Source organism: Enterobacter sp. BNK-14, from assembly GCF_047456095.1.
GTDB classification, from domain to species: domain Bacteria; phylum Pseudomonadota; class Gammaproteobacteria; order Enterobacterales; family Enterobacteriaceae; genus Enterobacter; species Enterobacter kobei.
This window is the reverse complement of sequence record NZ_CP179897.1, coordinates 4527063-4581909: the sequence shown is the minus strand read 5'-3', so window position 1 is coordinate 4581909 and position 54847 is coordinate 4527063. Positions and strand designations below refer to the sequence as shown.

At 54.2% G+C, this 54847-nt stretch carries 61 protein-coding genes and 2 tRNA genes (2 of these 63 only partly in view); 28 read left to right on the top strand and 35 right to left on the bottom strand.

The window, feature by feature from the left end:
* The 4 genes from ACMGGM_RS21720 to yceD all read right to left on the bottom strand — a co-directional run.
* Window positions 1-19 carry the beginning of a beta-ketoacyl-ACP synthase III gene (locus ACMGGM_RS21720; RefSeq protein ID WP_023332696.1) on the bottom strand. The gene continues 935 nt to the left of window position 1, outside the view, so the window shows 19 of its 954 coding nt (coding positions 1-19); it begins with the start codon at window positions 17-19; its stop codon lies off the left edge, out of view.
* A gap of 6 nt (window positions 20-25) precedes the next feature.
* A complete protein-coding gene (gene plsX, locus ACMGGM_RS21715) occupies window positions 26-1060 on the bottom strand; it encodes a phosphate acyltransferase PlsX (protein ID WP_014883376.1) in 1035 nt (344 codons plus the stop codon).
* An 80-nt stretch (window positions 1061-1140) separates the two neighbouring features.
* Window positions 1141-1314, bottom strand: coding sequence for a 50S ribosomal protein L32 (rpmF, locus tag ACMGGM_RS21710; protein ID WP_003857964.1), 174 nt, complete (start codon window positions 1312-1314; stop codon window positions 1141-1143).
* A 16-nt stretch (window positions 1315-1330) separates the two neighbouring features.
* The gene (gene yceD / locus ACMGGM_RS21705) at window positions 1331-1852 is read right to left on the bottom strand and encodes a 23S rRNA accumulation protein YceD (RefSeq protein ID WP_014883375.1); all 522 of its coding nucleotides are present in this window, start codon (window positions 1850-1852) and stop codon (window positions 1331-1333) included.
* Between the two features lie 140 nt (window positions 1853-1992).
* On the opposite strand from yceD, the gene ACMGGM_RS21700 reads away from it, so the two are divergent.
* Window positions 1993-2577: a Maf family protein gene (locus tag ACMGGM_RS21700; protein ID WP_023332694.1), complete on the top strand. Its 585-nt coding sequence runs from the start codon at window positions 1993-1995 to the stop codon at window positions 2575-2577.
* 144 nt (window positions 2578-2721) lie between these two features.
* Entirely contained in the window at window positions 2722-3879 is a 1158-nt protein-coding gene (locus ACMGGM_RS21695; protein ID WP_045282386.1) for a DDE-type integrase/transposase/recombinase, read from the top strand.
* A gap of 74 nt (window positions 3880-3953) precedes the next feature.
* Here the strand turns inward: ACMGGM_RS21695 and rluC are convergent, their stop codons facing one another.
* Window positions 3954-4901, bottom strand: coding sequence for a 23S rRNA pseudouridine(955/2504/2580) synthase RluC (gene rluC / locus ACMGGM_RS21690; protein WP_014883373.1), 948 nt, complete (start codon window positions 4899-4901; stop codon window positions 3954-3956).
* A gap of 572 nt (window positions 4902-5473) precedes the next feature.
* Between rluC and rne the strand changes: the two genes are divergently transcribed.
* The gene (rne, locus tag ACMGGM_RS21685) at window positions 5474-8590 is read left to right on the top strand and encodes a ribonuclease E (RefSeq protein ID WP_063943494.1); all 3117 of its coding nucleotides are present in this window, start codon (window positions 5474-5476) and stop codon (window positions 8588-8590) included.
* A 40-nt stretch (window positions 8591-8630) separates the two neighbouring features.
* Here rne and ACMGGM_RS21680 read toward each other — a convergent pair whose 3' ends face one another.
* Window positions 8631-9662: a LysR family transcriptional regulator gene (locus tag ACMGGM_RS21680; RefSeq protein ID WP_080470443.1), complete on the bottom strand. Its 1032-nt coding sequence runs from the start codon at window positions 9660-9662 to the stop codon at window positions 8631-8633.
* Window positions 9663-9678: 16 nt separating this feature from the next.
* Between ACMGGM_RS21680 and ACMGGM_RS21675 the strand changes: the two genes are divergently transcribed.
* A complete protein-coding gene (locus ACMGGM_RS21675) occupies window positions 9679-10893 on the top strand; it encodes an MFS transporter (RefSeq protein WP_063943492.1) in 1215 nt (404 codons plus the stop codon).
* A 74-nt stretch (window positions 10894-10967) separates the two neighbouring features.
* On the opposite strand, the gene flgL is transcribed toward ACMGGM_RS21675, so the two are convergent.
* The 11 genes from flgL to flgB all read right to left on the bottom strand — a co-directional run bounded on the left by flgL (window position 10968) and on the right by flgB (window position 20824).
* The gene (gene flgL, locus ACMGGM_RS21670; RefSeq protein ID WP_014883369.1) at window positions 10968-11921 is read right to left on the bottom strand and encodes a flagellar hook-associated protein FlgL; all 954 of its coding nucleotides are present in this window, start codon (window positions 11919-11921) and stop codon (window positions 10968-10970) included.
* 16 nt (window positions 11922-11937) lie between these two features.
* Complete coding sequence (gene flgK, locus ACMGGM_RS21665; protein WP_047027493.1) at window positions 11938-13578, bottom strand: flagellar hook-associated protein FlgK; 1641 nt, start codon at window positions 13576-13578, stop codon at window positions 11938-11940.
* A 75-nt stretch (window positions 13579-13653) separates the two neighbouring features.
* Entirely contained in the window at window positions 13654-14607 is a 954-nt protein-coding gene (gene flgJ, locus ACMGGM_RS21660) for a flagellar assembly peptidoglycan hydrolase FlgJ (RefSeq protein WP_023332690.1), read from the bottom strand.
* On the bottom strand, window positions 14607-15704 hold the full coding sequence (locus ACMGGM_RS21655; protein ID WP_014883366.1) for a flagellar basal body P-ring protein FlgI: 1098 nt from the start codon (window positions 15702-15704) through the stop codon (window positions 14607-14609). Before ACMGGM_RS21655 ends, flgJ begins: the two co-directional genes overlap by 1 nt.
* Before the next feature lie 12 nt (window positions 15705-15716).
* Window positions 15717-16415: a flagellar basal body L-ring protein FlgH gene (flgH, locus tag ACMGGM_RS21650; RefSeq protein ID WP_003857987.1), complete on the bottom strand. Its 699-nt coding sequence runs from the start codon at window positions 16413-16415 to the stop codon at window positions 15717-15719.
* Window positions 16416-16472: 57 nt separating this feature from the next.
* Window positions 16473-17255, bottom strand: coding sequence for a flagellar basal-body rod protein FlgG (gene flgG / locus ACMGGM_RS21645; protein WP_008500810.1), 783 nt, complete (start codon window positions 17253-17255; stop codon window positions 16473-16475).
* A gap of 11 nt (window positions 17256-17266) precedes the next feature.
* Window positions 17267-18022, bottom strand: coding sequence for a flagellar basal body rod protein FlgF (locus ACMGGM_RS21640; protein WP_014883365.1), 756 nt, complete (start codon window positions 18020-18022; stop codon window positions 17267-17269).
* 20 nt (window positions 18023-18042) lie between these two features.
* Window positions 18043-19251, bottom strand: coding sequence for a flagellar hook protein FlgE (flgE, locus tag ACMGGM_RS21635; RefSeq protein WP_014883364.1), 1209 nt, complete (start codon window positions 19249-19251; stop codon window positions 18043-18045).
* Between the two features lie 26 nt (window positions 19252-19277).
* On the bottom strand, window positions 19278-19988 hold the full coding sequence (gene flgD / locus ACMGGM_RS21630; protein ID WP_014883363.1) for a flagellar hook assembly protein FlgD: 711 nt from the start codon (window positions 19986-19988) through the stop codon (window positions 19278-19280).
* Between the two features lie 11 nt (window positions 19989-19999).
* Entirely contained in the window at window positions 20000-20404 is a 405-nt protein-coding gene (gene flgC, locus ACMGGM_RS21625; protein WP_013097138.1) for a flagellar basal body rod protein FlgC, read from the bottom strand.
* A 3-nt stretch (window positions 20405-20407) separates the two neighbouring features.
* Window positions 20408-20824: a flagellar basal body rod protein FlgB gene (flgB, locus tag ACMGGM_RS21620; RefSeq protein ID WP_014883362.1), complete on the bottom strand. Its 417-nt coding sequence runs from the start codon at window positions 20822-20824 to the stop codon at window positions 20408-20410.
* A gap of 157 nt (window positions 20825-20981) precedes the next feature.
* Here flgB and flgA point away from each other — a divergent pair, with 157 nt between their 5' ends.
* The 3 genes from flgA (at window position 20982) to flgN (ending at window position 22458) form a co-directional block, all read left to right on the top strand.
* Window positions 20982-21641, top strand: a complete 660-nt coding sequence (flgA, locus tag ACMGGM_RS21615; RefSeq protein ID WP_045269405.1) for a flagellar basal body P-ring formation chaperone FlgA — start codon at window positions 20982-20984, stop codon at window positions 21639-21641.
* 93 nt (window positions 21642-21734) lie between these two features.
* Window positions 21735-22028, top strand: a complete 294-nt coding sequence (gene flgM, locus ACMGGM_RS21610; protein WP_014883360.1) for a flagellar biosynthesis anti-sigma factor FlgM — start codon at window positions 21735-21737, stop codon at window positions 22026-22028.
* A gap of 4 nt (window positions 22029-22032) precedes the next feature.
* Window positions 22033-22458, top strand: a complete 426-nt coding sequence (gene flgN, locus ACMGGM_RS21605) for a flagella biosynthesis chaperone FlgN (RefSeq protein ID WP_014883359.1) — start codon at window positions 22033-22035, stop codon at window positions 22456-22458.
* Window positions 22459-22517: 59 nt separating this feature from the next.
* Here flgN and murJ read toward each other — a convergent pair whose 3' ends face one another.
* The 4 genes from murJ to rimJ form a co-directional block, all read right to left on the bottom strand.
* Window positions 22518-24053, bottom strand: coding sequence for a murein biosynthesis integral membrane protein MurJ (gene murJ / locus ACMGGM_RS21600; RefSeq protein WP_045269404.1), 1536 nt, complete (start codon window positions 24051-24053; stop codon window positions 22518-22520).
* Window positions 24054-24182: 129 nt separating this feature from the next.
* A complete protein-coding gene (locus ACMGGM_RS21595; RefSeq protein ID WP_023332686.1) occupies window positions 24183-25106 on the bottom strand; it encodes a Gfo/Idh/MocA family protein in 924 nt (307 codons plus the stop codon).
* A 2-nt stretch (window positions 25107-25108) separates the two neighbouring features.
* Window positions 25109-25759 (bottom strand): YceH family protein, encoded by a 651-nt coding sequence (locus ACMGGM_RS21590; RefSeq protein ID WP_047626780.1) that lies wholly within the window; start codon window positions 25757-25759, stop codon window positions 25109-25111.
* A gap of 9 nt (window positions 25760-25768) precedes the next feature.
* Complete coding sequence (gene rimJ / locus ACMGGM_RS21585) at window positions 25769-26353, bottom strand: ribosomal protein S5-alanine N-acetyltransferase (protein ID WP_014883355.1); 585 nt, start codon at window positions 26351-26353, stop codon at window positions 25769-25771.
* Window positions 26354-26589: 236 nt separating this feature from the next.
* On the opposite strand from rimJ, the gene mdtH reads away from it, so the two are divergent.
* The 9 genes from mdtH (at window position 26590) to ACMGGM_RS21540 (ending at window position 33275) form a co-directional block, all read left to right on the top strand.
* The gene (gene mdtH, locus ACMGGM_RS21580; RefSeq protein WP_014883354.1) at window positions 26590-27798 is read left to right on the top strand and encodes a multidrug efflux MFS transporter MdtH; all 1209 of its coding nucleotides are present in this window, start codon (window positions 26590-26592) and stop codon (window positions 27796-27798) included.
* 124 nt (window positions 27799-27922) lie between these two features.
* Window positions 27923-28483, top strand: coding sequence for a lipoprotein (locus ACMGGM_RS21575; protein ID WP_014883353.1), 561 nt, complete (start codon window positions 27923-27925; stop codon window positions 28481-28483).
* 125 nt (window positions 28484-28608) lie between these two features.
* The gene (gene pyrC / locus ACMGGM_RS21570; RefSeq protein WP_250365991.1) at window positions 28609-29655 is read left to right on the top strand and encodes a dihydroorotase; all 1047 of its coding nucleotides are present in this window, start codon (window positions 28609-28611) and stop codon (window positions 29653-29655) included.
* A gap of 74 nt (window positions 29656-29729) precedes the next feature.
* Window positions 29730-29975 carry a DNA damage-inducible protein I gene (dinI, locus tag ACMGGM_RS21565; protein WP_014883351.1) on the top strand — a complete coding sequence of 82 codons (246 nt, stop codon included), beginning with the start codon at window positions 29730-29732 and terminating at the stop codon, window positions 29973-29975.
* 272 nt (window positions 29976-30247) lie between these two features.
* Entirely contained in the window at window positions 30248-30502 is a 255-nt protein-coding gene (gene bssS / locus ACMGGM_RS21560; protein WP_008500827.1) for a biofilm formation regulator BssS, read from the top strand.
* A 116-nt stretch (window positions 30503-30618) separates the two neighbouring features.
* Window positions 30619-31737 (top strand): N-methyl-L-tryptophan oxidase, encoded by a 1119-nt coding sequence (solA, locus tag ACMGGM_RS21555; RefSeq protein ID WP_014883350.1) that lies wholly within the window; start codon window positions 30619-30621, stop codon window positions 31735-31737.
* A 59-nt stretch (window positions 31738-31796) separates the two neighbouring features.
* A complete protein-coding gene (locus ACMGGM_RS21550; protein ID WP_088127059.1) occupies window positions 31797-31910 on the top strand; it encodes a YceO family protein in 114 nt (37 codons plus the stop codon).
* 218 nt (window positions 31911-32128) lie between these two features.
* Complete coding sequence (locus ACMGGM_RS21545; protein ID WP_045135501.1) at window positions 32129-32695, top strand: cytochrome b; 567 nt, start codon at window positions 32129-32131, stop codon at window positions 32693-32695.
* A gap of 1 nt (window position 32696) precedes the next feature.
* The gene (locus ACMGGM_RS21540) at window positions 32697-33275 is read left to right on the top strand and encodes a YceI family protein (RefSeq protein ID WP_014883347.1); all 579 of its coding nucleotides are present in this window, start codon (window positions 32697-32699) and stop codon (window positions 33273-33275) included.
* A 40-nt stretch (window positions 33276-33315) separates the two neighbouring features.
* Here ACMGGM_RS21540 and ACMGGM_RS21535 read toward each other — a convergent pair whose 3' ends face one another.
* Window positions 33316-34365 carry a rhodanese-related sulfurtransferase gene (locus ACMGGM_RS21535; protein ID WP_014883346.1) on the bottom strand — a complete coding sequence of 350 codons (1050 nt, stop codon included), beginning with the start codon at window positions 34363-34365 and terminating at the stop codon, window positions 33316-33318.
* Between the two features lie 221 nt (window positions 34366-34586).
* Here ACMGGM_RS21535 and ACMGGM_RS21530 point away from each other — a divergent pair, with 221 nt between their 5' ends.
* The 3 genes from ACMGGM_RS21530 to ACMGGM_RS21520 all read left to right on the top strand — a co-directional run bounded on the left by ACMGGM_RS21530 (window position 34587) and on the right by ACMGGM_RS21520 (window position 37345).
* Window positions 34587-35513 (top strand): Kdo(2)-lipid IV(A) acyltransferase, encoded by a 927-nt coding sequence (locus ACMGGM_RS21530; RefSeq protein WP_014883345.1) that lies wholly within the window; start codon window positions 34587-34589, stop codon window positions 35511-35513.
* A 142-nt stretch (window positions 35514-35655) separates the two neighbouring features.
* The gene (gene mdtG, locus ACMGGM_RS21525) at window positions 35656-36873 is read left to right on the top strand and encodes a multidrug efflux MFS transporter MdtG (protein WP_213783678.1); all 1218 of its coding nucleotides are present in this window, start codon (window positions 35656-35658) and stop codon (window positions 36871-36873) included.
* A 97-nt stretch (window positions 36874-36970) separates the two neighbouring features.
* Window positions 36971-37345: a MysB family protein gene (locus tag ACMGGM_RS21520; protein ID WP_008500834.1), complete on the top strand. Its 375-nt coding sequence runs from the start codon at window positions 36971-36973 to the stop codon at window positions 37343-37345.
* Between the two features lie 6 nt (window positions 37346-37351).
* Here ACMGGM_RS21520 and ACMGGM_RS21515 read toward each other — a convergent pair whose 3' ends face one another.
* The 3 genes from ACMGGM_RS21515 to mdoG all read right to left on the bottom strand — a co-directional run bounded on the left by ACMGGM_RS21515 (window position 37352) and on the right by mdoG (window position 41739).
* Window positions 37352-37579 (bottom strand): YceK/YidQ family lipoprotein, encoded by a 228-nt coding sequence (locus tag ACMGGM_RS21515; RefSeq protein ID WP_014883343.1) that lies wholly within the window; start codon window positions 37577-37579, stop codon window positions 37352-37354.
* Window positions 37580-37664: 85 nt separating this feature from the next.
* On the bottom strand, window positions 37665-40193 hold the full coding sequence (gene mdoH / locus ACMGGM_RS21510; RefSeq protein WP_023338244.1) for a glucans biosynthesis glucosyltransferase MdoH: 2529 nt from the start codon (window positions 40191-40193) through the stop codon (window positions 37665-37667).
* The gene (gene mdoG, locus ACMGGM_RS21505; RefSeq protein ID WP_047343585.1) at window positions 40186-41739 is read right to left on the bottom strand and encodes a glucans biosynthesis protein MdoG; all 1554 of its coding nucleotides are present in this window, start codon (window positions 41737-41739) and stop codon (window positions 40186-40188) included. The genes mdoH and mdoG overlap by 8 nt, the downstream gene beginning before the upstream one ends.
* 254 nt (window positions 41740-41993) lie before the next feature.
* On the opposite strand from mdoG, the gene mdoC reads away from it, so the two are divergent.
* Entirely contained in the window at window positions 41994-43133 is a 1140-nt protein-coding gene (gene mdoC / locus ACMGGM_RS21500) for a glucans biosynthesis protein MdoC (protein ID WP_023337083.1), read from the top strand.
* A 35-nt stretch (window positions 43134-43168) separates the two neighbouring features.
* On the opposite strand, the gene ymdB is transcribed toward mdoC, so the two are convergent.
* The 5 genes from ymdB to csgB all read right to left on the bottom strand — a co-directional run bounded on the left by ymdB (window position 43169) and on the right by csgB (window position 45615).
* Window positions 43169-43711: an O-acetyl-ADP-ribose deacetylase gene (ymdB, locus tag ACMGGM_RS21495; protein WP_014883339.1), complete on the bottom strand. Its 543-nt coding sequence runs from the start codon at window positions 43709-43711 to the stop codon at window positions 43169-43171.
* An 81-nt stretch (window positions 43712-43792) separates the two neighbouring features.
* On the bottom strand, window positions 43793-44113 hold the full coding sequence (locus tag ACMGGM_RS21490; RefSeq protein WP_014883338.1) for a hypothetical protein: 321 nt from the start codon (window positions 44111-44113) through the stop codon (window positions 43793-43795).
* 159 nt (window positions 44114-44272) lie between these two features.
* Entirely contained in the window at window positions 44273-44605 is a 333-nt protein-coding gene (gene csgC, locus ACMGGM_RS21485; RefSeq protein WP_023337081.1) for a curli assembly chaperone CsgC, read from the bottom strand.
* A 60-nt stretch (window positions 44606-44665) separates the two neighbouring features.
* Window positions 44666-45118 (bottom strand): curli major subunit CsgA, encoded by a 453-nt coding sequence (gene csgA / locus ACMGGM_RS21480; protein WP_014883336.1) that lies wholly within the window; start codon window positions 45116-45118, stop codon window positions 44666-44668.
* A 41-nt stretch (window positions 45119-45159) separates the two neighbouring features.
* Window positions 45160-45615: a curli minor subunit CsgB gene (gene csgB, locus ACMGGM_RS21475; protein WP_014883335.1), complete on the bottom strand. Its 456-nt coding sequence runs from the start codon at window positions 45613-45615 to the stop codon at window positions 45160-45162.
* Between the two features lie 755 nt (window positions 45616-46370).
* Here csgB and csgD point away from each other — a divergent pair.
* From csgD to csgG, 4 genes are read left to right on the top strand one after another with little or no spacing between them, the layout of a single operon-like run.
* Window positions 46371-47021 carry a biofilm master transcriptional regulator CsgD gene (gene csgD, locus ACMGGM_RS21470; RefSeq protein WP_014883334.1) on the top strand — a complete coding sequence of 217 codons (651 nt, stop codon included), beginning with the start codon at window positions 46371-46373 and terminating at the stop codon, window positions 47019-47021.
* A gap of 4 nt (window positions 47022-47025) precedes the next feature.
* On the top strand, window positions 47026-47415 hold the full coding sequence (gene csgE / locus ACMGGM_RS21465) for a curli production assembly/transport protein CsgE (RefSeq protein ID WP_047624969.1): 390 nt from the start codon (window positions 47026-47028) through the stop codon (window positions 47413-47415).
* 23 nt (window positions 47416-47438) lie between these two features.
* Complete coding sequence (gene csgF, locus ACMGGM_RS21460) at window positions 47439-47852, top strand: curli production assembly/transport protein CsgF (RefSeq protein ID WP_014883332.1); 414 nt, start codon at window positions 47439-47441, stop codon at window positions 47850-47852.
* 26 nt (window positions 47853-47878) lie between these two features.
* Window positions 47879-48712 carry a curli production assembly/transport protein CsgG gene (csgG, locus tag ACMGGM_RS21455; RefSeq protein WP_014883331.1) on the top strand — a complete coding sequence of 278 codons (834 nt, stop codon included), beginning with the start codon at window positions 47879-47881 and terminating at the stop codon, window positions 48710-48712.
* A 43-nt stretch (window positions 48713-48755) separates the two neighbouring features.
* On the opposite strand, the gene ACMGGM_RS21450 is transcribed toward csgG, so the two are convergent.
* From ACMGGM_RS21450 to ghrA, 4 genes are all read right to left on the bottom strand, one after another.
* Window positions 48756-49238 carry a DUF1097 domain-containing protein gene (locus ACMGGM_RS21450; protein ID WP_074170090.1) on the bottom strand — a complete coding sequence of 161 codons (483 nt, stop codon included), beginning with the start codon at window positions 49236-49238 and terminating at the stop codon, window positions 48756-48758.
* A gap of 96 nt (window positions 49239-49334) precedes the next feature.
* Window positions 49335-49889: a molecular chaperone gene (locus tag ACMGGM_RS21445; protein ID WP_023332670.1), complete on the bottom strand. Its 555-nt coding sequence runs from the start codon at window positions 49887-49889 to the stop codon at window positions 49335-49337.
* 20 nt (window positions 49890-49909) lie between these two features.
* Window positions 49910-50647 carry a phosphatase gene (locus tag ACMGGM_RS21440; RefSeq protein WP_014883328.1) on the bottom strand — a complete coding sequence of 246 codons (738 nt, stop codon included), beginning with the start codon at window positions 50645-50647 and terminating at the stop codon, window positions 49910-49912.
* Between the two features lie 84 nt (window positions 50648-50731).
* Window positions 50732-51670: a glyoxylate/hydroxypyruvate reductase GhrA gene (gene ghrA, locus ACMGGM_RS21435; RefSeq protein WP_032637010.1), complete on the bottom strand. Its 939-nt coding sequence runs from the start codon at window positions 51668-51670 to the stop codon at window positions 50732-50734.
* A 232-nt stretch (window positions 51671-51902) separates the two neighbouring features.
* Between ghrA and ACMGGM_RS21430 the strand changes: the two genes are divergently transcribed.
* Window positions 51903-51990 (top strand) — tRNA-Ser (locus ACMGGM_RS21430).
* Window positions 51991-52123: 133 nt separating this feature from the next.
* Here the strand turns inward: ACMGGM_RS21430 and ACMGGM_RS21425 are convergent.
* Window positions 52124-53029: a LysR family transcriptional regulator gene (locus ACMGGM_RS21425; RefSeq protein ID WP_032628841.1), complete on the bottom strand. Its 906-nt coding sequence runs from the start codon at window positions 53027-53029 to the stop codon at window positions 52124-52126.
* 109 nt (window positions 53030-53138) lie between these two features.
* Between ACMGGM_RS21425 and ACMGGM_RS21420 the strand changes: the two genes are divergently transcribed.
* The 3 genes from ACMGGM_RS21420 to ACMGGM_RS21410 all read left to right on the top strand — a co-directional run.
* Window positions 53139-53999, top strand: a complete 861-nt coding sequence (locus tag ACMGGM_RS21420) for a pirin family protein (RefSeq protein WP_014883325.1) — start codon at window positions 53139-53141, stop codon at window positions 53997-53999.
* Between the two features lie 19 nt (window positions 54000-54018).
* On the top strand, window positions 54019-54696 hold the full coding sequence (locus ACMGGM_RS21415; protein WP_023337077.1) for an isochorismatase family protein: 678 nt from the start codon (window positions 54019-54021) through the stop codon (window positions 54694-54696).
* Window positions 54697-54833: 137 nt separating this feature from the next.
* Window positions 54834-54847, top strand: a tRNA-Ser gene (locus ACMGGM_RS21410); it runs 74 nt beyond the window's last position.

Genomic DNA, 54847 nt, shown 5'->3' with positions numbered 1-54847 from the left:
CTAAAATCTTCGTATACATGTACGCTCAGTCACTTTTAGCTAATACAGATTCCAGGCGAGCGGCAATCCGCTGAGGGACTTGTCGCTGCACCGCCTGCACTGCCTGTTCAATGGCGACAGAAAATGCTCGCTGATTGGCGGCTCCGTGACTCTTAATCACAATGCCGCGCAATCCTAACAGACAGGCGCCATTATACTGGTCGGGGTTGAGGTGACTGAATCGCCGCGTCAGGCTTTTTTGTAACCAACGCTTCAATAAAATCAGCCACCAGGCACTTTTTTTGCCCTCTCCCTGAGATTTCAGCAGAGAAAGGAACATGCGCACGACCCCTTCCATGGTCTTCAACGTGACGTTCCCGGTGAAGCCATCGCACACCAGAACGTCCGTTTTCCCCGTCAGCAACTCATTGGCTTCGAGATAACCAATATAGTTGATGGAGGGAACCTGTTTGAGCATTTCAGCAGCTTCGCGAATGCTGTCCAGGCCTTTGGTCTCTTCTTCACCAATATTTAATAACGCCACGCGGGGATTCTTAATCCCGACCACGTCTTCTGCCAGCACCGATCCCATCACGGCGAACTGAGCCAGCATGGTACTATCACAATCCACGTTAGCACCGAGATCCAGCACCACCGTTTTGCCCTTTTGTTGATGCGGTAATACCGTCACCAGCGCCGGGCGCTCAATACCCTCAATCGGCTTGAGCAATAATTTCGACAGCCCCATCAGCGCGCCGGTATTTCCCGCACTGACGCAAGCCTGCGCTCGCCCTTCTTTCACCAGCTCCAGCGCGATCCGCATTGAGCTCCCACGGCTGTTGCGAATCGCCTGCGAAGGCCGGGCATCACTGGCAATAACTGACTGCGCAGGAATAATCTGCAGACGTGAACGTTGTTCAAAGTCAGCTTTTGCAAGTAATGGCGTGATTGTGTCGGGATTGCCGACTAAAAGAAGTGTGAGTTGCGAATTAGAATTCAGTGCCTGCAATGCTGCAGGCACTGTCACGGAAGGGCCAAAATCTCCCCCCATGACATCTAACGCCAGGGTTAGACGTGTCAAGGTATCGTCGCAGCCTGGTTCGGTAACTTCCCCGTTTGCACGGGGAAATCCTCACTAAGCCTAATCACGCTGACGCGTGATTACTTAGTGATAACCTTGCGGCCGCGGTAGAAACCGTCAGCGGTGATGTGGTGACGCAGGTGTTTCTCACCAGAAGTCTTGTCTACAGACAGGCTGGTAACTGCAGTCAGCGCGTCATGGGAACGACGCATGCCACGTTTGGAACGGGTTGGTTTATTCTGTTGTACGGCCATGGACCTTACTCCTCAATTACTTACGCTTTAAGCTGGCTAATACGGCAAATGGGTTTGGTTTTTGCGCTTCATCAGGCAATTCCCCAAAGACCATGTCCGCCTCGGACACTTCACAGTGTTCAGAATCATGCACCGGAACCACTGGCAAGGTGAGGATGATTTCATCTTCAACCAGAGCCAGAAGATCGATTTCACCGAATTCGTTAACCTCAATCGGCTCATACGCTTCCGGGAGTGCTTCAGCCTGTTCGTCAGAACGAACCGGACTAAAACAATACGTTGTGTGAACATGCTGTACAAACGGTTTCCCGCAACGCTGACACTCGAGGGTTACCGTCACCTTTGCATCACCGGTTAAAACGGCGAGACGCTGGTTGTCGATAGCGAACGACATGGAGCATTCTACATCACTGTCCACACTGACTACGGATTCGGCAATACGCTCAGCCTGATCGGAAGTATAAATACCTTCGTAATCGAGGCGTTTTTGAGCCGTACGAACCGGATCAAGAGTCAGGGGTAATTTTACCTTTTGCATAGGGCGCGCATATTAACTTTGTAACGTCATAGAGTCAAAGAAAAAGGCAACCAGAGCTGCCTTTTGCCAATTATTCGCACACATTGCGGCCTGTAGTTTAAAATGGCTGGCATCGATACGCTATATCTGGTGATAAAAATATGCCAAATCTCGTCCTTGCCTCCACTTCTCCTTACCGCCGAATGTTGCTGGAAAAGCTAGGGATCCCGTTTGAATGTGCCGCACCGGATGTTGATGAAACGCCACAGCCTGGTGAATCACCACGACATCTGGTGAGCCGTCTCGCTAAGGAGAAGGCGCAGTCGCTCGCCGCGCGCTATCCTTCACACTTGATTATAGGCTCCGATCAGGTTTGTGTGCTGGACGGAGAAATAACAGGTAAACCGCACACTGAAGAGAACGCGTTCAAACAGCTTATGCAGGCGCGTGGCAACATTGTGACCTTTTATACGGGTCTGGCGCTCTATAACTCCGCCTCTGGTCATCTGCAAACGGAGTGTGAGCCTTTTGACGTGCACTTCCGCCATCTCAGCGAGCAGGAGATCATGGATTATGTACGCCGGGAGCGTCCGCTGAACTGTGCGGGAAGTTTTAAAAGTGAAGGATTGGGGATTGCGCTATTCGACAAGCTGGACGGACGCGATCCGAATACGCTGGTGGGGTTACCGTTGATAGCGCTGTGCCAGATGTTACGCAGAGAAGCGTGTAATCCGCTGACCCTGTGACGTTTGCCCAGCGGCGCTTCGCTTGCATGGGCCTACAGGTTTCGTAGGCCGGGTAAGCGCAGGGTATGAACCGGAAACATGGGTAACACTTTAGACCGGATACATGGGTAACAGTTATAACTGGCATAGAAGAGGAGACTCGCTATGCCCTGGACTGAGACCCGACCTATGCAACGCCTTGATTTTATCCGTGCCTGCCATGCAGGTACGGATTCCTTCTCCGCGCTTTGCCGTCTTTTTGGCATCAGCCGTAAAACCGGCTATAAATGGCTTCAGCGTTTTGACCCTTCTGACCTGTCATCTCTCTCGGACCGGTCGCGTGCGCCACGCTCCCACTCCCGGACGGTTCCTGATGATATCGCCGGACACCTGACTGCCCTGCGTCAAAAACACCCTGACTGGGGGCCAAAAAAACTGCGGATGTGGTTGCTCAATCATCACGTCGATTTTACCGTACCTGCCGCCAGCACTATCGGCGATATCCTCAAGCGCGAAGGCCTGGTTCCGGATAAAAAACGAAAACGCAGAACACCAGGCAATCGCCAGCCCCTGACCATCATCAGTGAGAACAATCAGGTCTGGAGCGCTGATTTTAAAGGCAAGTTCAGGCTGCTCAGCAGAGAGTACTGCCATCCTTTCACCCTGACCGATAATCACAGCCGGTATCTGCTCAGCTGCCGGGGAACACACCGTGAGAGTGAACCCTTTGTCAGAGAGTGCCTGACGGATGCGTTCCTGGAATATGGTCTGCCGGAAGTGCTTAGAACCGATAACGGCCAGCCCTTCGCGGGAACAGGAATAGCCGGATTAAGTCGTCTTGCCGTCTGGCTAATCAAGCTGGGCATCAGGCCGGAGCGTATCAGAAAGGGGCATCCGGAAGAAAATGGCCGCCATGAGCGAATGCACCGCTCCCTGAAAAGTGCGGTGAAACAGGGCAACACCTTCATGACGATGGAAGAACAACAGCGGTGGTTCAGTGACTACCGGAAAGAATTTAACTACGAAAGGCCGCATGAAGCACTGGCGGGAGCAACGCCCGGAACGGTATGGCAACCCTCAAACCGACACTGGGATGGCCGTGTTCCTGAATATGCTTATCCGGAAGGAGGTACAGTCTACAGGGTGAAATCGAGGGGGACCCTCTATATGGGAAAAAAGGGTACGGTGTTCCTGAGTGAAGCACTGACTGGGGAGTACATCATGCTGGAAGAACAAGATGATGGCCTTGAGGCCATCATCTTTAATGGGATAACGCTTGCGTACTACGACCGAAAAACCCAGAGTGTGCTCCGGATAGACTAAAAGTGTTACCTATGTTCCCGGTCTGATCTGTCACCTATGTATCCGGTCATACAGCAGCGCCACCCGGCACATAATCAGCCGCGCAAAACCTTCAGGCAGCGTTTCAACTGCTCATCCAGCGGCGCTTCAATACGAATGACTTCCCCGGTATTCGGATGGGTAAACTTCAGCGCAGCCGCATGCAGGAACAGACGAGACAAGCCGGTTCCCGCCAGCTGCTTATCAAATTCGCGATCGCCATAGCGGTCATCAAACGCAATCGGATGGCCCGCAAACTGCGTATGCACGCGAATCTGATGGGTACGCCCCGTCACCGGGCTGCAGCGTACCAGCGTGGCAAACTCATAGCGCTCTTCAACTTTAAAGCGCGTCTCAGACGGTTTCCCTTCCTGGTTTACGCGGACGATGCGCTCACCGCTTTGCAGAATGTTCTTCAGCAACGGCGCCTGAACCACTTTCACATGGGACTGCCACTGACCGCGCACCAGCGCGAGATAATCTTTCTGCATGCCTTTCTCACGCAGTTGCTCATGCAGGGAACGCAGCGCGGAACGCTTTTTCGCCACCAGCAGCACGCCGGAGGTATCACGGTCAAGACGGTGAACCAGCTCGAGGAAACGGGCTTCCGGACGCAGCGCGCGTAACCCTTCAATCACGCCGAAGCTCAGGCCGCTACCGCCGTGGACTGCGGTCCCTGACGGCTTGTTCAGCACCAGAATGTGGTCGTCTTCATACAGGATCACATCACTCAGAGCCGCCACTTTCTGTAATTTAGGTGAAACGGTCTCTTCTTCACGCTCGGCAACGCGCACCGGCGGAATGCGCACTTCATCACCCGCCTCGAGTTTGTACTCGGGCTTCACGCGTTTTTTGTTAACCCGCACCTCGCCCTTACGCAGGATGCGGTAAATCATGCTCTTTGGCACCCCTTTCAGTTGGGTACGCAAAAAGTTGTCGATACGTTGCCCCGCGTCATCATCCGCGATAGCAACCATTTTTACGGCTGGAGTCTCTGTTTTCATGGTTGGCGATTCTAAATATCGTCAGCCATTAGCGCCACTCATTTTTCTATGCTTATATTTACTTTTGTCCGGCCTGCACCCCGTTTCACGCAATCGATTTGGTGGTTATTAAACCAATCACCGTTTTGAAGTGAAGAAACTGTGAGTAACCGGGTGATAATTGGTAAAAGTCATCTTGCTATAACCCGGCGAGCAGTGGAATAATGAAGCCGTTTTCCGTGTTAAATCCTGGTTACGTAAGGATGTTGACGGAATGACCAATTTTGCCTGACCGATCATCCACGCAGCAATGGCGTAAGACGTATTGATCTTTCAGGCAGTTAGCGGGCTGCGGGTTGCAGTACTTCCCGGTATAAGGATTGTTCTCTGGAGAGTTCTACCCAGGCAATTCCCCTGATAATTGCGCTGTGTTTCCGTATGAAATACAGGCAACCGACACTCTGCGCCTCTTAAGCGAGCGACAACCGTGAGGTTGGCGACGTGAACAGACACGAGGCCATCGGTTCATACCCCGGAAAGCGTCACCTTGCCCGCAGCTTTGTCGTCAATGTAAGAATAACGAGTAAGTTACGATGAAAAGAATGTTAATCAACGCAACTCAGCAAGAAGAGTTGCGTGTCGCCCTTGTGGATGGGCAGCGCCTGTACGATCTGGATATCGAAAGTCCTGGACACGAACAGAAAAAAGCGAACATTTACAAAGGTAAAATCACCCGCATTGAACCCAGCCTTGAAGCTGCATTTGTTGATTACGGTGCTGAGCGTCATGGTTTCCTCCCTCTGAAAGAAATCGCCCGCGAATATTTCCCTGCCAACTACAACGCCCATGGCCGCCCAAACATCAAAGATGTTCTGCGTGAAGGTCAGGAAGTTATCGTCCAGATTGATAAAGAAGAGCGTGGCAACAAAGGTGCCGCACTGACGACCTTTATTAGCCTGGCAGGGAGCTATCTGGTGCTGATGCCAAACAACCCGCGTGCGGGTGGCATCTCTCGCCGTATCGAAGGTGATGACCGTACCGAGCTGAAAGAAGCGCTGGCAAGCCTTGAGCTGCCGGATGGCATGGGACTTATCGTGCGTACCGCAGGCGTGGGCAAATCTGCCGAAGCGCTGCAGTGGGACTTAAGCTTCCGTCTGAAGCACTGGGAAGCTATCCAGAAAGCTGCAGAAAGCCGCCCTGCTCCGTTCCTGATCCACCAGGAAAGCAACGTTATCGTGCGTGCCTTCCGTGACTACCTGCGTCAGGACATCGGTGAAATCCTGATCGACAACCCAAAAGTGCTTGAACTGGCTCGCCAGCACATCGCCGCACTGGGTCGTCCGGATTTCACCAGCAAAATCAAACTGTACACCGGCGAAATCCCGCTGTTCAGCCACTATCAGATTGAATCCCAGATTGAGTCCGCCTTCCAGCGTGAAGTGCGCCTGCCCTCTGGCGGTTCTATCGTAATCGATACAACAGAAGCGCTGACCGCAATCGACATCAACTCCGCACGTGCCACACGCGGCGGTGACATCGAAGAGACCGCCTTCAACACCAACCTTGAAGCCGCAGATGAAATCGCCCGCCAGCTCCGCCTGCGCGACCTGGGTGGTCTGATTGTTATCGACTTCATCGACATGACGCCGGTCCGCCACCAGCGTGCGGTTGAAAACCGCCTGCGTGAAGCGGTACGTCAGGATCGTGCACGTATCCAGATTAGCCATATCTCGCGCTTCGGCCTGCTGGAGATGTCCCGCCAGCGTCTGAGCCCGTCGCTGGGTGAATCCAGCCATCACGTTTGTCCGCGCTGCTCCGGCACCGGTACCGTACGTGATAACGAATCTCTCTCCCTCTCTATCCTGCGTCTGATTGAAGAAGAAGCGCTGAAAGAGAACACCAAAGAGGTTCACGCCATTGTCCCTGTGCCAATTGCCTCCTACCTGCTGAACGAAAAACGTGCTGCAGTGAGTGCTATCGAAGCACGTCAGGGCGGCGTTCGCTGCATCATCGTGCCAAACGACCAGATGGAAACCCCGCACTACCATGTGCTGCGTGTCCGTAAAGGTGAAGAGACCAGCACGCTCAGCTATCTGTTGCCGAAACTGCACGAAGAAGAGATGGCGCTGCCTTCCGATGAGGAACCCGCCGAGCGCAAACTGCCAGAGCAGCCTGCGTTAGCCACCTTCATCATGCCAGAAGCACCGCCAGAAGCGGCCCTGGAAAAACCGGTCACTAAACCTGTCGTGCAGAAACCAGAAGCCGCGGCACCGAAAGCCCAGCCGGCGCAACAGGGTCTGCTGAGCCGCTTCTTCGGCGCGCTGAAAAAGATGTTTGCGGGTGAAGAAGTCCAGCCAGAGCAGCCGAAAGAAGAACCAAAAGCGGCTAAACCTGAGCGTCAGCAGGATCGTCGTAAACGTCAGAACAACCGCCGCGATCGTAATGACCGCAACGACCGTAACGATCGTAACGACCGTCGTGACAACCGTTCAGACAACAGCGAAGGCCGTGAGCAACGCGAAGACAACCGTCGCAACCGTCGCGAGAAACAACAGCAGAACGTTGAAGATCGTGAAATTCGCCAGCAGGCGGGCGATGAGTCTGAGAAAGGCAAACAGCGTGACGACCAGCAGCCACGTCGCGAACGTAGCCGTCGTCGTAACGACGAGAAACGTCAGGCGCAGCAGGAAGTCAAAAATCTGAACCGCGAAGAGCCTGTAGAGCAGCAGGACAGCGAGCAGGAAGAACGTACTCAGGTTATGTCACGTCGTAAGCAGCGCCAGCTGACGCAGAAAGTGCGCATTGGTGCTCCTCAGGCAGAAGAAACCGCAGCTGTAGCGGCTGAAGTACCGGAAGCCGCAACGGGTACGCAGATTGCAAAAGTTGATCTGCCAGCCGTTGTGGAAAATCACGTTGAGCAGGATGAGAATGGGGAAAACCGTGACAACGCAGGCATGCCGCGCCGTTCACGTCGTTCTCCGCGTCATCTGCGCGTCAGCGGCCAGCGTCGTCGTCGTTACCGTGACGAGCGTTACCCGACTCAGTCTCCAATGCCGTTGACCGTCGCGTGCGCGTCACCTGAAATGGCATCCGGCAAAGTCTGGATCCGTTACCCGGTTGCTCGCCCGGAGCAGGCTGTTGAAGAACAGGCTGTGACCGAAGAGGTGATTGCACCTGTCGCCGCGGTTGAAGAGGTCGTGACTGAAGCCGCAACCGTGGTTGAGCCTCAGGCTGTTGAAACAGCAGAACCTCAGGCTGTAGAAGTCGAAACCACGCACCCTGAAGTGATTGCCGCGCCGGTTGAAGCCGCTCCACAGCTGATTGCTGAAGAAGATGTCGTGGTCGCTAAGGACGTCGCTGAAGAGGCTGAACCTGTAGCCGCAGTGGAAGAGACCGCTGAAGCCATCGTCGAAACCACCACTGAAGACGTTGTTCAGGACGTTGAGATTCAGGTTGAACCGGTTGTCGAAGACGTGAAAGCGCCTGAAGTGGAGCCAGAGCCGGTTAAGATTGTCGCCGCGCCTGCGCCAGTTCACGTTGCAACAGCGCCGATGACACGTGCTCCGGCACCGGATTATGTGCCTGAAGCACCGCGTCACAGCGACTGGGTTCGCCCGGAATTCAACTTCGAAGGTAAAGGTGCAGCCGGTGGTCACAGTGCTACGCACAAGGCTACTGCACCAGCCACCCGTCCGCAGTCTGTTGAATAACGGACGCTGGCGCTGAAAGCCGACCTTCGGGTCGGCTTTTTTATGGCTGCTGCACGGGCTTTCTCATTCCCGTGACCTCCGGCATGACCTGCCGCATCAACTCCAGAAAACGCCGCAAACGCGCAGGATAATAACGAGACCAGGGATAAACCAGATGCACCGGTAATGCCGCCGGTTGCCACTCTGGCAGCACATGCACCAGCCGCCCTTCCCGAATATCGTCATGTACCGTCCAGCTTGACACTACCGCCACACCCAGCCCGGTGAGTGCCGTTTTACGTGCAACATACAGGCTGTCAGTGCTGAGGCGCGGAGTAATGTCAATTCGCGCGGTGGCTGACGAAGCATCATGAAAAAGCTCTACATGACGCTGGTAGAAAGAGTTAATGGCAATCCACGGAAACGGTTGCAAATCCTCAGGCGTGTTAACCGCCGGGAAACGGGCCAGTAATGCCGGAGATGCCACCACCGAGCGCGGCACTTCCGCCAGCAGCACGGATACGGTCGCCGGATCGACTTCTGCCCCCACCCGAATAGCACAATCAAGGTTGTCACCGAGAAAATCAGCCGACCGATCGTTGAGCAACCACTCAATGGAAAGCTGCGGATAACGCTGCAAAAACTCGGTTAACGGTTGCAGGAGTTGATCCTGACCAAACGCGTGCGGTGCCCGCACCCTCAGCACACCTACCGGTTCATCTTCCGTCTGCCCCACCTCATCTTCCAGTGCCAGCCAGCTGTCAATCACCCGACGAGCGTGCTGATAGCAGCGTTCACCGTCATCCGTCAGCCGTGTCGTATGGGTGGTGCGCAACATCAGGCGTACGCCAAACATCGTCTCAAGCGATTGCAGCCGTCGACTCACCGTGGCCTGGGTTGTTGCCAGCTGGCGTGCCGCAGCAGAGAGTGAACCAGCCTCAACAATACGGACAAACGTTCGCATTAACTCCACCCTGTCTATACGCTCAACTCTTTTCATTATCTTTCCACTTATACGTTCAACGTATAAGCGTTTTACCACCGGGCCCGCTACCGTCGCAAGGCGTCCTGGTAAAAAATAGCCGTACACCATGAATGAGGAATGTCTTATGAAAACAACCACTGCCGCCCATGCCGTAAGCCGCTGGGTCATTTTAATGCTGGCACTCGGGGCTGGCTTTAGCGTGGCATCTATCTATTATGCCCAGCCTCTGCTGCCCCTGATGGGCGCAGACCTTCACCTGAGTATCGAAGGAATGGGCATGGTCCCGACGCTCACCCAGGCCGGTTATGCCTTAGGGATCCTGTTCCTGTTACCGCTCGGCGACCGCCACGACCGCAGGACGTTAATACTGATAAAAAGTGCTGCGCTGGCGCTGTTTCTTCTGGGCTGTAGTCTGACCGGACAGATCCACTCCCTGCTGCTGACGAGTCTGCTCATCGGCATGGCCGCCACCATGGCGCAGGATATTGTCCCGGCAGCGGCTATTCTTGCGCCGGAAGGTAAACAGGGGAAAACCGTGGGTACAGTGATGACCGGTCTGCTGCTGGGGATTTTGCTCTCCCGAACCGTCAGCGGTGTCGTGGGCGAAGCGTTCGGCTGGCGCGTGATGTATCAGCTGGCTGCGGTAAGCATTGCATTTATCGGCGTGGTGATGTGGGCGGTACTTCCTCGTTTTGCCATTCACTCCACGCTGAGCTATCCCGCGCTTATGCGCTCAATGGCGCATTTGTGGCGTCGTTACCCCGCTCTGCGCCGTGCGGCGCTGGCTCAGGGTTTTCTGTCGATTGCCTTTAGTGCCTTCTGGTCTACGCTGGCGGTCATGCTGCTGGAACGCTATCACCTCGGGAGTGCAGTCGCGGGTGGTTTTGGTATCGCCGGTGCGGCCGGTGCGTTAGCCGCGCCGCTGGCGGGTGGTCTGGCAGACAAATTGGGTGCCGGGAAAGTCACGCAGCTCGGTGCAATCCTCGTGACCATCTCGTTTGCCCTGATGTTCCTGATGCCCGCGCTGGGGGTGCACGGACAGCTGGTTCTGATTGCCCTCTCTGCCGTCGGGTTCGATCTGGGTCTGCAGTCCAGCCTGGTTGCACACCAGAATCTGGTCTATAGCCTTGAACCGCAGGCGCGCGGTCGTCTTAACGCCCTGCTCTTTACCGTGATCTTTATCGGCATGGCATTGGGCTCCGCATTAGGCAGCAATATTTATACGCTGGCGGGCTGGACGGGCGTGGTTGCTCTGGCAACGGTATGCGGCATCATTGCGCTGGCAATCCGTCTGGTTGAAAGCGCCCGCCTCGCCTCAGCGCCGGCGGAAATGGCATAAAAAAATGCCCAATCCAGACGGATTGGGCAGCAAAACATGCCCAGTTTCAAGACATGTTCTAAGAGGTCAAGATGTTATTTGTTCAGCTGGAACAGAGACATGCCCTGCATATCGCTAAACGCTTTATACGAGGCCTGCAAGGCCGCCTGCTGCATGGTGTAGGATGAAATTACCGAGTTCCAGTCCACGTCAACCAGGTCACTCATCTGTTGGGTCTGGCCCAGAGCACGGTCTTCACCCAGAGAATCCAGCTTGCCTAGCTCATCCAGCTTAATGCCGAGATCGGCGCGCACGGTCAGAACGTTGTTGAGAGAGTTGCTCAGGCCACGGTTGGCTTTATCAATAGCCGCAGTAAACGCCTCGGCTTTCGTTTCGTCATCACCAATCGGCGTATTCAGCGCCCCGATAGCGGTGTCGAGGATCTTGAACAAATTCGTTTCCTGCGTACTCCCCGCCGGCTCTGGTTTCGCATTGCTGGTGAAGCTGTCGAAAACTTCTGCGCCCGTATGGCTTATTTGCATCGTGCGCGCGGAGTCAACCTGCTGGCTGATTGGCGTCCCGCCGCCCTTATAGTCACCCGTAGTCTGGTCAAAAGCCGCCGCTTCGGTTTTGTATCCTGAAAAGATATAGCGACCGTTACCGTCCGTGCTGTTAGCCAGGTTCATTAGCTGATCGCGAATACCTTGCAGGTTCGTTGCCAGCGAAGCGCGGTCATCATCACTTAACGTGCCGTTGCCCGCATTGACAATCTTTTCCTGAGCAGCCTGGATAGCGGTTGTCACTTGCGATAACACGTTCTCTTCCAGCGAAACTTTTGTCGTAGCGAAGGAGCGCGCCAGCGCATACTGGCTGTTTTGTGTTTGAGCCTGAGAGAGCACAACGGCCTGCGAGGCGGCAATCGGGTCGTCAGAAGGACGGTTGACACGCTTACCCGTAGACATCTGCTCGCCGTAGCTTAGCCAGAGGCTTTGGGAGTTCGTCACGCCGCGCATGCTTTGCTCATACATCATTTGAGTACTAATACGCATTTTTTATGCCTCAGCCTTAGCGGATATTGATCAATGCATCAAACAGCGTACTCGCCGTTTGAAGCACCTGCGCATTCGCCAGATAGTACTGCTGATAGCGCTGGAGGTTGCCATACTCTTCATCCAGGTTAACCCCGGAGATTGACTGCTGTTGTTTGGTAAGCTGCGTCACCACGTTAACTTTGGTTTCACTGCTGGTTTTCAGCGACGCCGTGGTGCTACCCACCGTACTGACCAGTGAGGCATAAGCATCGTTAAAGGTTTTATTCCCACCCACCAGCCTGGCGCTCTGCAAATCCAGGAGCTTTTGGCCATTGGTATTGTCGCTTGCTCCGCTTCCATTCGCTGAAGCCATCGCCAGTTTGGACTCGTCGCTGATCGTAACGTCCATATTGATGATAACGTCATTCACCGGTTTGACGATGAAACTGTCTTTATTATTGGCTGAGCCACTAATATTGACGTTGAGACCATCAAACGACAGATTACCACTGGTATCAGGCTGGGCCGTGAAGCTGGTGTTGTCTGAAAGACGCGTGATTGTCCAGTCAGTACCGTTGTACTCAACTTTATAGTTTGTCGCCTGGACCTTAGTACTGTCCGTCATCGTGGCCGTAACAGACGCACTTCCGGTATTTTTGCCATTACTCAGCACCGCCGGAGATCCAAAGTCGAACAGTTTACCGCCTGGGTCCCCGTTTGCATCAAAGCCAGCCTGATGCTGGGTATTCATGGCATCAGCAAACGCCAGCGCCATCTGGTTAAGCGTATTTCGCGCCTGATCCAGATCCTGAGAACGAAACGTTAACAGCCCCCCAAGCGACCCCGTGGTGATCTGTTTTTCCTTGATCTCCACGCTACCCGCTACGGCATCCACATAAGCAATGGTTGTACGCGCAGGATCCGCGCTGGATTTCACCGCCGCCAGCTGGCTTGCGTTGCTGCCCTGTACCAGGCTGTAGCCGTTGGCGATAGAGATGTTGTAGGTGCCACTGTCCTGTATGGTGACGTCAACACCGACAATCTTATTCAGTTCACTCACCAGCTGATCGCGCTGGTCGAGCAGTTCGTTAGGCGATGCACCCGCGCCAACACCGGTGAGACGGGAAATCTGATCGTTCAGATTGGCAATCTGCTTCGCATAGTTATTGATCTGATCGACGCTGGTAGAAATCGCCGTATTAACCTGTGAATCCTGGTCACGGAGATACTGATCGTTCGTTTTGAACTGATTCACCAGACCGTCCGCTTTACCCAGCACCGTTTGACGTGCAGCCGGGTCTTCGGCGTTGCTCACCAGCGTTTGCAGACTCTTGAAGAAATCCTGCAGGGTGGTGGAAAGCGAGTTCGTGGTATCGGAGAGCACATCGTCAATTTTTGACATCTGCTGATAGCGCGTCGTCAGGCCGCTGCTCTGGGTCTGCGCGGCGCGCAGCTGGTTGGTGATGAAAGCGTCATACTCACGCTGGACACCGGAGACATACACCCCGTTACCCACCCAGCCACCGCCGGTCAGCGTGCTGTTAGAGGCACCCAGTACCGTGGTCTGGCGGGTGTAACCTGCCACGTTATAGCTTGAAATATTATTACTGACGGTATTGAGTGCCGACTGCGCGGCACTGAGGCCACTCATGGCGCTGTTAATCAAACTGGACATGGGGGTTCCTTTTATACGTTCAGACACGAGTCCTGATGAAGGTTATCGGCAACCTCCACCGGGACTTGAGAACTTTCAGAACAGATTTTCAATATCTGTGCTATAGGCTTTACTGACCTTCTCGCCCATGGATTTCAGCTGCTGGATCATGCTGGTAAGCTTACGAGCGTAGTTCGGGTCGGTCGCGTAGCCTGCGTTTTGCAAAGCCTGAGCGCCCTGCTCCGCCGTCGCCGCCTGCGTAACGGCGGTATAACGTGGATTTCGGCTCAGCAGACCGACATAGTCGGACAATGCTTCCAGATAGGAGCTGTAAACACGGAATTTCGCTTTCACCTTCACCGCCGCACCGTTCTCGTATTCGGTGGTGGTGATCTCCGTTGTCGGTCCCTTCCAGCTGGAGGTGGCCTTCACGCCGAAGATGTTAAAGCTCGGGTCGCCGTTTTCCTTACGGATCTGGCGCTGGCCCCACCCTGATTCCAGCGCGGCCTGGGCCAGAATCAGATGGTGTGGCACACCGCTCTGCTCACTGGCAAGGCGGGCCGGCAGCGAAAGCTGTGCCAGAAAGTCTTTGCTGTCACCGGAGAGCGGCTCGTCGCTGCTCACCGTCGCCTTCGGTATCGCTTTACGCACCATTTGCGTAAGGGCCTGGTTCTGATAGCTGGTCACCGTTTGCAGGTCAAACTTCATCGGTACCTGCTGCGGCTCATCTTTCGGCTGGATCCCCTGCGCGGCTTCGGTCTGTTTGACTATCATGTCAGCCAGACCGAGGCCTTTACCGGCGGTCATCTGCTGCGCAATCTGCTGGTCATACATGCTGGTGTAAAGACGCGTTGAATCGCTGCTGAACATCCCGTCTTTCGGCAGGGTTTCACGCATGCTTTTCAGCATCATCTGTACAAACATCCCTTCCACCTGGCGGGCGACCGGGCGGATATTCGCCGCCGGGTCTTTACCTGCTTTGGTTTTCAGTTCGTTGAGCGACTGGGCATCCCAGGCGGCACTGGTCAACAGTTTGCTATCGGTCAGCATCAGATGATTTCCAGTTTGGCGCGCAGACAGCCTGCACTTTGCATGGACTGCAGAATGGACATCAGATCCATCGGCGTGGCACCCAGCGCATTCAGAGCACGCACGACGCTGTTCAGGTTGGCGCTGGAGCGTACGCTCTGCAGAGAACCACCGCTCTGACGTAAATCAATCTGCGTTTGTGGCGTCACCACCGTCTGGCCGCCACCAAATGGGGTATCCGGCTGGCTGACGTTGGCAGAACGGTTAACCGTCACGGAGAGGTTACCCTGCGCCACGGCGCAGCTATCCAGCGAGACTTCCCGGTTCATCACCACGGAGCCCGTACGGGAGTTGATGATCACTTTGGCATCCTGAACAGGGACGTTCACTTCCATATTCTGGATATCGGCCAGCATGCGCACCTGGTTGCTGCTGCCCGTGGAGGTACGGATCTGCACGGTACGGGCATCCAGCGCCGTCGCACTGCCATAGCCGCGGCTGCGGTTGATGGTGTCGGCGATCTGCTGCGCCATGGTGAAATCTTCGTTGTTCAGCTGCAGGTTGATGGTATTCCCGGCGCCGAACTGGGTCGGCAGTTCACGCTCAATGATCGCGCCGTTGGTAATGCGTCCGCCGTTCAGCTGGTTCACCTGCACGCTGCTACCGCCAGCAGAGGCCCCCGCACCGCCGACCAGAATGTTACCCTGCGCCAGGGCATAGACCTGGCTGTCGACGCCTTTCAGGGGCGTCATCAGCAGCGTACCGCCGCGCAGGCTTTTGGCGTTCCCCATAGAGGAGACCACCACATCAATGGTCTGCCCCTGGCGTGCAAACGCCGGGTAAGAGGCCGTGACCATGACCGCAGCCACGTTTTTCAGCTGCATGTTGGTTCCCGCCGGAACGGTAATACCGAGCTGGGAAAGCATGTTGTTCAGGCTCTGCGTCGTGAATGGCGTCTGGGTTGTCTGGTCACCCGTACCGTCCAGCCCCACCACCAGGCCATAGCCAATCAGCGAGTTCTCGCGTACGCCCTGAACGCTGGTGAGATCGCGAATACGGTCAGCCTGGGCAAAGGTAGCCACCAGAACCAGCGCCACGGCGAAGATCGATTTAAACATGGGTCACCTCGCTTACATCGGCGATAAATTAAGGAAGAAGCGCTGCAGCCAACCCATATTTTGCGCTTCATTAATGTAGCCGTTACCGACGTACTCAATGCGCGCATCCGCCACCTGAGTGGACGGAACGGTGTTGGTGCCGCTGATGGTGCGTGGATTCACCACGCCCGAGAAGCGAATGAATTCAGTGCCCTGGTTAATGGCGATCTGTTTTTCACCCACAACGTGTAAGTTGCCGTTAACCAGCACCTGGTCAACCGTGACCGTCAGCGTACCGCTAAAGGTATTGCTGGCGTTCGCGCCACCTTTACCGTTAAAGGTATTGCCGCCGGAAGCCTCAACGTCCGCTCGCGCATTGCCGAAGAGTCCTTGCAGATAACGCGGTACGGTGTCAAAGCCAAAATTGGTTTTGCCATCGCGGCTGGCATTCGCCGACGAGCTCTTGCTCGCGCTGACGTTTTCCTGCAGAACAATGGTCAATGTATCGCCGACGTTACGCGGGCGGCGATCTTCAAACAGCGGCTGATAACCGTAATTAATCGGCTGCGCGGTCTGGAAAATAGAGCCGTTTACCACTGGCGCAGGGCCAGGAACGGGTTGGGCAGTCGTCGCACCCTGGACTAATGGTTTAGACGGGATCCAGGCACACCCGCTGAGGGTGACGGCCAGGACAGTCAGTATCGGATAACGAAACGCCGCGTTTTTTTGCATTGCCTTCATCTTCGAAAACAGGGAGCCGGTGCGGCGTTTACCGCACCGGGCAACACCTTAGAGTTGCGTCAGTTTTTGCAGCATCTGATCGGTCGTCGAGACTGCTTTACTGTTAATTTCATACGCGCGCTGAACCTGGATCATATTCACCAGCTCTTCCGCCACGTTCACGTTGGAGGTTTCTACATACCCCTGATACAGCAAACCCGCACCGTTCAGGCCAGGCGTGCTTTCATTTGGCGTACCGGAGGATTGCGTTTCGGTGTAGAGGTTCTCACCAATGCTTTCCAGACCGGTATCGTTCATGAAGGTGGTCAGGTTAAGCTGTCCGACCTGGACCGGCGCAGCCTGGCCCTGCTGGGTCACGCTGACCACACCGTCGCGGCCGATAGTAATGCTCAGGGCGTTCGCCGGAATGGTGATCGCAGGTTGAACCTGGAAACCGCCCGCCGTCACCAGCTGGCCGTTCTGATCGACCTGGAACGAGCCGTCACGGGTATAGGCAGAAGTACCGTCAGGCAACTGCACCTGGAAGAAGCCCTGACCTTTGATTGCCACGTCTTTACTGTTGTTGGTCTGAGACAGGTTACCCTGGCTGTGCAGACGCTCGGTGGCCACCGGGCGAACACCGGTACCGATCTGCAGACCTGACGGCAGCGTCGTCTGTTCAGAAGACTGCGCGCCCGGCTGACGGATGGTTTGATAAAGCAAATCTTCGAAAACGGCGCGCTGACGCTTGAAACCATTGGTGCTGACGTTTGCCAGGTTGTTGGCAATCACATCCATGTTGGTTTGCTGCGCGTCCAGGCCAGTTTTCGCGATCCATAAAGAACTGATCATAAAGAGTCCTGTTAACTCATAGACAGAAGTTGGTTAGCCTTGCCCGCGTTTTCATCCACGCTGCTGATAATTTTCATCTGCATTTCGAAACGACGGGCGCTGGCGATCATGTCGCTCATGGCGGCTACCGGCTTGACGTTACTGCCTTCCAGAACGCCGGACATCACGCGGATGCTCGGATCGGCCTGTAACGTAGCACCACGGGTAGCCTGAGCGGCCTGGGTCAGACGGAACATCCCGTCGTCACCACGCTGCACCTCTTTGCCTTCCGCTTTCACCAGTTTCAGTCGTCCGACAGGGGCAACGGTATTGGCCGGATCGCCCGGGTTCAACGCGGAGATGGTACCGTCAGCCGCGATGGTCAGCTCAGAGCCTTCAGGCACCGTCAGCGGACCCGCTTCCCCCATCACCGGATGACCCTGAATCGTCAACTGGCCGGTTGCACTAACCTGGATATTCCCGTTACGGGTATAGCCTTCGCTGCCATCAGCGGTCTGCACCGCCAGCCAGCCGTCCTGCTGCAGCGCAACGTCCAGCGGGCGTGAGGTGTAATCCATCTGCCCTGGCGTCATATCTGCGCCAGGGGTAGAGGCGGCGACCAGCGTACGGGTCGGCAGGGAAAGACCTTCTACCGGCACCGCGCGCAACGCATTCAGCTGCGCGCGAAAGCCCGGCGTCGAGGCGTTTGCCAGGTTGCTGGCAGTAACGGCCTGCTGATTGAGCGTCTGACTTGCCGCGCCCATCGCGGTATATATTGCGTGATCCATTGCGCTTTCCTGTTAGCCGCTTAACGCAGGTTAACCAGCGTGTTGAGGATCTGATCCTGGGTCTTGATGGTCTGCGCGTTCGACTGATAGTTACGTTGCGCGACAATCATGTTCACCAGCTCTTTACTCAGATCGACGTTTGAGGCTTCCAGCGCACCGTTGGTCAGCGTACCGAAGTTACCGCTTCCCGCTGTACCCAGCAGCGCCACGCCGGAGGACTGGGTAGCCGACCAGACGTTATCGCCTTCAGACTTCAGGCCTTCGTTGTTGGCGAAGTTTGCCAGCACGATCTGACCCAGCACCTGAGTCTGTTCGTTGGAATAGTTCCCCACCACGGTACCGTCATCGTTGATCTGATAGCTCACCAGATCGCCCGGCTTGAAGCCATTCTGGCTGGTCGCCACGATATTGTTTGCGCCGGTGTTCTGCTGCATAGAGTTAGCAAAACTCATGGCGAAGGTCGCAGGGGTCGCACCCGGGATGGTCCCGGTCGTCAGGTTGATGTTTCCACCACCGGTCAACGTCCCGTTATTATCGAAGGTCAGCGTGGTGGCCAGTGCCGCCGTGCTGCCTGCCACGCTACCGTCCTGGGCATACACTTTCCAGGAGTTGGCCGGAGTCGCATCTTTGACGTAAAACAGGTTCATGTTGTGCGCATTACCCTGGCTATCAAAGACGGTTACCGTGCCTTTTTTGTTGTAGGTATCCGGGTTAGCCGGATCAAAGGCGGTGGTCGGTGCGGTGTCGGTGGAATTGAGGTTAATCTGCTGGGAAGCCGTGGAGGTGGACTTCGCGGCCATCAGCGTGGTCGGGATATTAATCGCCTGTGGATTCGCACCGGTCTGAACCGTTGATGGCGTGCCAGCAACCGGATAACCGGTTAATTGCATCCCCTGCATGTTCACCAGGTTACGGTTCTCGTCCAGCTTAAACTGGCCGTTACGGCTGTAGAACACCGAGCCGTTTGCATCGACCATACGGAAGAAACCGTTCTGGCTGATGGCAACGTCCAGGCCGCGCCCGGTATTGGTGGTGGTGCCGTCGGTAAAGTCCTGAGTGATACCCGCAACTTTGACGCCCAGCCCCACTTTGGAACCGGCAAACATGTCTGCAAAGGAAGCAGAACCGGATTTAAAACCATAGGTCGCGGAGTTGGCGATGTTGTTGCCAATGACATCCAGGTTGGTGGCCGCAGCATTCAGGCCGCTGACCGCTTGAGAAAAGGCCATGACTTACTCCTGATAAGTGTTAAGGCTTAGATAATCTGCCGAACTTCGTCGAGTGTGGTGGTACCTGAGGTACCCAAATCCAGTTTGTTGCCGTCGCCCCCTCTAATCACGCCCTGAACCAGCGCGAACTGCAGCGGCTGCGCCACCAGCTGGGTTGTCCCGTTGCTGGCGCTAATCGCGACTTTGTAGGAGCCATTTGGTGCTTTGGTGCCGTCCGCCAGGCTGCCATCCCAGGTAAAGGTATGAACGCCCGCCTTCAGCTCACCAATGTCGATGGTGCGAACCACCGCGCCGGTCGAGTCGGTGATCGTCGCAGTCACTTTGTCAGCGGCCTGCTGCAATTCAACGCCAAACGGGGTCGTCGTGGTGGTCGAGGTACCGTCTGTGGTGCTGGTGCCGGCAAGAATAGTGGTGCCCGGGATCATTACCCCGTGACCAATCAGGCTGGCCGCCTGCAGAGACTGGCTGCTGTTAATCTGGCCGGAGACGGAACCCAGGGTCGTGTTAAGTTTCTCAATGCCGCTCACGGTACTGATCTGCGCAAGCTGCGTCGTCAGTTCGTTGTTCTGCATTGGGTTCGTGGGATCCTGGTTCTTCAGCTGAGCCACCAGCAGCGTCAGAAAGCTGCTCTGCAAATCGGAGGCGTTACTTCCCGTCAGGGAGCTGGAGCTTGTCGAACTTTGGGTGTTATTAACACCCGTGTTCGTGGGATCATTCACATTGACGGCGATGGACATGCGTGTCTCCTTTACTGGCCGAGAGTGAGTGTTTTGAGCATCATGCTCTTCACGGTATTAAGCACTTCGACGTTCGCCTGGTAGCTACGAGAGGCCGACATGGAGTTCACCATCTCACCTACCACATCCACGTTTGGCATCTTCACGTATCCGTTAGCGTCCGCAAGCGGGTTACCGGGCTCATACACCAGCTTGTCCGGCGCCTGGCTCTCTACCACGTCAGACACCTTCACGCCGCCCGTGGCCGCACCGGGCGCCGCATCGACCTGAAAGACGACCTGTTTGGCACGGTAAGGCTGTCCGTCAGGTCCGGTCACGCTGTCGGCGTTCGCCAGGTTACTGGCCGCCACGTTCAGACGTTTGGACTGAGCGGTTAACGCCGAACCGGCGATATCAAAAATGTTCAGCAAGGCCATTTATCAGTTGCCCCCCTGCAGGACGTTCATCATGCCTTTGATTTGTCCGCCGAGTAGGGTCAGGCCCGTCTGGTATTTCAGGCTGTTATCGGCGAACTGCGTACGCTCCCGGTCCATATCCACGGTGTTACCGTCGAGTGATGGCTGGTCGGGGATGCGATAAAGTAAATCGGTCGCTGGCGCGGTCATCGCCTGAGCAGGAATATGGCGAGAGGATGTCATGGCAAGTGCAACACCCGTTCCTTCGGCACGTCCACGCTCCATCACCTTTTTGAGTTCACTGGAAAAATCAATATCGCGCGCCTGATACCCGGGCGTATCGGCGTTAGCGATGTTGGCGGCTAAAATCTCCTGCCGCTGGGCGCGTAAATTGAGCGCTTCCTGCTGAAAACGTAACGCGGCGTCGAGTTTATCGAGCATGTCTCCTCCGCTGATGGCAAAATTTCAGTTCACAGCTTAAATCTCACCCGGTCTCCCCTATCGACGGAATAAGCGCAAAATGCGTCGCTATTTATTCCGTTGATGCAAAACCACTGCAGGTAGAATTCAGTCAACTCTGGAAACGGTGGAACTTGCGATGCAAACGTTAAAACGTGGTCTGGTGGCGGCTTTCTTGCTGTTTAGCCCTCTGGTGCAGGCTGAAGGTTTACAGGATCAGTTAACGGCTTTCTTTGCCCAAAAGCTGGCAGGCTTTAGCGATGACGTTACCGTTACCGTACGTACGCCCCCGAATCTGTACCCCACCTGTGAGCAACCGTCATTCAGCGTCACGGGAACCACGAAGCTGTGGGGCAATGTGAACGTGCTGGCTCGCTGCGCCAACGAAAAACGCTATTTACAGGTTGCCGTTCAGGCGACGGGCAATTATGTTGTTGCCGCCGTGCCTATTGCGCGTGGCAGCCTGCTGCAGGCAAACAGCGTGACGTTGAAGCGCGGGCGCCTGGATCAGCTCCCGCCACGGACAATGCTGGAAATGAACCAGGCACAGGATGCCGTCAGCCTGCGCGATGTTGCGCCAGGCCAGCCGATTCAGCTTTCAATGCTGCGCCAGGCATGGCGTGTCAAAGCGGGACAGCAGGTGATGGTTGTGGCCAACGGAGACGGCTTTAGCATCAACAGTGAAGGGAAAGCGTTAAACAATGCCGCGGTCGCGCAAAACGCCCGCGTCAGAATGTCCTCAGGCCAGGTGGTGAGCGGAACCGTCGATTCTGATGGGAATATTCTGATTAACCTATAATCTTTTTAAAGATTTCGCGGCGCGTGCCGATAAATATTCAACTAATGATGATGTCAGGCGCAAACGCCGCGAACCCTCGATGAGGACAACACTATGAGCATTGATCGTACATCAGCCCTGAAGCCGGTAAGCGCTGTACAGCCTCGCGAAACGAATGACGCTACCCCTCAGAAAACGCGTCTGGAAAAACCGTCAACGTCTAACAGCACCAGCGTGACGCTGAGCGATGCCCAGGCAAAACTGATGCAGCCCGGCAGCAACGATATCAATATGGAACGTGTGGAAGCGCTGAAAACGGCAATTCGTAACGGCGAGCTGAAAATGGACACCAGCAAAATCGCTGACGCCCTGATTCAGGAAGCACAGAGTTTCTTACAGAGTAACTAACCGTATGAGTCGACTGTCAGAAATACTGGATCACATGACGGTTGTCCTGAACGACCTGAAAACGGTAATGGACGCTGAACAGCAGCACCTCTCTTCCGGTAACATCAACGGCAGTGCGCTGCAGCGGATTACTGAGGATAAGAGTTCGCTTCTGGCGACGCTGGATTATCTGGAGCAGCAACGACGCGCTGAGCAGGATCCTAAGCGCAGCGCCAATGACGATATTGTTGAGCGCTGGCAGACCATAACGGAAAAAACCCAGCACCTGCGCGACCTCAACCAGCATAACGGCTGGCTGCTTGAAGGCCAGATAGAGCGTAATCAGCAGGCGCTTGAAGTGTTGAAGCCGCATAAAGAAACCGGACTGTACGGTGCGGATGGTCAGACAGCGACGGCGCGCATTGCGGGTGTGAAAAAGATTTCGATTTGACGCATCTGCGACAAATCATGTAGTGGGGAGCACCCTAAGGTGAACTCCCCTTTTGGCGTTTATGCCGTACGGCGGGCAAACTCTTTCACTTTGAAGCCCAGTACGGCGAGCGTGGCAAAGTAAGCTACCACCCCGACGCCCACCACGGCCATCAGCCGCATCAGACGATAAGGCATCGTGCCCTGGGACCACTCTGGCATAACATGCATCATCCCGAGTAATGCCGCAGACATCACCAGTACTGCAATAATCAACCGCACAAGGAAGCTCGCCCAGCCCGGCTGCGGCGTAAAGATATCCTGCTTGCGCAGTTGCCAGTACAACAGCCCGGCATTCAGACAGGCCGCCAGACCAATAGACAGCGACAGACCGGCATGCTTCAGCGGGCCGATAAACGCCAGGTTCATCAGCTGCGTCATAATCAGCGTCACAATGGCAATTTTCACCGGCGTTTTAATGTCCTGACGCGAGTAGAACCCCGGAGCCAGCACCTTGACGACAATCAGCCCCATCAAGCCGACGGAGTAGGCAATCAGCGCCCGCTGGGTCATCGCGGCGTCAAAGGCAGTGAATTTACCGTACTGGAACAGGGACACCGTCAGCGGCTTGGCCAGAATCCCCAGCGCCACCGCACTTGGCAATGCCAGCAGGAAGCAGAGACGTAACCCCCAGTCCATCAGGCGGCAGTATTCATCATGGTTGCCGCTGGCAAAGCTTTTTGACAGCGACGGCAGCAGGATGGTCCCCAGCGCCACGCCCAGCACACCGGATGGAAACTCCATCAGACGGTCCGCGTAGTACATCCACGACACAGAGCCCGACACCAGGAAAGAGGCAAAGATGGTGTTGATGATAAGCGAGATCTGGCTGACGGAGACGCCAAGAATGGCGGGCCCCATCTGCTTAATCACGCGCATCGCGCCGGCATCTTTGAGATTAATGCGCGGCAGCACCAGCATACCGATTTTCTTCAGGTGCGGCAGTTGATACGCCAGCTGCAGCACGCCGCCCACGGTTACCGCCCAGGCCAGCGCCAGTACCGGTGGGTTGAAATGCGGCGCGGCGAACAGGGCAAAACCGATCATGCTGACGTTAAGGAACGTCGGCGCAAACGCCGGAACGGAGAAACGGTTCCAGGTGTTCAGTATCGCCCCCACCAGCGAGGCCAGCGAGATCAGCAGAATATAGGGGAAGGTAATGCGCAGCAGCTGCGAGGTCAGTGCAAATTTATCAGCCGTATCGGCAAAACCGGGGGCGGTCACCAGAATCACCCACGGCGCGGCCAGCATCCCGATAACGGTCACCACGGCCAGCGCCAGGGTCAGTAGCCCAGAGACGTAAGAGACAAAAACGCGGGTCGCATCCTCGCCCTGCTTGCTTTTATATTCCGCGAGAATAGGCACAAATGCCTGCGAAAATGCCCCTTCCGCAAAAATACGACGCAACAGATTTGGCAATTTGAACGCGACGAAAAAGGCGTCCGTCGCCATTCCTGCACCAAAAACCCTTGCCACAATCGCGTCACGTGCAAAGCCCAGCACGCGAGAAAACATGGTCATCGAGCTGACTGCCGCCAGCGATTTTAATAAGTTCATTAACGTGAATTTCCAGAACCATACGGATTTGTAGGCCGGGTTAGCGTAAGCGCCACCCGGCAAAGCCAACAAGCGGCGCTTAGTCTAACCGGATTTCGTCGAATTACTATCGGCAGATGTTACAGCGAATTATTCACTCATGGCATCGCGCCAGAGCCTTTCCACAATGCGCTGCGCCAGAATGGCCTGCTCGCCGGACGTTTCAGGAACCGTCTGATTTTGCACACAGGTGATGAAGTGACGGGCACATCCTGCGAAACCACGCTGCTCAAGCGTACTTTGCCAGCCGGGTGCAGGAGGCGTAACAACGCCATTGCCCTTCTCTTCGCGCCACTCGCGCATATCGGTAATGTCATACAGCGCACCGTCGGTGACGGCCTGAACGAACTCACGCTGGCTGCCCGCACGACGGTGCATACTGGTGGTAATCTGAAGATGCTCAACGGCAAAATGGTGTTCCGCGTACACCATCTCCCCCCGTTCGTTAGTGACCAGGGTGCCGCTTTTCAGCTGTGCATTACCGTTGCTCAGCCACAGCGCGGTATCCACCACGTGAAGATAATCATCAAGAAGGGTAAAACGCAGATCGTTCGGTCCTACGCTGTCGGTACGATGCTTATCCATACGCAGCGAAGCCATATTGCCGGACTGCGCTTTCAGCTGCTGGTAAAGCGGCGCAAAGCGGCGGTTAAACCCCACCATCAGGGTCAGGTTTTTACGCGCCGCCAGATCAATCAGGCGTTCGGCGTCCTGCACGTTTTCCGCCAGCGGTTTATCCACGCAGACGTGGACGCCCGCATTGAGCAGCTCGCTGACCACCTGATAGTGGGTGGCCGTGGAGGTATGCACAAAGACGGCATCACACTCCCGGGCCAGATCCTGCAGCGAGGCGGCATACGGAATGCGCCAGGTTGCGCAGATACGCTCTGCTTTTTCACGGCCAGGAGACCATGCGCCTTGTAGCGTCCAGTCGGTCGCAGCCCCTAAAACCGGTAGCCAGGCTTTTTGCGCTATTCCGCCCAGCCCCACGACGCCAATGCGTAATTTTTTCACCGTCAGTCTCCCAAATGTGCCAGTAATGCATCCAGACGTTGTTTCAACCCGGCAACCTCACCTTCCAGAGCCTCCACACGGGCAACCAAATCGTCATCGCCAGTTGTTATATCGGTTACAGGAGACGTAACTGAAATATCAACGTCACCGCAGAAGAGATGCATATAGCGGCTTTCACGTTTACCCGGCTCGCGGGCCAGACGGACAACGTACGGGCCATCTTCACGTGCGGCCAGCCCCTCCAGCGTCTGCTCAACTTCCTGCATGTCGCTAAACTCATGCATACGGGAAGCACGCGTGCGCAGCTCCCCAGGCGTCTGCGCCCCGCGCAACAGCAGCGTAGTAACGACCGCCACTTCGGCGCTGCTCAGCTTCAGGTCGCCAAATTCGGAGTTACAGAAACGCTGTTCGTATTTGGTCACGCGGTTACCGAAGCCGCTGACGGTGCGCAGATAGTGGCGTTTTACCAGCGCATCCAGCACGTCCTGAACGTCATGCTCGCTGAGGTTCATCACCGGCTCACGGTTCGTTTTTTGGTTACAGGCCATGGTCACGGCGTTAACAGAAAGCGGATACTGTTCCGGCGTGGTGACCTGTTTTTCGAGTAAGCACCCAATCACGCGCGCTTCTGTACCGTTTAGCTGATACTTCATCTTTTCTCCTTAACGACCTGCAGTCCAGTCACGGGTGGTTAACGCCGTCAGCACGTGGTCACGCCACTCGCCGTCTATCAACAAATAGTCTTTGGCGTAACCTTCTTTCTCGAACCCTAAGCGCGCCAGTAAATTTCCGCTGCGCTGATTATGCGGCATATAGTTCGCCATAATGCGATGAATGTGTTGCGTACGTTGCATATAGCGGATTGCCGCCGTTAACGCCTCGTACATCAGCCCCTGCCCCTGCCATTTCTGACCGATGGAGTAGCCAAGGTAACAGGCGTGAAACGACCCGCGCACCACATTCGAGAAATTAGCGATCCCGATAATTTCTTTCTCTTCTGGATCCAGCAACGCAAAATAAAACGCGCTACCCTGCTTATGAAATTCCGCAATCATGCTGAGGCGCGCCTGCCAGCCGGAGGGGTAACAATGGCTCTCATCCCGAACGGGTTCCCAGGGTTTCAAAAACTGGCGATTCTCGGCGTAATAATCCGCCAGACGCCAGGCATCACGCTCATGCACCAGACGAACGACCAGCCGGTCCGTTGTCAGACGCACTTTTGGCACATTACTGCGATAGCCAAACATCAATACCACTCCTTCCCGTCACTTCTGCTTGCCCATTAGCTTTACTATACCTGCGCCCGTGCCGTCTGTGAAAACAGTGACATACCATTTTCACCTCTTTTCACCTTTTTCAATGAAAACTCTCTATCAAAGCACCCTTTTGATAAAAAAATATTGTCGCGTCCAGGGGTGGGAAAAAACGTGGCGACACCGCAGAATGTTAGCGTGCTCACCTTCTTATTTTCCCTGGAGGGAAAATGTCCCGCGTATCACAGGCGAGGAGCCTGGGTAAATATTTCCTGTTAGTCGATAACATGCTGGTCGTGCTCGGCTTTTTTGTCGTGTTCCCTCTCATCTCGATCCGCTTTGTCGATCAAATGGGCTGGGCGGCGGTAATGGTCGGTATTGCCCTGGGACTGCGTCAGTTTGTCCAGCAGGGTCTGGGCGTCTTTGGCGGCGCGATCGCTGACCGCTTTGGCGCTAAACCGATGATCGTGACCGGTATGCTGCTCCGCGCGGCAGGCTTTGCCACGATGGCCGTTGCCCACGAGCCCTGGCTGCTCTGGTTTTCCTGCTTCCTCTCCGGTATCGGCGGCACGCTGTTTGACCCGCCCCGTACCGCGCTGGTGGTGAAGCTGATTCGCCCGCAGCACCGGGGGCGTTTCTTCTCCATTCTGATGATGCAGGACAGTGCCGGCGCGGTGGTTGGCGCATTGCTGGGAAGCTGGCTGCTGCAGTACGATTTCCGTCTGGTCTGTGCGGCCGGGGCGGTACTCTTTATTCTGTGCGCGCTGTTTAACGGTCTCTATCTTCCCGCCTGGAAACTGTCGACGGTAAAAGCGCCGGTGCGCGAGGGGCTAGGTCGCGTTCTTCGCGACAAGCGTTTTGTCACCTACGTATTGACCCTGACCGGGTATTACATGCTGGCCGTGCAGGTGATGCTGATGCTGCCGATCATGGTAAACGATATTGCGGGCACGCCTGCTGCCGTTAAATGGATGTACGCCATTGAAGCCTGCCTGTCACTGACGCTGCTCTACCCCATCGCCCGCTGGAGCGAACGGCGTTTTCGCCTGGAACATCGCCTGATGGCCGGGCTGTTTCTGATGACGCTGAGCATGATGCCGATCGGTCTGGTGAGCTCGCTCCAGCAGCTGTTTACGCTGATTTGCACCTTCTATATCGGCTCCATCATCGCCGAGCCCGCCCGGGAAACGCTGAGCGCCTCGCTTGCGGACGCGCGTGCCCGCGGCAGCTATATGGGCTTCAGCCGACTCGGTCTGGCCTTTGGTGGCGCGTTAGGCTACACCGGCGGCGGCTGGCTGTTCGATGCCGGTAAAGCGCTGAATCAACCGGAACTGCCGTGGATGATGCTCGGCGCAGTGGGCTTTATGACGTTACTGGCCCTCTGGTGGCAGTTCAGCCAGAAGCGCAGCGCGAGCGGTATGCTCGAGCCGGGCGCATAATCCTTCTCGTTGGCGGGAGAACTCTCCCGCCTCACTTCTCAGTATTTTCTGCTGGTTTCTGCCATTTCACACTGACATACTGACGCTACAGGACAGAAGCGCCGATTTTTCGTTGAGGAACACCATGAAGAAAATTGTCATTGCCGCCGCATTTATCGTTAGCGGCCTGCTGGTGGGCTGCAATCAGCTTACGCAATACACCGTCAGTGAACAGGAAATTAATCAGGCGCTGGAAAAACATAACAATTTCTCCAAAGACATTGGTGTGCCAGGCCTTGCCGATGCGCATATCATTCTCACCAATCTCACCAGCCAGATTGGTCGTGAAGAGCCCAACAAAGTCACCCTCGCCGGGGATGCCAGCCTTGATATGACCTCCCTTTTTGGCAACCAGAAAGCCAACATCAAGCTCAAGCTGAAGGCACTTCCGGTTTTCAACAAAGAGAAGGGCGCGATTTTCCTGCAGGAGATGGAAGTAGTCGATGCGCAGGTTTCACCGGACAAGATGGCACCGGTTCTGCAAACCCTGATGCCCTATCTGAACCAGTCGCTGCGTAACTATTTCAATCAGCAACCGGCGTATGTCTTGAGCGAAGACAAAAGTAAGGGTGAAGCCCTTGCGAAAAAATACGCAAAAGGGATAGAGGTGAAACCGGGAGAAATCATCATTCCTTTCACCGATTAACCTGAAGGGCGCTGCGGCGCCCTTTTTTTACGGAAAAGTGTGCAAACGAAAACGTTTCCGCTTATGATTTGTGTCCGGCAAAAACAGCCATCCTTATGACTGATTCCTGACAAGCCGGAGCTTCCATGACTGCACAACCCCAGGTTCTTAAAATCCGCCGCCCTGACGACTGGCATATCCATCTGCGCGATGGCGATATGCTGAAAACCGTCGTGCCTTATACCAGTGAAATTTATGGCCGCGCGATTGTCATGCCAAACCTGGTTCCGCCAGTCACCACCGTCGATGCCGCGATTGCCTACCGCCAGCGCATTCTGAATGCCGTCCCGGCTGGACATAATTTCACCCCGCTGATGACCTGCTATCTGACCGATTCTCTCGATCCGGACGAAGTTGAGCGCGGGTTTAACGAAGGCGTTTTTACGGCGGCGAAACTCTATCCTGCAAACGCCACCACCAACTCCAGCCACGGCGTCACCAGCATTGATGCCATCATGCCGGTGCTGGAACGTATGCAGAAACTGGGCATGCCGTTGCTGGTACACGGCGAAGTCACGCATGCCGAGATTGATATCTTCGACCGTGAAGCCCGCTTTATCGAGACCGTGATGGAACCGCTGCGTCAGCGCCTGCCTGCGCTTAAAGTGGTCTTTGAACATATCACCACCAAAGACGCCGCAGAATATGTGCGTGACGGCAACGAGTTGATTGCCGCCACCATCACCCCACAGCATCTGATGTTTAACCGTAACCACATGCTGGTAGGCGGGGTACGCCCTCACCTGTACTGCCTGCCGATCCTTAAGCGCAACGTTCACCAGCAGGCGCTGCGCGAACTGGTTGCCAGCGGTTTCTCACGCGCTTTCCTCGGCACAGACTCCGCGCCTCACGCCCGCCATCGTAAAGAGGCGAGCTGCGGCTGCGCAGGCTGTTTCAACGCCCCTACGGCCCTTGCCAGCTATGCAACGGTATTTGAAGAGATGGACGCGCTGGAACATTTCGAAGCGTTCTGCTCCCTCAACGGCCCGCGCTTTTACGGCCTGCCGGTCAATGACACGTTCATTGAACTGGAGCGCAAAGCGAGCCAGGTGGAGGCATCCATTGCCCTGACGGATGATACGCTGATCCCCTTCCTGGCAGGCGAAACCGTCAACTGGACGGTAAAACGCTAAATAATCAACGCCCCTTGTTGTCAAACGAACAATATACCTGTATAAATAAACAGTATATTACACAGGGGGCATTTATGCGTATTGAAGTCACCATAGCCAAAACTACCGTTCTGCCTGCTGGCGCGCTTGACGCACTGGCAGGCGAATTATCCCGTCGTATTCATAACACCTTCCCCGACAATGCAGGCGCCGTCACTGTTCGTTACGCCGCGGCGAACAACCTTTCCGTCATTGGCGGTGCAAAAGAAGATAAAGATCGCATCAGCGAAATCCTGCAGGAAACGTGGGAGAGCGCGGACGACTGGTTCATCACAGATTAACACTGCTCCCTCATTGTGTTTTTTGCCGGGTCGCCCCGGCTTTTTTTTGCCTGAAATTCCAGAAAGTTCAAAATAATTCGGCAACTTCTTTAAAAATCGTGAACAAGATGGTGTTTTATTGCTCGAACAATCCTAAAAAGCAGAAAAATGTGTTGCTAGCTGTTTATTTTTCCCTTAGGAACCCTTATTACTTGTATACTGAAGTTGCTTTCAGAAAAACATGCATTGAACCTCGAAGTCGTTGTCTTCTAACACGCATTATGGGGGTTATAATGGAAAAGAATAGCGAAGTCATCCAGACCCACCCACTCGTTGGCTGGGATATCAGTACCGTAGACAGCTACGATGCACTGATGCTGCGTTTGCACTACCAGACCCCAAATCAGCTGAACCGTGAAGAAGCGGAAGTTGGACAGACGCTGTGGCTTACGACAGACGTCGCCCGTCAGTTTATTTCTATTTTAGAGGCAGGAATTGCAAAAATAGAATCTGGCGACTATCAGGAAAATGAGTATAAACGGCACTAACCGAATGCTCACTTTTCTTTCAACAGGCACCCACGCGGTGCCTTATTTATTTCCCGCTTGTTTGCACCCGCTTTGTTAATTACTCTGCTAAAAAAAACGTACGTGACGAGATGCATATGAGATATGACCTAATCATTATTGGCAGTGGCTCCGTAGGATCGGCCGCCGGGTATTACGCGACACAGGCAGGACTCAATGTCCTGATGATTGACTCTCACCTGCCGCCCCATAGCGAAGGTAGCCACCACGGCGACACGCGTCTCATTCGCCATGCCTATGGCGAGGGGGAACGCTATGTTCCGCTGGTGCTTCGTGCCCAGACGCTGTGGGACGCGCTGGCTAAAGAGACTGAAGAGCGCATTTTCGAACGTACGGGCGTCATCAATCTTGGCCCGGCCCGTTCGGAATTTCTGGCTAATGTGGAACGCAGCGCAAAGGCCTTTAATCTGGAGGTTGAGAAGCTGGACGCGCCGGCTATCACCGCGCGCTGGCCAGAAATTACCGTCCCGGACGATTATATTGGCCTCTTTGAAGCCAACTCCGGGGTGTTGCACTGTGAAACCGCCATCAAAACCTGGATCGACCTTGCCGCCAAAGCGGGCTGTGCGCAATTGTTTAACTGTCCGGTGGAGGCCATCACGCATAACGCAGATGGCGTGACGGTAACGACTCTGGACGGTGAATATTCGGCGTCTCGTTTGCTTATCAGCGCTGGAACCTGGGTCACCCGCCTGCTGCCAGACCTGCCGATCCAGCCCGTGCGTAAGGTCTTTTCGTGGTTCCAGTCGGATGGTCGCTACAGTGCCCAGAATAAATTCCCGGCGTTCACCGGCGAGTTGCCCAATGGCGATCAGTTCTACGGTTTCCCTTCCGAAAAAGACGCGCTCAAGATTGGAAAACACAACGGGGGGCAAGTTATCTCCTCACCTGACGAGCGTAAACCGTTTGGTGCTTGTCCGCAGGATGGTTCAGAAGCCTTCTCGTTCCTGCGCAATATTCTCCCGGGCGTGGGTGGCCTGCTCTACGGCGCGGCCTGCACCTACGACAACACGCCGGATGAAGACTTTATCATTGATACGCTGCCAGGACATGACAACACTCTGCTCATTACCGGGCTGAGCGGACACGGATTTAAGTTCGCTTCCGTGCTGGGTGAAATCGCCGCGCAATTTGCTCAGGGTATCACGCCTCAGTTTGATCTGACGCCCTTCTCACTCGCGCGTTTTAACGGATAATCGCTATGGGCTCCGGACAGTTCGGGGCCCGTTTTCTTTACGGTGAATCATGGGGCATTATGCGCAGGATCGTGAGTTTTCTCGTCGATAATATTCGCGAACATTTTATGCTCTATATCTTACTGTGGGCACTACTTGCGATCGTTGATTTTATTTACATTGTATTTTATTGAAAGCGTTGACTGACATTTATTGACGTTACTTTATGTTTATTTAATCTCTTTCCCCCTGCTTATTGCGCCTTGCACGAAGCCTTTGAATTACCTTTGCGGTTCCTTTTCAAAATTGCTGAAATAAATAAAATAAAAATCCATATACTCTTATTTCAGTTGCAATATCTTGCCTTCCCGTTCATTTTTACGTTTCGGTTAATTTGAAAATGGACATTCTGATGCAATTGCGTAACTCCTCCCGGCGCTACGGAATAATATCCATAAGTTTGCACTGGATATTTGCCATTGCCGTCTATGGCATGTTCGGACTTGGACTCTGGATGGTCACGCTCAGCTATTACGACGGCTGGTATCACCAGGCGCCGGAGTTGCATAAAAGCATCGGCGTTTTGCTGATGCTGGGGCTGATTTTCCGCGTGATATGGCGACATATCTCCCCGCCACCTGCAGCACCGAAGACCCACAGTAAATTGACCCGTTTCAGTGCTGTCGCCGCGCATATTGCGCTTTATGCGCTGCTCTTCGCCATTCTGATCAGCGGCTATCTCATTTCGACGGCAGACGGCAAGCCGATCAGCGTTTTTGGTCTGTTCGAGGTGCCAGCAACGCTCAGTGATGCTGGGGTTCAGGCCGACACGGCGGGGGTGGTCCACCTCTGGCTTGCCTGGAGCGTGGTGATCCTGTCCGTGCTGCACGGGCTTGCCGCCCTTAAACACCACTTTATTGATAAAGACGATACGCTCAAGCGCATGCTTGGCCGCTCGTCAATTGACTCTGGAGTATAAAATGAAAAAACACCTGCTGGGTATCGCACTGGGCTCTCTGTTATTCACCACCGGTTCCGCCGTGGCGGCGGATTATAAAATTGATAAAGAGGGCCAGCACGCGTTCGTCAATTTCCGTATTCAGCATCTGGGATACAGCTGGCTGTACGGTACCTTTAAAGATTTTGACGGCACATTCACCTTTGACGAGAAAAATCCTGCGGCGGATAAAGTCAATGTGACCATTAATACGAACAGCGTTGACACCAATCATGCTGAGCGCGATAAACACCTGCGCAGCGCAGAGTTCCTGAACGTCACTAAATTCCCGAAAGCGACCTTCACCTCTACGGACGTGAAAAAAGACGGTGATAAGTTGAATATTACCGGTAATCTTACCCTGAATGGCGTTACGAAACCCGTGACTCTGGATGCAAAATTGATCGGCCAGGGTGACGATCCGTGGGGGGGTAAACGCGCAGGTTTTGAAGCGGCAGGAAAAATTCACCTGAAAGATTTTAATATCACAACGGATTTGGGTCCGGCGTCTCAGGATGTTGAGCTGGTTATTTCTGTTGAAGGTGTGCAGCAGAAGTCATAATAGATTCGCCCGGCAGGATCTCGCCTGCCGGGCGTTATTATCATTCCGGGTCGGGAATACCCAGTTTGGTATTCAGACGGCCGCGTGATTTATTAAAAATCTTATTGCCGTTTTCTCGTCCCGCACGACGCCGACGCTGCTCTTCTTCCGGCAGAATACTCTCTTCACTGCACAGTTCACTGCAGCAACCGTTAAACTTCTCGGCACAGGCAGGGCACTGGATGAACAGCAGATGGCAACCGTCGTTTTTACAGTTGGTATGGGTATCGCACGGCGCACCGCACTGGTGGCACTGGGCAATAACGTCTTCCGAGATACGCTCACCCATACGCTCGTCAAAGACAAAGTTTTTCCCGATAAAACGCACCGGTAAACCCTGCTCGCGCGCGCGGCGGGCGTACTCGATAATGCCGCCTTCAATATGCCAGACCTTATTAAAGCCGTTATGCTTCATCCACGCGCTGGCTTTCTCACAGCGGATGCCGCCGGTGCAGTACATAACGATTTTTTTATCTTTATGTTCCTGCATCATCTCAACCGCCTTGGGCAGTTGCTCGCGGAAGGTATCGGCCGGGATTTCCATCGCGTTCTCGAAATGCCCCACTTCGTATTCATAGTGGTTACGCATATCAATGAACACGGCATCCGGATCGTCCAGCATCGCATTCACTTCCGCGGCCTTCAGATATTCACCGACGTTCGCCGGGTTAAATTCAGGATCGTCAATACCGTCCGCCACTATGCGTTCACGCACCTTCATGCGCAGCACCCAGAAGGATTTCCCGTCATCGTCCAGGGCAATGTTCAGGCGTAAGCCGTCGAGAGCGGGGTCGAAGCGATAAAGACACTCGCGGAAAGCGCTGACTTTGCTTTCCGGTACGCTAATCTGCGCGTTGATGCCTTCGCGGGCAAGGTAGACGCGCCCGAAAACGTTCAGGGCTGTGAAAGCCTGATAAAGCGCATCGCGGGTCGCCTGCGGATCGTCGATCGTGAAGTATTTATAGAAAGAGATGGTTGTGCGCGGTTCGGTTTCAGCCAACATACGCGCTCTTAACATCTCATTCGACACGCGGTTGTGTAACACTGGCATGGTGTACAGTCCTGGAATCGTTAGAGAGAATGAAAAATCGGTCGGCATCATATAGCAAACAAAACCAATTTACATCCACACAATTTACGCTACATTTCACACACCCTGATTAATCAGGTTTAACAATTGCTCTCGTCGTACAGGTTTCGTTGGCAGATATTTTGGCAACGTCTCAAAAAATGCGACAATAGCGAAACAGGACGTTTGAACACAGGAAAGACATGACCCAGTTACCCAAATTTACCGTCGCCCTTTTGCACCCTCGCTATTGGATGACCTGGCTTGGCATTGGCTTTTTATGGCTACTGGTACAGCTTCCCTACCCTGTTATCTTCCGGTTAGGTAAATCGTTAGGCCGAATCGCGCTAACGTTCATGAAGCGTCGGGCGCGCATCGCGTACCGAAATCTTGAGCTGTGCTTCCCGCAGATGAGCGAGGCAGAGCGCCACGATATGGTCACGAAGAATTTCGAATCCGTCGGTATGGGGCTCATGGAAACCGGTATGGCGTGGTTCTGGTCAGATAAGCGCATGGCGCGCTGGAGCAAAGTGACGGGAACCGGCATGGAGCCCGTGCATACGCTTCAGGCTAACCAGACCGGCGTTCTGCTGATCGGGGTTCATTTTCTGACGCTGGAGATCGGGGCGCGGATGTTTGGCATGCAGGCGCCCGGCATCGGTGTTTATCGTCCAAACGACAACCCGGTTATCGATCTCATCCAGACCAACGGCCGTATGCGCTCCAATAAAAGCATGATCGACCGTAAGGATCTGAAGGGCATGATCCGCGCCCTTAAATCCGGTGAAGTGGTCTGGTATGCTCCCGACCACGACTACGGTCCGCAGTCGAGCGTATTTGTGCCGTTCTTCGCCGTTGAAGAGGCGGCCACCACCACCGGCACCTGGATGCTGGCACGGATGTCCAAAGCCGCCATCGTCCCCTTTGTGCCCCGCCGTATGCCGGATGGCTCAGGCTACGAGCTGATGATGCTCGAACCGGAGCTCACGCCGCCGTTAGACGATGCAGAAACCACCGCGCGCTGGATGAACAGCGTTGTAGAGAAGTGCATCATGCTGGCCCCTGAGCAGTATATGTGGCTGCATCGCCGCTTTAAAACGCGACCACAGGGCACACCGTCCCGCTATTGATCCTCATGCGGCCCCATTCGGGCCGCCTCCTGTTTTAGCTTTAAAAGCGCTTCCGCATTGCGGCAATCATAACCCAGGCGCATAATTAGCAGGCTTATTACTTTATGCCTCAGGTGCTCAGCACCTCATTATGCGGAATGTTATGTCACCCTCAGATGCCCCCATAAACTGGAAACGTAACCTCACGGTTGCGTGGCTTGGCTGTTTTCTTACCGGTGCGGCGTTCAGCCTGGTTATGCCTTTCCTGCCGCTCTACGTCGAACAACTGGGCGTGACGGGCCACAGCGCGCTCAATATGTGGTCTGGACTGGTCTTCAGCATTACGTTTCTCTTCTCCGCGATTGCCTCACCCTTCTGGGGTGGACTTGCCGATCGCAAGGGCCGAAAAATTATGCTGTTACGTTCTGCGCTGGGGATGGCCATCATCATGGCGCTGATGGGGGTCGCGCAAACCGTCTGGCAGTTCCTGGTATTGCGGGCATTGCTGGGTTTACTGGGCGGATTTATTCCCAATGCGAATGCCCTGATTGCCACGCAAATTCCGCGCCATAAGAGCGGCTGGGCGCTTGGGACGCTCTCCACCGGTGGCGTAAGTGGCGCCTTGCTGGGGCCACTGGCCGGAGGACTGCTGGCGGATAATTACGGCCTGCGCCCGGTCTTTTTCATCACCGCCAGCGTGCTGTTCCTGTGCTTTATCGTCACTCTGCTCTGTATCCGTGAGAACTTCACGCCTGTCGCCAAAAAAGAGATGCTCCATGCCAGAGACGTGCTGACCTCGCTTAAGAATCCCAGACTGGTGCTGAGCCTGTTCGTCACGACAATGATTATTCAGGTCGCTACCGGCTCGATTGCGCCAATTCTGACGCTCTACGTGCGTGACCTGGCGGGTGATGTCAGTAACATCGCCTTTATCAGCGGGCTGATTGCCTCCGTGCCCGGCGTGGCGGCGCTGCTTAGCGCCCCGAGGCTGGGCAAGCTGGGGGATCGGGTGGGCCCGGAAAAAATTCTGATCTGCGCGCTGGTGATCTCCGTCCTGCTGCTTGTCCCCATGTCGATGGTGCACTCTCCGTGGCAACTGGGGGTTCTGCGCTTTTTACTGGGCGCCGCCGACGGGGCGTTACTGCCCGCCGTACAGACCCTGCTGGTTTACAACTCCACGAACCAGATTGCGGGGCGTATTTTTAGCTATAACCAGTCATTTCGCGATATTGGTAATGTGACCGGACCGCTTCTCGGTGCAGGTATATCCGCCAGCTTTGGTTTCCGCGCCGTCTTTATCGTGACGGCGGGCGTGGTGTTGTTCAACGCGATGTATTCGTGGTTCAGTTTATCCCGCGCGTTACGCCCCACGACAGAATAAGGCGAAAGCCTGACGGCTTATTTTCGCATTCATACTTGCAGAATCCGATCTTCAGCTATTCTTTCCCTGAAACCTTCTGGAAAACAGGGAGACACCAATGACCATGTACGCCACGCTGGAAGAAGCTATTGATGCCGCTCGCGAAGAGTTCCTCGCCGACAATCCCGGTGTTGAGGAAGAAGATGCTGACGTGCAACAACTTAATATCCAAAAATACGTTCTGCAGGACGGGGATATTATGTGGCAGGCCGAATTCTTTGCTGATGAAGGTGAAGAAGGGGAATGTTTGCCGGTCCTGAGCGGTGAAGGCGCGCAGGCCGTCTTTGATGGTGATTATGACGAAATCGAGTTACGGCAGGAGTGGCTGGAAGAGAACACCCTGCACGAGTGGGATGAGGGCGAATTTCAGCTCGAACCCCCGCTGGATACGGAAGAAGGTCAAACCGCAGCCGATGAGTGGGACGAGCGTTGATTTACGCTACTCGTACGGGCCGTGGCTGGCATCGATGGGCAGCAACAGCGTGTCGAAAATCAGCGAAAACGGCAGATCGAGCACGGTCAGGTAGCGCCACGCGGAATCACGCACATCCCATTTCACACCCGGGTAATACTGATTCCCATGGCCCTGCCCTGGAATAGTGCGGCTGATGATGCTGCCGCAGCCGCTAAGCAGGCATGCCATCAGGACGACGATGATTATTCTCATAAGTTACCTCTAAAAAAATACCGGCGATTAAGCCGGTATTTTTATCTGGCGGGTGGCGCTACGCTTACCCGCCCTGGTTAACAACTTACTTCGCCTTCAGTGCAAGCGGATTCAGCTTCACGTCTTTGTAGTAGTTCACCCACGAAGAATACTTTTCCGGAGCGGACCATACGCGATAGTGAAGCCTTGCCATCGTGACCGGATCGCTCAGCAGCACCAGACGACGGTCGCGGTTGAGTTTTTCCGGCGTCTCGTTAAGCGCCTGCTCAACGTGACGATCGCGGGCAATCTCCAGCACATGACTTGCACGGTGACGCGCCGTCGCCATGGCTGTTGCCAGGGCGTTAAATGACGGGTTAAACACGGCGTGCATAAAGCCATCATCCAGCGTGCGATTGCGGTTCTGCTCCAGATAGGTATCGGTATCCACCAGCACCTTCGGCGGGGAGTACTCTTCCGGGATCAGGAACAGTTTCCAGCGTTTAGTCCGCAGTCCCACCGTTGAACGGCTGGAGATCACAGAGACGAACGGCGACAGGATCAGCGAGAAGACAATCGGCGCCAGCCAGAACAGGAAGCGCAGATCCAGCCAGGCCATGCCCGCCGCCCACACGAGACCCAGCAGCAGCTGAGAACCGTGACGCATGAAGGCTTCGCCCCACGGCGTGGAGTCGTCATCACGCTGCGGTGAGTTCCAGACCACTTCCCAGCCCAGGAACGCACTGACCACAAACACGGTGTGGAACAGCATACGCACCGGTGCCAGCAGCACAGAGAACAGCACTTCCAGCAGCAGTGAAAGGGTCACGCGGAAGAAACCGCCGTACTCTTTCGAACCTTTGCACCAGATCAGGATGATACTGAGCAGCTTAGGCAGGAACAGCAGCACCATGGTAGACGCAAACAGCGCAATTGCCAGCTCCGGACGCCACTGCGGCCACACCGGGAACAGCTGGCGCGGTTGCAGGAAGTATTGCGGCTCCGTCAAAGCATGGACGACCTGCAATGCAGTAGAGAGCGCAAGGAACATGAACCACAGCGGTGCAGAGAGATAAGACATCACGCCCGTCAGGAACACCGCGCGGTGAACCGGGTGCATCCCTTTGACAAGGAACAGGCGGAAGTTCATCAGGTTGCCGTGACACCAGCGGCGGTCACGCTTGAGCTCATCCAGCAGGTTCGGTGGCAGCTCTTCGTACGATCCCGGGAGGTCGTAGGCAATCCAGACGCCCCAGCCCGCACGACGCATCAGCGCAGCTTCCACGAAGTCATGCGACAGAATAGAACCGGCAAACGAACCCTCACCTGGCAGCGGCGCCAGCGCACAGTGTTCAATGAACGGCTTCACGCGAATAATGGCGTTGTGACCCCAGTAGTGCGATTCACCCAACTGCCAGAAGTGCAGACCGGCAGTAAACAGCGGCCCGTAAACACGGGTGGCAAACTGCTGGCAGCGCGCATAAAGCGTGTCCATACCGGACGCTTTTGGCGAAGACTGAATGATCCCCGCGTTCGGGTTGGCTTCCATCAGACGCACCAGACCGCTCAGGCAGTCACCGCTCATGACGGAGTCCGCATCCAGCACCACCATGTAGCTGTACTGGTTACCCCAGCGACGGCAGAAGTCATCGATGTTACCGCTTTTACGCTTCACACGACGGCGACGACGACGGTAGAAGATCTGGCCTTCGCCCTGCACTTCTGCAATCAGCTCCATCCACGCTTTTTGTTCTGCAACGCAGATATCCGGGTTGTAACTGTCGCTCAGAATATAGACGTCGAAATGCGCCGCGTTGCCGGTCGCCTTGACGGACTCCCAGGTCGCACGCAGGCCCGCAAATACGCGGTCAACGTCTTCGTTACAAATAGGCATGATCAGCGCGGTACGGTGCTCAGGATTGAGGGGTTCATCCCCGACCGTTGACGCTGAAATGCTGTATTTGTCCCGCCCCATCAGCAATTGCAGGAAGCCCATTAGCGCGGTCCAGAAACCTGCCGAAACCCAGCAGAACAGAACCGCAAACAGCAGGAGGATGCCGCTTTGCAGGATATAAGGCAGTAGCTGCATGAAGGAGACCCAGAGATCCTGGCCCATCATGTCCGTTGGGTTAATAAACGCCCAGCCCTGGTAAGGCAGAATGGTTTTCATGTACCAGGTCGCGACAACCGTTTGTGCCAGCGTCAGAAGCAGCAGGATGTAACGGCGAATAGTCCCCACGGTACGCCATTTCTGCTCAGAGGCCTGCTCTTCTTTCGTCAGGCGTGACAGATAGCGCGGCGTCACATCACGCCCACGCAGGCGATCCCAGAAGCGGCCAACCGGGTTGGTGCGCCATGGATCGGGGAACATAGAGGAACGCGTCGCCTTCGGCATCGCCTGAAGCTGATCGCGTCCTTCGTCGTCTTTAATCAACTGCCCTTCTGCCAGCGAGTCTGGCCATGCCTGCTCCAGACGCGCTTTTACTGACCCCAGCGGCGTATCATCATCACGGGAAAACTGACGATGTTCACCATCCAGCGCGGTGTGAACCGCGCGGATGTCGCTCTTAGGCAGCGCCGCTTTTTCGATATCCGTCAGCGGCATGGCATCAATATATTCAGATGTATTATTCATTGGCAGGTAGCTGATAGCTCCAGGTTTCACTCAGCGGCTGATCGTCACTGACCAGCGCAGCACGCATTTCAGTGGTCTGTTTCGGATCTTTCACTTTCACGCGCAGGGTCAGACGCCAGCCTTTGGTTACCGGATTGTAACGCACCGTGTTTTCAACGATTTCACCGTTATCACCAATGCTGGCCTGAGCCGACACCGCCGTATCCGGAGACAGTTTCTTCATATCCTGGCCTGTGAAGTCCACGACAAACGCCACGGTACCGTCAGGCTGACGGATAAGGTTAGACTGCTTCACATCACCCGTTGAGCGGCGAGTCTGCATCACATACGCGTTATCCGGCGCATGCAGCTTATCTTCGTCGCGGCTGAAGGTAATGGTGTACTTAAAGTTCATCTCTTTGCCGGCTTCCGGCAGTTGATCCGGCGTCCAGTAAGCGACGATGTTATCGTTGGTTTCGTCGTTGGTTGGAATTTCAACCAGCTCTACCTTGCCTTTACCCCAGTCGCCTTTCGGCGTAACCCAGGCGCTTGGACGCAGGTCATAACGATCGTCCAAATCTTCAAAGCGAGAGAACTGACGGCCACGCTGCAGCAGGCCAAAGCCCTGCGGGTTTTCCATCGCAAAGCTGCTTACTGCCAGATGTTTCGGATTATTCAGCGGACGCCAGATCCACTCACCGTTACCGGCATGAATAGACAGACCATTGGAGTCATGCAGTTCCGGGCGGTAGTTGGTTGCCGGCGACGGCTGGTTTGGCCCAAACAGGAACATACTGGTCAGCGGCGCAACGCCCAGTTTGCCCACTTTGTCACGCAGATAGACTTTAGACTGCACGTCAACGACCGTGTCACGACCCGGCATAATCACAAAGCGATAGGCACCGGTTGCGCGCGGGGAGTCCAGCAGCGCATAAATAGTCAGACGTTTGTCCGTTGGTTTTGGACGTTCAATCCAGAACTCGCGGAAACGCGGAAACTCTTCACCTGATGGCAGCGCGGTATCAATGGCCAGACCACGCGCAGAAAGCCCATACACCTGCCCCGCGCCAATCACGCGGAAGTAGCTGGCGCCAAGCATGCTGACGATTTCGTCGTTTTTATCTTTGCTGTTAATCGGGTAAAGCACCTTGAAGCCTGCGAAGCCCAGGTCTTTCACCGTATCTTTGTCGTGTTGCACATTGCCAAAATTGAAGTAATCCGGGCTGTACTTGATCTTACGTACCGCGGTCGCCGTCACTTCATTGATCGCAACAGGCGTGTCGAAGTACATACCCTGATGATAAAATTCAAGCTTGAACGGGGTTTTAATGTTGTTCCAGTACGCTTTATCGTGATTGAACTGGATCTGCTGATAGTCCGCATACTTCATGTCGCGGAAAACGGAGGGCAAGTTACTTTTCGGCGCTTCGTAGCTCTTGCCTGCCATCGATTTTGCCTGTTTTGCGACATCGTCGATGTTAAAGGCCAGTGCCGATGAGGTATACAGTGATAACACGACTGCAGCACCCACCCAACGCATTTTCATCATCTGTGGTTTATGTTTCATAATAAGTAAGCACTTCCCCCTTTGTGTGCTTATATCGATCCGATCCATTTTAATGGAAACTCAGGCAATCCGACAACATAATCACTGCTTTGTTCAGCTACTGGCTCATGGATTAAGCAAATGAAAGAACCCGCGATTCACTTTGCGTGCTTATCCTGGAGACAGTGTGTCGGTCTTGGTGTAGGGTTGGCGTCGAATGTAACCATTATGAGTCTTAGGGATAAGACGAAAAGTCTGAGAATGCACAAAGTTATATGAGCACATCACCAACAGAACGTGAATATTTCCTCGACTCGATCCGGGCATGGCTGATGCTATTGGGGATCCCCTTTCACATTTCACTGATTTACTCCAGCCACACGTGGCATGTTAATAGCCAGATGCCCTCCTGGTGGCTCACGCTGTTTAATGACTTTATTCACGCCTTCCGTATGCAGGTGTTTTTTGTCATTTCAGGCTATTTCTCCTACATGCTTTTTTTACGCTATCCGCTGAAGCGCTGGTGGAAAGTCCGCGTAGAGCGCGTGGGTATTCCTATGTTGACCGCCATCCCGCTGCTGACGCTGCCGCAGTTCATTATGCTGCAGTATGTTAAAGGCAAAGCAGAGAACTGGCCGAATCTTACGCTGTATGAAAAGTACAATACGCTGGTCTGGGAACTGGTGTCTCACCTCTGGTTCCTGCTCGTACTGGTGGTACTGACCACGGTCAGCCTGGTGATCTTTAGCCGTCTGCGCCGTCATTTAAGCACGACCGCTGACGCCTTCTTCGCCAACGTCACGCTGGGCAAACTGTCGGTGCTCTTTTTGCTGCTTGGCGTTGCTTATGCCGCCGTGAGACGCACTCTGTTTATCGTCTACCCACCGATACTGAGCGACGGGTTGTTTAATTTTGTGGTGATGCAGTCGCTGTTCTACATTCCGTTCTTTTTAATTGGCGCACTGGCGTTTATTTATCCGAAGCTTAAAGCCTTGTTTACCACACCGTCACCGTGGTGCGCAGTGGGTGCCGCCTTCGCGTTTGCGGCCTATCTGCTGAACCAGCGCTACGGTAGCGGCGACGCCTGGATGTATGAAACGGAAAGCGTGATCACTATGCTGCTGGGCTTGTGGATGGTGAATGTGGTGTTCGCACTCGGCCACCGCTTGCTGAACTTTAAGTCCAGCCGCGTGACCTACTTCGTCAATGCTTCACTGTTTATCTATCTGGTGCATCACCCGTTGACGCTGTTCTTTGGGGCTTACATCACGCCGCATATCGCCTCTAACACGCTGGGCTTCTTTACCGGACTGGTGTTTGTAGTGGGCGTGGCGATCGTGCTCTACGAGATCCATCTGCGGATCCCTCTCCTGCGTTTCCTGTTTTCAGGCAAACCCCAGACGAAAACTGCCTGAGCAGCGTGGCGCACTGACGGTGCGCCACGTTTGTTTCAACTCTCCAGCGCTTGTCTGCGCTGCGCCAACAACCGCTGATACAGATGCAGGGTGTCTTCATCAAAACAGACAAAGGTCACCTTCTCTGGCAGCGGTTTCAGCGACAGGTAGCGGTAAACGGTTTCTACCGCGATGGTCGCCGCTGCCGCCTTAGGATAACCATACACGCCGGTACTAATTGCCGGAAACGCCATCGTTTTGTAGCCGTTGTCGGCGGCAAGCCGTAGACAGTTTCGGTATGCCTCTTCCAGCAGACTCGCTTCATGGTGGTCGCCGCCCTGCCATACTGGGCCAACGGCGTGAATCACCGCTTTGGCCGGAAGGTTGCCCGCAAGCGTAATCACCGCATGGCCCGGCGGGCATTCGCCCTGTTGCTGACGCACGATTTTACAGGCTTCCAGCAGCTGCGGTCCGGCAGCGCGGTGAATAGCACCGTCAACCCCGCCTCCCCCCATCAGGGAAGGATTGGCCGCATTGACGATGACATCGACATGCTGGGTCGTAATATCGCCATGAATCACTTCAATTTGCGGTTTCATAAAAGCCCTCTGCTACCCGCCTTTTTCTTAAGTGTATCGCAGAGGGGTTATTGAGAAAAACGATCGGCGGTAAAACACGAATTAGCGGTACTGGATCTGAACCACTGCGAGCGTTTTTTCAGGATTAAGGTATTTCATATCCACTGTCGCCAGGCTGGAAGGTGTCGTCATGCCGTTCAGCGCATCGTCGTAACTGACCATACGGGTTTGCATACGGTTTTTATCCGGGCACGATACCGCCAGCTGCCGATGTTGCTGCGTAACTTCACACGGGTCAGCAACGATTGCACCGCGAAAGTGAATGACGCCCCCTTCCGCAAAAGTGGCCGAATGTGCAGGAACGATAAAGGCAGAAACGAGCAGGCCCAAACCTGAAATAAGATGTGCAAAATTGTGGGTCACGATAGGTACTCCTCAATGAAAATCGTCCATGAGGGGCAAACGCGCTTCATTATGTTAACGAAGTGTCACGTTACGGAACATTACGACACAGTTCCTGATAACAGCATAGCTCAACGGCACAGACCCGCCACCTTCGCAACATATTGATATTATGAATTATTAGAGCGCGCGCCCTCCAGGCGACCACTGTTGTGATAAATGAAGTGCTTTTCCATCAGTGACGGTTACCACGATCGTTACCGTGTCTCCCGCAGAGATATTTAAACTCAAGCGCATTAAATCAATCGCCTGATTAGCGGGGATAAAAAGTGTGTTTTGCTGGCGGGATGAACTTTGTCCACTCTGCCCTTCGCGCAAAGAAACAATCTGGACCTGACAATCACACGATTCCGTCAACGTGACCTGCGGAATAATGGTGGTCATATTGCCCTGCTGTGAGGTTTGAAAGGTTATCTGGCTCGACAGCGCGGCGAGGAGAATTAAGGTATTCATAATTAACTCCCGAAAAAAAACAGGGCATCAGCCCTGTTTTTTGTAGCACAGATGTCAGTATCAGTACTGATGAGCTGTCGCGTGGTTACCAAAGCCAATCTGGGTAACGTTGACGGTGGAGTTAGACGCCGTCTGGTCTACCAGTGCGCCGTTAAGGCCACCGTACTGGCTGACATTCATCACGGAATCTTTACTGTTCCACTGATCAAGTGTCGCACTGTTGCCAAATCCGTTCTGGGTCAGGTTAATGCTACTGTCGTCAGACCCCTGGCCAACGTCAGCGCCGTTACCGCCACCGGTCTGGCTAATATTCAGAACTGAATTTCTGGCATCAGTCTGCAGGGCCAGCGCGGAGTTACCGCCACCATTCTGGTAAATATTCAGGGTTGAATTTGGGCCACCGTATCCGCCATGACCATGTCCATGACCCCATCCGCCCTGGTTAATCATACCAGCCATAGCACTACCAGAAACTACGATTGCTGCAAGTGCTGCCACTTTGATAAATTTCATGGTAAACCCCCATCGGATTGATTAAAGTCGTCGCGAAATAACTAGCGTTGAATAACGCGAATTGCCATCTGCGACTGTTTCTGCACTACAACTGCGGTTTTCTGCGTACCGTACTGCGTAATATTTGCTCTATTACCCGACCCTTTCTGGATAATTTTTGCACTGTTACCATATCCATCTTGCGTAATACCTGCATCGTTCCCGTTACCGCTCTGATCGATCCAGGCAATATTGTAAGTCCCTGATTGATCAACTCTCGCTCTGTTGCCTGCACCATCCTGGGAAACGACTGACAAGAGTTTCGACCCTTCCTGGCGAATCTGAGCGTCATTAAATACGCCCTGTTGACCAATAATGGCTGCCTGATTTAATGATGAACGACTTAATTCATTAACCGCAAAATTATATTCAGCATTCGCCAAATCAGTATTAGCCGCGGTTACAAATCCAGGCACACCCAGTAATGTAAACATCAAAAATAACGATGTGTTTTTCATGTTGTCACCCTGGACCCGGCTACCTGAAAACACCCTGTTCGTATTTCGTGTTAAACGACTCGTTTTTTTGTTAACGCGTCGTTACGGTGAAGAGTATGTCCGCTGAAACATTTTAAATATCTCACCCGCGTGGCTTATTTTTATTTATCAGGTCACCACAAAGTCGTAATTTGCAGAAAAAATACACATTACACAGGCTGGTTTAATTTTTATAGAATATTTATGCGCGTTGTGTCGTACAACGACGACAAGCCTGCCCACGCTTCCCTCCGCGTTGTTTAAGCGTAACGGCAGGATGGCATTTTGTTCATCACGTGACACAGGACGTGTTTTCTTAAGCCAGAGAGAGGAGAACATAATGGCTTAGAAAGTATCAGTTACTCATACCAAAGCTTAACGTCTCAAAAATAAAAATTAAGACATAAAATCAACCAGTTAATAAAATTTGTATGATTTTTAAAATCTGTGCACGCCTATTTATATGTACAACTTTCATATCAAATAACAACATTCAAAAGAGCCAATATTCACAAATTAATATTGATTTTTACATCTTGTTACATGATTAACACTTGCTTTAAACTTCGTAAAAGCTAGATTGAAATTAGCTGTACGAAATTGGTTTTATATTTACCTCCCTGTGGAGGTTATGTTCTGATTCTACACACAGCAGTGCAACATCTGTCAGTACTTCTGGTGCCTTCCTCTTTTCAGGAGGGCAGCTGTCAGGTGCCAAAAATAAGTGGGGTTTCATCATGTATAATGAAGTCCATAGTTTACATGGTCATACATTACTGTTGATCACAAAACCTTCTCTGCAAGCGACAGCTTTATTACAACATTTAAAGCAATCTTTATCATTGAACGGGAAATTGCATAATATTCAACGTTCTTTTGATGATATTGCGCCTGGCAGCATCATTCTGTTTGATATGATGGAAGCTGATAAGAAGCTTATCCATTACTGGCAAGATAACTTAAGCAGGAAAAACAATAATATCCGCGTGTTATTATTGAACACTCCTGATGAATACCCTTTCAGAGATATTGAAAGCTGGCCGCATATCAATGGCGTGTTCTACGTCACTGAAGAAGAAGGCCGGGTGGTAGAGGGTCTGCAGGGCATATTGCGCGGAGAGTGTTATTTCTCGCAAAAGCTGGCCAGCTACCTCATCACGCACTCCGGTAACTACCGCTATAACAGTTCGGAATCCGCGCTGCTCACGCACCGTGAAAAAGAGATCCTGAACAAACTACGCATTGGTGCTTCAAATATTGAAATCGCCCGTTCGTTATTTATCAGCGAAAATACGGTAAAGACGCACCTTTATAATCTTTTCAAGAAGATAGCTGTTAAAAATCGAACTCAGGCTGTTTCATGGGCAAACGATAACCTCAGGCGTTAATCACATGAAGCGCACGTTGAGTTGGATCGCCGCAGCGAGTTTCTTGCTCGCTGCAGGGAACCTGCAGGCCGTCGAGGTCGAAGTTCCCGGATTGTTAACTGACCACACAGTCTCATCGATCGGGCACAGTTTTTACCGGGCCTTCAGTGATAAATGGGACAGTACTTACACGGGTAATTTAACAATCAACGAGCGGCCCAGTGCACGTTGGGGAAGCTGGATAACCATCACGGCTAATCAGGACGTTATTTATCAAACGTTTTTATTCCCCTCGAAAACAGACTTCGATAAAAACGTGGCCTTAGCACTGGCTCAAACTGAAGATGCTATTAATCGCCTGCAAATAGACAGAGCGCTATTAAGCACCAGCGATTTAGCAAAAGATGAGTTCTAGCGAACCGATATGCGGAGGCTGTCATGCGTATTGCATATGCAGTTGTTTCGATAATGCTTATTACCCCTCTTTGCTGGGGCGGAAATATGACGTTCCAGTTCCGTAACCCTAACTTTGGCGGTAACCCTAACAACGGTGCGTTCCTGCTGAATGAAGCTCAGGCGCAAAACTCCTATAAAGATCCCAGTTATAAGGACTTTACCGTTGATACCCCTTCCGCACTGGATAACTTCACCCAGGCTATCCAGTCGCAAATTTTAGGGGGATTGCTGACAAACATTAACACCGGCAAGCCCGGCCGAATGGTGACCAACGATTTTATTGTCGATATCGCCAACAGAGACGGACAACTTCAGTTGAACGTAACCGATCGTAAAACCGGAAAAACCTCCACCATTGAGGTTTCTGGCCTACAAAGCAATTCAACTGACTTTTAAATAATAGCTAAATAAGGACAACGATCATGCAGCGCTTCCTGATATTTGTTGCAGTGTGCTTATTGAGCGGTTGTTTAACTGCTCCGCCTAAAGAAGCTGCAAAACCAACATTAATGCCTCGGGCTCAGAGTTATCGTGATTTAACCCATTTGCCTTCTCCAACGGGCAAAATATTTGTCTCGGTGTACAACATTCAAGATGAAACAGGGCAATTTAAGCCCTACCCGGCCAGTAACTTCTCCACGGCAGTGCCGCAAAGCGCCACCGCCATGCTGGTTACCGCACTCAAGGATTCGCACTGGTTTATACCGCTGGAACGCCAGGGGCTACAGAACCTGTTAAATGAACGAAAAATTATTCGTGCTGCACAGGAGAATGGCACCGTCGCGGACAATAACCGAATGCCTCTGCAGTCTCTGGCTGCGGCAAACGTCATGATCGAAGGCTCGATTATCGGTTATGAGAGCAACGTTAAATCGGGTGGTGTGGGAGCACGTTACTTTGGGATTGGCGCGGATACCCAGTATCAGCTCGACCAAATTGCCGTTAACCTGCGTGTCGTCAACGTCAGTACCGGTGAAGTGCTCTCCTCGGTAAACACCAGCAAAACGATATTGTCTTATGAAGTCCAGGCGGGGGTATTCCGCTTCATCGACTACCAGCGTTTACTGGAAGGTGAAATTGGTTATACCTCGAATGAACCGGTCATGATGTGTCTGATGTCAGCCATTGAAACCGGCGTGATCTTCCTGATTAACGATGGTATCGATCGCGGGCTGTGGGATCTGCAAAACAAATCAGACGTGCAGAACCCGATCCTGGTGAAATACCGTGATATGTCCGTGCCTCCTGAATCCTGACAGGAAGCGCATAAAAAAGGCGAGATGATTATCTCGCCTTTTTTTATTCACTCACCGCGGTGATGTTTTGCGTTTTTTCCCGTCGCGCCGCCAGCCAGAGACCGCTGTTCTTCATGGCATAGCCAAACAGCAACCCCAGCGCCAGTGAAGGGACGACCAGCTTCCACTCCCCCTGCCCGGCAAAGGTCGCGCACGCCCCCATAAAGGTGCCCGGTACAAACGACAGCAGCAGATGCTTCGCCTGAATACACATCAGGAAGGCAACGACCCCCGTCATGACGTAGCCCAGGATCTCCAGATGCGGCGCCAGCGCGCTGCCTTTGATGATAACCAGCGCCCATATAACGCCGCTCATCAGCGTGCAACCAGAGATAAAGAGCCCTTTCAGCCCTCCCTGCGGGCAGGCGAAATAGGCCGTGCAGCCAAGGAAGCCTGCCCAGCTTAATAAACCGAGAGACACCGCCACCCATCCCCAGATACCGGAGAGAATGCCAGTCGTGATTGCAATACAAAGTAATATGTTCATGGTGCGCATCTTAGCAGATGCGCACCATGGAAATGAGATCAGAAGCACATTACGTGCAAGTTGAAATGCATCGTTGCAGAATTTTTGTGATGTAAATCACTCTTCACTCTCTTCTTCCAGCTCATCCCACATTGCCGCGATGGCGTCGCGCGTCAGCGGAGCCAGGGTTCTCCAGAACGGAGAGGTGGCGTGGGCTTCAACTTTCCCCAGGAATGTTCCAACCCACGGCAGCAGATACGTCTCGAAGAGGATTTCGATGGCTTCATTTTCATCATCACCCGCGTTGTCTTCGATCCAGGAGGCCGCCAGCAGCAGAGTACCAATATGATCGGCTGGCGTATCGCTCAGCGGCATACCGCGCTCAGAGAGGAATGCCCGCACTTCCGCTTCGGTCGCCCCTTCCTGCCAGGCAGAACGGTAAGGCGAAACGCGGCACTCTTCCCCCACGAACAATGCGTTGTAGTCCGTTGAGATCTGCTGCATATCACAGCTTTTCTGCAGACGTTCCAGTAACTCATCCTGTTCCAGCGGCCAGTTCTGCGCCAGCTTACCCTCGCGAATGAGCGTAAACAGCGGAACCAACAGCGGGTCCTGCGGCTGGCGATAATACAGGGAGCCCAGCACGCGGCAAAGGATGGAGAATTCATTCATTGTGTTATTCCGTTATTCAATTAAAGGTCGGCAAATTCATCAACGGGCGTCATGCCGCGCGACTCCAGGAAGTCGAGCATACGGCGTGGCGTGACGTTCAGGATCTGTGCTTCCGGGAAATTGACGTCCTGCAGCACTTTCATGCACTCGCCAAAATCCCCCAGCGTGAAGGCCGTGTGCGAATCAGAGCCCAGCGCCACCATCCCTCCGGCATCACGCACGGCGGCTGCCACTTCGCGACAGTTGGCTTCACTGCCTTTACGCGAGTGCACGAACGAGGAGTTGTTAATCTCCAGCGCCACACGGTGTTTCGCGGCGGCCTGCGCCACGGCCTGAATATCAATAGGGTATTTAGGATTACCCGGATGGCTGATGATATGCACATTGCCGCTGGCAATGGTGGCAATCATCGCCGCGGTATTGGTCTCTTTATCCTGCGGTGGGAAAACCGGCTCATGGAAACCGGCAAGGATCAGATCTAAGGAGGTCAGCATCGGGCCGGTGCAGTCGATTTCACCGTCGGTGTTTTTGATGTTCGCCTCAATGCCGCGCAGTATCCCAATGCCATCCACCAGACGTGGCCAGATCCGCATATTCACAAAATGCCAGTAGTGCGGCGCATCCGCCATATCCGGGCCGTGATCGGTTATCGCAAAGAGCTTAATACCTTTTAGCTTTGCCTGGGCGATATAATCATGGAGGTTGCTATACGCGTGGGTGCTGGCGACGGTGTGCATATGCAGGTCAACGGGATACATCTTTCTCTCCTCTGCGGTTTTTCCAAAGGATAGCAGTTATCAGCGGCGAATATTAGCAAAAACCCGGCCAACGCCGGGTTTCTCTCAGTAGCCGCGCTGTCGGTCGACCTGACCGGTAACCGCGTTCCCCTTCTCTATTTCACCGATAGTATGCGAGATATAAGCCACCGCCTCAGCCGGTCGCGTCACGGCGGCGACATGCGGGGTCATTGCCACGCGAGGGTGTCGCCATAGAGGGCTTTCTTCAGGCAGCGGCTCACGGCTGTAAACATCCAGCATGGCACCTTTAAGCTTTCCGCTATCCAGCGCCTTCAGCAGATCCGGCTCCACCAGATGCACCCCGCGCGCAAGGTTCATCAGGTAGCTCTGATCGGCCAGCTGATTGAGCAAGGCTTCGTTGATAATCCCCACCGTTTCCGCCGTATTCGGCAGCAGGTTGATCAGCACGCGTGTGCCTTTCAGAAATGCCGGGAGTTCATCCGTTCCGGCAAAACTCTCAACGCCCGGATACGCTTTACGGCTACGGCTCCAGCAGCGTAACGGGAAGCCCCACGGGGCAAGGGCTTCAGCCACCTTTGAGCCCAGCACGCCCGCCCCGAGGATACCGATGGTAAAGTCTTCACGTTGATATTCCGGCAGCGGCTCCCAGTGGGATTGCTGCTTAAAGGCCTGATAATCATCAAAGCGACGGAACCAGTGCAGGACCTGGCTGACGGCATATTCCTGCATTTGCTGGCCCATACCGGTATCTTCCAGGCGGAACAGGGGGATATCTTCCGGCAGCATCTCCGGGTGTGCCTTCAGTTTGCTCAGAATGGAATCCACGCCAGCGCCAAGCGCAAACACGGCCTTCAGTTTACGGCCCTGAAGCATCTCAACGGGTGGATGCCAGACCAGCGCATAGTCAGCATGTTCGTTATCGCCCCGCTTCCACTCACGAACGCGCGCGCCCGGCAGTGCTGCCGACAGTGCTTTAATCCAATAAGCCGTATCAAAAGTGGGGTGATAGAAGAGTATATCCATAGTCATTCCTGCCTTTTTTCGCGCTGTTTTGTTTTCATTTTCAAATGGATTGTCAGCATAACAAATTTATGGCGCTATGTTATTGCTGATAAAAAAGACGCTTTTCGCACATTTCGGAATCAGGTTGCCTGAAGTTTGTCTAAACACGCTAAATTACTGAAAAAGTGAGTTGACGGCAGTTCGGCTTTTCCTTACATTAGCGCCCGTCCCGGCAACAACGGGATGACAATATGGTGAGGTGTCCGAGTGGCTGAAGGAGCACGCCTGGAAAGTGTGTATACGGCAACGTATCGGGGGTTCGAATCCCCCCCTCACCGCCATATTCAAGATGAGAGCTCGTACGAAAGTACGGGCTTTTTTCTTTTATATTCTCCAATAGGGGGGGATGAGAACTTTGCTTCCTCTGCGGTGATGGTGTCGGGTGGCGCTTCGCTTACCCGACCTACAAAGAATTTACTCCTCAACCATCCGCGCATACTCTTCGGTTAGAAAATCGACCAGCGCCCTGACCGATGGCAGTAGACCGCGCCGCGAAGGATACACCGCGTGGATCACTTCCCGTCTGGGCTCCCAGGCATCCAGAACCCGCACCAATTCCCCTTTCGCCAACTGATCTTTAACCATTAAAATCGGCAACTGCACCACGCCTACGCCCGCCATCGCCGCTTCCCGCAGCGCCAGCATATCGGTAGTTATAAAGCGCGGCGTGTAGTGGATTTCGGCTTTCGCTCCCTCCGGACCGCTCAGATCCCATTTATGCAGTTGCTTGCCCGCCCCCATACTTAAACCCGGCCAGTCACTGAGTTCAGCAGGCATCACCGGGTTGCCCATCCGCTCAATCAACGCCGGGCTCGCCACCAGGCAGTGTCCTCTGTCAGCCAGCACCCTTAACACCAGATCGCTGTCATCAAAGGGACGCGGACGAACGCGGATCGCCACGTCAATGCCTTCTCCTACCAGGTCAACCCGCCGGTTGGTGGCCTCCAGCTGAAGATTGATCCCCGGGTAACGCGACATAAACCGCGCCAGCATGGGCCCCACATGAACGTGCAGCAACGTGACAGGACACGTTATCCTGACAACACCGCGCGGTTCAGCCTGTAAGGCAGCCACCGCCTCCTCCGCCGCTTCAGCCTCGACCAGCATGGCTTTACAGTGCTGATAGAACGTTTGCCCCACCTCCGTCACCGTAAACTGCCGCGTGGTACGCTGTATCAACCGCACACCCAGTCGCTCTTCCAGTTGCGCAATCCGGCGGCTCAGTTTCGATTTAGGCTGATCGAGCGCCCGACCTGCCGCTGCAAACCCACCGTGGTCCACCACTTTCACAAACCACACGAAATCATTGAGATCCTGCATATGCCCCCATTGTTCCATTTTAAGAACAGTGAATGTCATTTTCACTCTCTACCGGGATATTAGCTCTGAATATAAGCTAATTACATCGACAGCACATCAGGAGTTAATCATGAAAACCGTAACAGGCGTCTATACCGCACCTCGTCCCCATTGGGTCGGAGACGGTTTCCCGGTTCGTTCGATGTTTTCCTACCAGACGCACGGTGAATCACTCAGTCCGTTCCTGCTGCTGGACTATGCCGGTCCCTACACCTTCCCGGCGGATGGCGCGAAGCGTGGCGTGGGCGAGCACCCTCACCGTGGCTTTGAAACGGTCACCATCGTCTACTCCGGCGAAGTGGAACATCGTGACTCCAGCGGCAAAGGCGGGGTCATCGGACCGGGCGACGTGCAGTGGATGACGGCGGGCGCAGGCATTTTGCACGAGGAGTTCCACTCCAGCGCGTTCTCGCAGAAAGGCGGCGAACTGAAAATGATGCAGCTGTGGGTCAACCTGCCCGCCAAAGACAAGATGGCAGCGCCCGGTTACCAGAGCATCACGAAGGCGGATATCCCTGTCGTCACGCTGCCGGATAGCAGCGGAACGTTGCGCGTCATCGCCGGCCGCTTTGACGAGGTGACTGGCCCGGCTCATACCTTCTCACCGCTGAATGTGTGGGATCTGACACTACGCCAGGGCAGCCACCTGACGCTCAATCAGCCTGAAGGCTGGAGCACGGCGCTGGTGGTACTTGAGGGCAGCGTAACGGTGAACGGCACCACGCCAGCGGGTGAGGCACAGCTGATCGTATTCAGTCAGCAAGGCGACAAGCTTCATCTGGAAGCAAACGGCGACGCAAAAGTACTGCTGATGGCCGGCGAGCCGCTGAATGAACCGATTGTGGGCTATGGCCCATTTGTGATGAACAGTAAAACCGAAATCGCGGAAGCCATTCGTGATTTCAACTCCGGCCGCTTCGGCCAGATCTAAACGTAATAAGGAGCGCAAAATGTCTACCCCTGCAAACTTCAACGGTACACGTCCCGTCATTGACGTAAACGATGCGGTCATGCTGCTTATCGACCACCAGAGCGGGCTGTTCCAGACCGTCGGCGATATGCCGATGCCAGAACTGCGCGCCCGTGCGGCGGCGCTGGCAAAAATCGCCACCCTGGCGAAGATCCCGGTGATCACCACCGCTTCCGTCCCACAAGGACCGAACGGCCCGCTTATCCCGGAGATCCACGCCAATGCGCCGCATGCTCAGTACGTGGCCCGCAAAGGTGAAATCAACGCCTGGGATAACCCGGAGTTTGTGGCGGCAGTAAAAGCCACCGGGCGCAACACGTTGATCATTGCGGGCACGATCACCAGCGTCTGCATGGCCTTCCCGTCCATCAGCGCGGTTGCGGATGGGTATAAAGTCTTTGCGGTAATTGACGCCTCCGGGACCTACAGCAAAATGGCGCAGGAGATCACCCTCGCGCGTGTGATGCAGGCCGGTGTGGTACCGATGGACACCGCGGCGGTGGCGTCTGAGATCCAGCGAACCTGGAACCGCGAAGATGCTGCGGAGTGGGCTGAGGTGTACACCCATATCTTCCCGGCGTACCAGCTGCTGATCGAAAGCTATAGCAAAGCTCAGGAAGTGGTTAAAAACAGCGAAGTGCTCGATTCACAGCGTTAATTCAGCCCTCAGCGGCATGTGCTGATTAAGGCTTAACCGAACAAGCACGAATACAGAAAATCTGCTTGACCGTGTAAGCGCAACTCCCTATAGTAGCGCCCCGTTGCCCCCCACGCGGTCAGGCAGCAAAACAATATGGTGAGGTGTCCGA

Excerpts from the sequence above, each read along its gene's own strand:
- rpmF (WP_003857964.1), bottom strand. The coding sequence starts at position 1,314 with ATGGCCGTACAACAGAATAAACCAACCCGTTCCAAACGTGGCATGCGT.
- yceD (WP_014883375.1), bottom strand. The coding sequence starts at position 1,852 with ATGCAAAAGGTAAAATTACCCCTGACTCTTGATCCGGTTCGTACGGCT.
- ACMGGM_RS21700 (WP_023332694.1), top strand. The coding sequence starts at position 1,993 with ATGCCAAATCTCGTCCTTGCCTCCACTTCTCCTTACCGCCGAATGTTG.
- ACMGGM_RS21695 (WP_045282386.1), top strand. The coding sequence starts at position 2,722 with ATGCCCTGGACTGAGACCCGACCTATGCAACGCCTTGATTTTATCCGT.
- rluC (WP_014883373.1), bottom strand. The coding sequence starts at position 4,901 with ATGAAAACAGAGACTCCAGCCGTAAAAATGGTTGCTATCGCGGATGAT.
- rne (WP_063943494.1), top strand. The coding sequence starts at position 5,474 with ATGAAAAGAATGTTAATCAACGCAACTCAGCAAGAAGAGTTGCGTGTC.
- ACMGGM_RS21680 (WP_080470443.1), bottom strand. The coding sequence starts at position 9,662 with ATGGTGTACGGCTATTTTTTACCAGGACGCCTTGCGACGGTAGCGGGC.
- ACMGGM_RS21675 (WP_063943492.1), top strand. The coding sequence starts at position 9,679 with ATGAAAACAACCACTGCCGCCCATGCCGTAAGCCGCTGGGTCATTTTA.
- flgL (WP_014883369.1), bottom strand. The coding sequence starts at position 11,921 with ATGCGTATTAGTACTCAAATGATGTATGAGCAAAGCATGCGCGGCGTG.
- flgK (WP_047027493.1), bottom strand. The coding sequence starts at position 13,578 with ATGTCCAGTTTGATTAACAGCGCCATGAGTGGCCTCAGTGCCGCGCAG.
- flgJ (WP_023332690.1), bottom strand. The coding sequence starts at position 14,607 with ATGCTGACCGATAGCAAACTGTTGACCAGTGCCGCCTGGGATGCCCAG.
- ACMGGM_RS21655 (WP_014883366.1), bottom strand. The coding sequence starts at position 15,704 with ATGTTTAAATCGATCTTCGCCGTGGCGCTGGTTCTGGTGGCTACCTTT.
- flgH (WP_003857987.1), bottom strand. The coding sequence starts at position 16,415 with ATGCAAAAAAACGCGGCGTTTCGTTATCCGATACTGACTGTCCTGGCC.
- flgG (WP_008500810.1), bottom strand. The coding sequence starts at position 17,255 with ATGATCAGTTCTTTATGGATCGCGAAAACTGGCCTGGACGCGCAGCAA.
- ACMGGM_RS21640 (WP_014883365.1), bottom strand. The coding sequence starts at position 18,022 with ATGGATCACGCAATATATACCGCGATGGGCGCGGCAAGTCAGACGCTC.
- flgE (WP_014883364.1), bottom strand. The coding sequence starts at position 19,251 with ATGGCCTTTTCTCAAGCGGTCAGCGGCCTGAATGCTGCGGCCACCAAC.
- flgD (WP_014883363.1), bottom strand. The coding sequence starts at position 19,988 with ATGTCCATCGCCGTCAATGTGAATGATCCCACGAACACGGGTGTTAAT.
- flgC (WP_013097138.1), bottom strand. The coding sequence starts at position 20,404 with ATGGCCTTGCTGAACATTTTTGATATCGCCGGTTCGGCGTTAACCGCT.
- flgB (WP_014883362.1), bottom strand. The coding sequence starts at position 20,824 with ATGCTCGATAAACTCGACGCCGCGTTACGTTTTCAGCAGGAAGCGCTC.
- flgA (WP_045269405.1), top strand. The coding sequence starts at position 20,982 with ATGCAAACGTTAAAACGTGGTCTGGTGGCGGCTTTCTTGCTGTTTAGC.
- flgM (WP_014883360.1), top strand. The coding sequence starts at position 21,735 with ATGAGCATTGATCGTACATCAGCCCTGAAGCCGGTAAGCGCTGTACAG.
- flgN (WP_014883359.1), top strand. The coding sequence starts at position 22,033 with ATGAGTCGACTGTCAGAAATACTGGATCACATGACGGTTGTCCTGAAC.
- murJ (WP_045269404.1), bottom strand. The coding sequence starts at position 24,053 with ATGAACTTATTAAAATCGCTGGCGGCAGTCAGCTCGATGACCATGTTT.
- ACMGGM_RS21590 (WP_047626780.1), bottom strand. The coding sequence starts at position 25,759 with ATGAAGTATCAGCTAAACGGTACAGAAGCGCGCGTGATTGGGTGCTTA.
- rimJ (WP_014883355.1), bottom strand. The coding sequence starts at position 26,353 with ATGTTTGGCTATCGCAGTAATGTGCCAAAAGTGCGTCTGACAACGGAC.
- mdtH (WP_014883354.1), top strand. The coding sequence starts at position 26,590 with ATGTCCCGCGTATCACAGGCGAGGAGCCTGGGTAAATATTTCCTGTTA.
- ACMGGM_RS21575 (WP_014883353.1), top strand. The coding sequence starts at position 27,923 with ATGAAGAAAATTGTCATTGCCGCCGCATTTATCGTTAGCGGCCTGCTG.
- pyrC (WP_250365991.1), top strand. The coding sequence starts at position 28,609 with ATGACTGCACAACCCCAGGTTCTTAAAATCCGCCGCCCTGACGACTGG.
- dinI (WP_014883351.1), top strand. The coding sequence starts at position 29,730 with ATGCGTATTGAAGTCACCATAGCCAAAACTACCGTTCTGCCTGCTGGC.
- bssS (WP_008500827.1), top strand. The coding sequence starts at position 30,248 with ATGGAAAAGAATAGCGAAGTCATCCAGACCCACCCACTCGTTGGCTGG.
- solA (WP_014883350.1), top strand. The coding sequence starts at position 30,619 with ATGAGATATGACCTAATCATTATTGGCAGTGGCTCCGTAGGATCGGCC.
- ACMGGM_RS21550 (WP_088127059.1), top strand. The coding sequence starts at position 31,797 with ATGCGCAGGATCGTGAGTTTTCTCGTCGATAATATTCGCGAACATTTT.
- ACMGGM_RS21545 (WP_045135501.1), top strand. The coding sequence starts at position 32,129 with ATGCAATTGCGTAACTCCTCCCGGCGCTACGGAATAATATCCATAAGT.
- ACMGGM_RS21540 (WP_014883347.1), top strand. The coding sequence starts at position 32,697 with ATGAAAAAACACCTGCTGGGTATCGCACTGGGCTCTCTGTTATTCACC.
- ACMGGM_RS21535 (WP_014883346.1), bottom strand. The coding sequence starts at position 34,365 with ATGCCAGTGTTACACAACCGCGTGTCGAATGAGATGTTAAGAGCGCGT.
- ACMGGM_RS21530 (WP_014883345.1), top strand. The coding sequence starts at position 34,587 with ATGACCCAGTTACCCAAATTTACCGTCGCCCTTTTGCACCCTCGCTAT.
- mdtG (WP_213783678.1), top strand. The coding sequence starts at position 35,656 with ATGTCACCCTCAGATGCCCCCATAAACTGGAAACGTAACCTCACGGTT.
- ACMGGM_RS21520 (WP_008500834.1), top strand. The coding sequence starts at position 36,971 with ATGACCATGTACGCCACGCTGGAAGAAGCTATTGATGCCGCTCGCGAA.
- ACMGGM_RS21515 (WP_014883343.1), bottom strand. The coding sequence starts at position 37,579 with ATGAGAATAATCATCGTCGTCCTGATGGCATGCCTGCTTAGCGGCTGC.
- mdoH (WP_023338244.1), bottom strand. The coding sequence starts at position 40,193 with ATGAATAATACATCTGAATATATTGATGCCATGCCGCTGACGGATATC.
- mdoG (WP_047343585.1), bottom strand. The coding sequence starts at position 41,739 with ATGAAACATAAACCACAGATGATGAAAATGCGTTGGGTGGGTGCTGCA.
- mdoC (WP_023337083.1), top strand. The coding sequence starts at position 41,994 with ATGAGCACATCACCAACAGAACGTGAATATTTCCTCGACTCGATCCGG.
- ymdB (WP_014883339.1), bottom strand. The coding sequence starts at position 43,711 with ATGAAACCGCAAATTGAAGTGATTCATGGCGATATTACGACCCAGCAT.
- csgC (WP_023337081.1), bottom strand. The coding sequence starts at position 44,605 with ATGAATACCTTAATTCTCCTCGCCGCGCTGTCGAGCCAGATAACCTTT.
- csgA (WP_014883336.1), bottom strand. The coding sequence starts at position 45,118 with ATGAAATTTATCAAAGTGGCAGCACTTGCAGCAATCGTAGTTTCTGGT.
- csgB (WP_014883335.1), bottom strand. The coding sequence starts at position 45,615 with ATGAAAAACACATCGTTATTTTTGATGTTTACATTACTGGGTGTGCCT.
- csgD (WP_014883334.1), top strand. The coding sequence starts at position 46,371 with ATGTATAATGAAGTCCATAGTTTACATGGTCATACATTACTGTTGATC.
- csgE (WP_047624969.1), top strand. The coding sequence starts at position 47,026 with ATGAAGCGCACGTTGAGTTGGATCGCCGCAGCGAGTTTCTTGCTCGCT.
- csgF (WP_014883332.1), top strand. The coding sequence starts at position 47,439 with ATGCGTATTGCATATGCAGTTGTTTCGATAATGCTTATTACCCCTCTT.
- csgG (WP_014883331.1), top strand. The coding sequence starts at position 47,879 with ATGCAGCGCTTCCTGATATTTGTTGCAGTGTGCTTATTGAGCGGTTGT.
- ACMGGM_RS21450 (WP_074170090.1), bottom strand. The coding sequence starts at position 49,238 with ATGAACATATTACTTTGTATTGCAATCACGACTGGCATTCTCTCCGGT.
- ACMGGM_RS21445 (WP_023332670.1), bottom strand. The coding sequence starts at position 49,889 with ATGAATGAATTCTCCATCCTTTGCCGCGTGCTGGGCTCCCTGTATTAT.
- ACMGGM_RS21440 (WP_014883328.1), bottom strand. The coding sequence starts at position 50,647 with ATGTATCCCGTTGACCTGCATATGCACACCGTCGCCAGCACCCACGCG.
- ghrA (WP_032637010.1), bottom strand. The coding sequence starts at position 51,670 with ATGGATATACTCTTCTATCACCCCACTTTTGATACGGCTTATTGGATT.
- ACMGGM_RS21425 (WP_032628841.1), bottom strand. The coding sequence starts at position 53,029 with ATGCAGGATCTCAATGATTTCGTGTGGTTTGTGAAAGTGGTGGACCAC.
- ACMGGM_RS21420 (WP_014883325.1), top strand. The coding sequence starts at position 53,139 with ATGAAAACCGTAACAGGCGTCTATACCGCACCTCGTCCCCATTGGGTC.
- ACMGGM_RS21415 (WP_023337077.1), top strand. The coding sequence starts at position 54,019 with ATGTCTACCCCTGCAAACTTCAACGGTACACGTCCCGTCATTGACGTA.